The 53640-nt window shown below is 64.4% G+C and carries 59 protein-coding genes, 1 tRNA gene and 1 pseudogene (1 of these 61 cut by a window edge); 20 read left to right on the top strand and 41 right to left on the bottom strand.

The window, feature by feature from the left end:
* The 3 genes from AC0L2J_RS08880 to AC0L2J_RS08870 form a co-directional block, all read right to left on the bottom strand.
* Positions 1 to 712, bottom strand: the 5' portion of a protein-coding gene (locus AC0L2J_RS08880) for a hypothetical protein (RefSeq protein WP_007611505.1). It extends 32 nt beyond the left edge of the window; the window shows 712 of its 744 coding nt (coding positions 1-712); it begins with the start codon at positions 710 to 712; the stop codon falls past the left edge of the window.
* A 97-nt stretch (positions 713 to 809) separates the two neighbouring features.
* Positions 810 to 1682 (bottom strand): DMT family transporter, encoded by an 873-nt coding sequence (locus AC0L2J_RS08875; RefSeq protein ID WP_007611506.1) that lies wholly within the window; start codon positions 1680 to 1682, stop codon positions 810 to 812.
* Positions 1683 to 1783: 101 nt separating this feature from the next.
* Positions 1784 to 2230: a hypothetical protein gene (locus AC0L2J_RS08870; RefSeq protein ID WP_007611508.1), complete on the bottom strand. Its 447-nt coding sequence runs from the start codon at positions 2228 to 2230 to the stop codon at positions 1784 to 1786.
* A gap of 289 nt (positions 2231 to 2519) precedes the next feature.
* Between AC0L2J_RS08870 and AC0L2J_RS08865 the strand changes: the two genes are divergently transcribed.
* Positions 2520 to 2783 carry a hypothetical protein gene (locus AC0L2J_RS08865; protein WP_473388754.1) on the top strand — a complete coding sequence of 88 codons (264 nt, stop codon included), beginning with the start codon at positions 2520 to 2522 and terminating at the stop codon, positions 2781 to 2783.
* Between the two features lie 32 nt (positions 2784 to 2815).
* Here AC0L2J_RS08865 and AC0L2J_RS08860 read toward each other — a convergent pair.
* Positions 2816 to 3278: pseudogene (locus AC0L2J_RS08860) on the bottom strand (host attachment protein).
* A 314-nt stretch (positions 3279 to 3592) separates the two neighbouring features.
* Here AC0L2J_RS08860 and AC0L2J_RS08855 point away from each other — a divergent pair.
* The 3 genes from AC0L2J_RS08855 (at position 3593) to AC0L2J_RS08845 (ending at position 5257) form a co-directional block, all read left to right on the top strand.
* The gene (locus tag AC0L2J_RS08855; protein ID WP_247362426.1) at positions 3593 to 3865 is read left to right on the top strand and encodes a hypothetical protein; all 273 of its coding nucleotides are present in this window, start codon (positions 3593 to 3595) and stop codon (positions 3863 to 3865) included.
* Between the two features lie 157 nt (positions 3866 to 4022).
* Positions 4023 to 4157 carry a hypothetical protein gene (locus AC0L2J_RS08850; protein WP_256375665.1) on the top strand — a complete coding sequence of 45 codons (135 nt, stop codon included), beginning with the start codon at positions 4023 to 4025 and terminating at the stop codon, positions 4155 to 4157.
* 134 nt (positions 4158 to 4291) lie between these two features.
* Positions 4292 to 5257, top strand: coding sequence for an AraC family transcriptional regulator (locus tag AC0L2J_RS08845; protein ID WP_007611514.1), 966 nt, complete (start codon positions 4292 to 4294; stop codon positions 5255 to 5257).
* A gap of 60 nt (positions 5258 to 5317) precedes the next feature.
* Here the strand turns inward: AC0L2J_RS08845 and AC0L2J_RS08840 are convergent.
* The 3 genes from AC0L2J_RS08840 to AC0L2J_RS08830 all read right to left on the bottom strand — a co-directional run bounded on the left by AC0L2J_RS08840 (position 5318) and on the right by AC0L2J_RS08830 (position 6823).
* Positions 5318 to 5394: transfer RNA gene (locus AC0L2J_RS08840), tRNA-Arg, on the bottom strand.
* Between the two features lie 152 nt (positions 5395 to 5546).
* A complete protein-coding gene (locus tag AC0L2J_RS08835; RefSeq protein WP_473388749.1) occupies positions 5547 to 6092 on the bottom strand; it encodes a hypothetical protein in 546 nt (181 codons plus the stop codon).
* A gap of 161 nt (positions 6093 to 6253) precedes the next feature.
* The gene (locus tag AC0L2J_RS08830; RefSeq protein WP_473388746.1) at positions 6254 to 6823 is read right to left on the bottom strand and encodes a hypothetical protein; all 570 of its coding nucleotides are present in this window, start codon (positions 6821 to 6823) and stop codon (positions 6254 to 6256) included.
* 178 nt (positions 6824 to 7001) lie between these two features.
* Between AC0L2J_RS08830 and AC0L2J_RS08825 the strand changes: the two genes are divergently transcribed.
* Positions 7002 to 7385, top strand: coding sequence for a VOC family protein (locus AC0L2J_RS08825; protein WP_063995965.1), 384 nt, complete (start codon positions 7002 to 7004; stop codon positions 7383 to 7385).
* Between the two features lie 50 nt (positions 7386 to 7435).
* Here the strand turns inward: AC0L2J_RS08825 and AC0L2J_RS08820 are convergent, their stop codons facing one another.
* Positions 7436 to 7933, bottom strand: a complete 498-nt coding sequence (locus AC0L2J_RS08820; RefSeq protein ID WP_473388736.1) for a hypothetical protein — start codon at positions 7931 to 7933, stop codon at positions 7436 to 7438.
* A gap of 257 nt (positions 7934 to 8190) precedes the next feature.
* On the opposite strand from AC0L2J_RS08820, the gene AC0L2J_RS08815 reads away from it, so the two are divergent.
* The gene (locus tag AC0L2J_RS08815) at positions 8191 to 8541 is read left to right on the top strand and encodes a GrlR family regulatory protein (protein ID WP_007611523.1); all 351 of its coding nucleotides are present in this window, start codon (positions 8191 to 8193) and stop codon (positions 8539 to 8541) included.
* 98 nt (positions 8542 to 8639) lie between these two features.
* Here the strand turns inward: AC0L2J_RS08815 and AC0L2J_RS08810 are convergent, their stop codons facing one another.
* The 9 genes from AC0L2J_RS08810 to AC0L2J_RS08770 form a co-directional block, all read right to left on the bottom strand.
* Positions 8640 to 11327: a PAS domain S-box protein gene (locus AC0L2J_RS08810; RefSeq protein WP_473388732.1), complete on the bottom strand. Its 2688-nt coding sequence runs from the start codon at positions 11325 to 11327 to the stop codon at positions 8640 to 8642.
* Between the two features lie 124 nt (positions 11328 to 11451).
* Entirely contained in the window at positions 11452 to 12378 is a 927-nt protein-coding gene (locus AC0L2J_RS08805) for a DMT family transporter (RefSeq protein ID WP_473388729.1), read from the bottom strand.
* A gap of 80 nt (positions 12379 to 12458) precedes the next feature.
* Positions 12459 to 13259, bottom strand: a complete 801-nt coding sequence (locus AC0L2J_RS08800; RefSeq protein ID WP_473388727.1) for an NUDIX hydrolase — start codon at positions 13257 to 13259, stop codon at positions 12459 to 12461.
* A 4-nt stretch (positions 13260 to 13263) separates the two neighbouring features.
* Positions 13264 to 14217: a dihydrodipicolinate synthase family protein gene (locus AC0L2J_RS08795; protein ID WP_473388724.1), complete on the bottom strand. Its 954-nt coding sequence runs from the start codon at positions 14215 to 14217 to the stop codon at positions 13264 to 13266.
* Between the two features lie 124 nt (positions 14218 to 14341).
* The gene (locus AC0L2J_RS08790) at positions 14342 to 15220 is read right to left on the bottom strand and encodes an SDR family oxidoreductase (protein WP_473388720.1); all 879 of its coding nucleotides are present in this window, start codon (positions 15218 to 15220) and stop codon (positions 14342 to 14344) included.
* Between the two features lie 123 nt (positions 15221 to 15343).
* The gene (locus tag AC0L2J_RS08785) at positions 15344 to 16204 is read right to left on the bottom strand and encodes a MaoC family dehydratase (RefSeq protein ID WP_007611534.1); all 861 of its coding nucleotides are present in this window, start codon (positions 16202 to 16204) and stop codon (positions 15344 to 15346) included.
* A gap of 149 nt (positions 16205 to 16353) precedes the next feature.
* On the bottom strand, positions 16354 to 16743 hold the full coding sequence (locus tag AC0L2J_RS08780; protein ID WP_007611535.1) for a Zn-ribbon domain-containing OB-fold protein: 390 nt from the start codon (positions 16741 to 16743) through the stop codon (positions 16354 to 16356).
* Positions 16743 to 17900 (bottom strand): thiolase domain-containing protein, encoded by a 1158-nt coding sequence (locus AC0L2J_RS08775; RefSeq protein ID WP_473250638.1) that lies wholly within the window; start codon positions 17898 to 17900, stop codon positions 16743 to 16745. The genes AC0L2J_RS08780 and AC0L2J_RS08775 overlap by 1 nt, the downstream gene beginning before the upstream one ends.
* A 389-nt stretch (positions 17901 to 18289) precedes the next feature.
* Complete coding sequence (locus AC0L2J_RS08770) at positions 18290 to 21781, bottom strand: indolepyruvate ferredoxin oxidoreductase family protein (RefSeq protein WP_473388713.1); 3492 nt, start codon at positions 21779 to 21781, stop codon at positions 18290 to 18292.
* Between the two features lie 279 nt (positions 21782 to 22060).
* On the opposite strand from AC0L2J_RS08770, the gene AC0L2J_RS08765 reads away from it, so the two are divergent.
* Positions 22061 to 23287, top strand: a complete 1227-nt coding sequence (locus AC0L2J_RS08765) for a c-type cytochrome (RefSeq protein ID WP_473388709.1) — start codon at positions 22061 to 22063, stop codon at positions 23285 to 23287.
* A 1-nt stretch (position 23288) separates the two neighbouring features.
* Here AC0L2J_RS08765 and AC0L2J_RS08760 read toward each other — a convergent pair whose 3' ends face one another.
* Complete coding sequence (locus AC0L2J_RS08760) at positions 23289 to 23939, bottom strand: trimeric intracellular cation channel family protein (protein ID WP_007611539.1); 651 nt, start codon at positions 23937 to 23939, stop codon at positions 23289 to 23291.
* A gap of 163 nt (positions 23940 to 24102) precedes the next feature.
* Here AC0L2J_RS08760 and AC0L2J_RS08755 point away from each other — a divergent pair, with 163 nt between their 5' ends.
* Positions 24103 to 24495, top strand: coding sequence for a hypothetical protein (locus tag AC0L2J_RS08755; protein ID WP_063995956.1), 393 nt, complete (start codon positions 24103 to 24105; stop codon positions 24493 to 24495).
* A gap of 58 nt (positions 24496 to 24553) precedes the next feature.
* Here the strand turns inward: AC0L2J_RS08755 and AC0L2J_RS08750 are convergent, their stop codons facing one another.
* The 3 genes from AC0L2J_RS08750 to AC0L2J_RS08740 are packed head-to-tail and all read right to left on the bottom strand — an operon-like array spanning position 24554 to position 26111.
* Positions 24554 to 25363, bottom strand: a complete 810-nt coding sequence (locus AC0L2J_RS08750; protein ID WP_007611542.1) for an isocitrate lyase/PEP mutase family protein — start codon at positions 25361 to 25363, stop codon at positions 24554 to 24556.
* A 51-nt stretch (positions 25364 to 25414) separates the two neighbouring features.
* Positions 25415 to 25765, bottom strand: a complete 351-nt coding sequence (locus tag AC0L2J_RS08745; RefSeq protein WP_007611543.1) for an antibiotic biosynthesis monooxygenase family protein — start codon at positions 25763 to 25765, stop codon at positions 25415 to 25417.
* A 37-nt stretch (positions 25766 to 25802) separates the two neighbouring features.
* On the bottom strand, positions 25803 to 26111 hold the full coding sequence (locus AC0L2J_RS08740; protein ID WP_007603076.1) for an NIPSNAP family protein: 309 nt from the start codon (positions 26109 to 26111) through the stop codon (positions 25803 to 25805).
* A gap of 245 nt (positions 26112 to 26356) precedes the next feature.
* On the opposite strand from AC0L2J_RS08740, the gene AC0L2J_RS08735 reads away from it, so the two are divergent.
* From AC0L2J_RS08735 to AC0L2J_RS08725, 3 genes are all read left to right on the top strand, one after another.
* Positions 26357 to 27055: an ArsR family transcriptional regulator gene (locus AC0L2J_RS08735; protein WP_007611544.1), complete on the top strand. Its 699-nt coding sequence runs from the start codon at positions 26357 to 26359 to the stop codon at positions 27053 to 27055.
* Positions 27056 to 27156: 101 nt separating this feature from the next.
* Positions 27157 to 28167, top strand: a complete 1011-nt coding sequence (locus AC0L2J_RS08730; protein ID WP_007611546.1) for an alpha/beta fold hydrolase — start codon at positions 27157 to 27159, stop codon at positions 28165 to 28167.
* A gap of 189 nt (positions 28168 to 28356) precedes the next feature.
* Entirely contained in the window at positions 28357 to 28608 is a 252-nt protein-coding gene (locus tag AC0L2J_RS08725; RefSeq protein WP_007603074.1) for a GCG_CRPN prefix-to-repeats domain-containing protein, read from the top strand.
* 144 nt (positions 28609 to 28752) lie between these two features.
* On the opposite strand, the gene AC0L2J_RS08720 is transcribed toward AC0L2J_RS08725, so the two are convergent.
* The gene (locus AC0L2J_RS08720; protein ID WP_007611550.1) at positions 28753 to 29052 is read right to left on the bottom strand and encodes a twin-arginine translocation signal domain-containing protein; all 300 of its coding nucleotides are present in this window, start codon (positions 29050 to 29052) and stop codon (positions 28753 to 28755) included.
* 136 nt (positions 29053 to 29188) lie between these two features.
* Positions 29189 to 29503, bottom strand: a complete 315-nt coding sequence (locus AC0L2J_RS08715) for a hypothetical protein (RefSeq protein WP_007611552.1) — start codon at positions 29501 to 29503, stop codon at positions 29189 to 29191.
* Between the two features lie 127 nt (positions 29504 to 29630).
* On the opposite strand from AC0L2J_RS08715, the gene AC0L2J_RS08710 reads away from it, so the two are divergent.
* Both AC0L2J_RS08710 and AC0L2J_RS08705 read left to right on the top strand, forming a co-directional pair.
* Positions 29631 to 30278 (top strand): glutathione S-transferase family protein, encoded by a 648-nt coding sequence (locus tag AC0L2J_RS08710; RefSeq protein WP_007611556.1) that lies wholly within the window; start codon positions 29631 to 29633, stop codon positions 30276 to 30278.
* Positions 30279 to 30368: 90 nt separating this feature from the next.
* A complete protein-coding gene (locus AC0L2J_RS08705; protein ID WP_007611557.1) occupies positions 30369 to 30521 on the top strand; it encodes a hypothetical protein in 153 nt (50 codons plus the stop codon).
* Positions 30522 to 30546: 25 nt separating this feature from the next.
* Here AC0L2J_RS08705 and AC0L2J_RS08700 read toward each other — a convergent pair whose 3' ends face one another.
* Positions 30547 to 30894, bottom strand: coding sequence for a hypothetical protein (locus tag AC0L2J_RS08700; RefSeq protein WP_035975085.1), 348 nt, complete (start codon positions 30892 to 30894; stop codon positions 30547 to 30549).
* A gap of 119 nt (positions 30895 to 31013) precedes the next feature.
* Entirely contained in the window at positions 31014 to 32546 is a 1533-nt protein-coding gene (locus AC0L2J_RS08695; RefSeq protein WP_007611560.1) for an acyl-CoA carboxylase subunit beta, read from the bottom strand.
* Positions 32547 to 32695: 149 nt separating this feature from the next.
* Between AC0L2J_RS08695 and AC0L2J_RS08690 the strand changes: the two genes are divergently transcribed.
* From AC0L2J_RS08690 to AC0L2J_RS08675, 4 genes are all read left to right on the top strand, one after another.
* Positions 32696 to 33100 (top strand): DUF4260 domain-containing protein, encoded by a 405-nt coding sequence (locus AC0L2J_RS08690; protein WP_007611562.1) that lies wholly within the window; start codon positions 32696 to 32698, stop codon positions 33098 to 33100.
* Between the two features lie 140 nt (positions 33101 to 33240).
* Positions 33241 to 33834, top strand: coding sequence for a hypothetical protein (locus AC0L2J_RS08685; RefSeq protein ID WP_473388689.1), 594 nt, complete (start codon positions 33241 to 33243; stop codon positions 33832 to 33834).
* 80 nt (positions 33835 to 33914) lie between these two features.
* Complete coding sequence (locus tag AC0L2J_RS08680) at positions 33915 to 34910, top strand: dienelactone hydrolase family protein (RefSeq protein ID WP_473388685.1); 996 nt, start codon at positions 33915 to 33917, stop codon at positions 34908 to 34910.
* Positions 34911 to 35064: 154 nt separating this feature from the next.
* On the top strand, positions 35065 to 35322 hold the full coding sequence (locus AC0L2J_RS08675; RefSeq protein ID WP_473388680.1) for a transposase: 258 nt from the start codon (positions 35065 to 35067) through the stop codon (positions 35320 to 35322).
* Here the strand turns inward: AC0L2J_RS08675 and AC0L2J_RS08670 are convergent.
* The 4 genes from AC0L2J_RS08670 to AC0L2J_RS08655 all read right to left on the bottom strand — a co-directional run bounded on the left by AC0L2J_RS08670 (position 35237) and on the right by AC0L2J_RS08655 (position 38918).
* Entirely contained in the window at positions 35237 to 36055 is an 819-nt protein-coding gene (locus AC0L2J_RS08670) for a penicillin-binding transpeptidase domain-containing protein (RefSeq protein WP_473388788.1), read from the bottom strand. The genes AC0L2J_RS08675 and AC0L2J_RS08670 overlap by 86 nt on opposite strands.
* A gap of 149 nt (positions 36056 to 36204) precedes the next feature.
* Complete coding sequence (locus AC0L2J_RS08665) at positions 36205 to 36465, bottom strand: EscU/YscU/HrcU family type III secretion system export apparatus switch protein (protein WP_007603059.1); 261 nt, start codon at positions 36463 to 36465, stop codon at positions 36205 to 36207.
* Entirely contained in the window at positions 36462 to 38066 is a 1605-nt protein-coding gene (gene fliK, locus AC0L2J_RS08660; protein ID WP_473388676.1) for a flagellar hook-length control protein FliK, read from the bottom strand. Before fliK ends, AC0L2J_RS08665 begins: the two co-directional genes overlap by 4 nt.
* A gap of 57 nt (positions 38067 to 38123) precedes the next feature.
* On the bottom strand, positions 38124 to 38918 hold the full coding sequence (locus AC0L2J_RS08655; protein WP_473388671.1) for an ATP12 family chaperone protein: 795 nt from the start codon (positions 38916 to 38918) through the stop codon (positions 38124 to 38126).
* 74 nt (positions 38919 to 38992) lie between these two features.
* Here AC0L2J_RS08655 and AC0L2J_RS08650 point away from each other — a divergent pair, with 74 nt between their 5' ends.
* A complete protein-coding gene (locus tag AC0L2J_RS08650) occupies positions 38993 to 39439 on the top strand; it encodes a hypothetical protein (protein WP_473388666.1) in 447 nt (148 codons plus the stop codon).
* Between the two features lie 183 nt (positions 39440 to 39622).
* Here the strand turns inward: AC0L2J_RS08650 and AC0L2J_RS08645 are convergent, their stop codons facing one another.
* From AC0L2J_RS08645 to AC0L2J_RS08630, 4 genes are all read right to left on the bottom strand, one after another.
* On the bottom strand, positions 39623 to 40837 hold the full coding sequence (locus AC0L2J_RS08645; protein ID WP_473388662.1) for an RluA family pseudouridine synthase: 1215 nt from the start codon (positions 40835 to 40837) through the stop codon (positions 39623 to 39625).
* On the bottom strand, positions 40788 to 41153 hold the full coding sequence (locus AC0L2J_RS08640; RefSeq protein ID WP_473388659.1) for a HigA family addiction module antitoxin: 366 nt from the start codon (positions 41151 to 41153) through the stop codon (positions 40788 to 40790). The genes AC0L2J_RS08645 and AC0L2J_RS08640 overlap by 50 nt, the downstream gene beginning before the upstream one ends.
* Before the next feature lie 78 nt (positions 41154 to 41231).
* Positions 41232 to 42566, bottom strand: a complete 1335-nt coding sequence (locus tag AC0L2J_RS08635) for a replication-associated recombination protein A (protein WP_473388654.1) — start codon at positions 42564 to 42566, stop codon at positions 41232 to 41234.
* The gene (locus tag AC0L2J_RS08630; protein WP_473388650.1) at positions 42563 to 43969 is read right to left on the bottom strand and encodes a DegQ family serine endoprotease; all 1407 of its coding nucleotides are present in this window, start codon (positions 43967 to 43969) and stop codon (positions 42563 to 42565) included. The genes AC0L2J_RS08635 and AC0L2J_RS08630 overlap by 4 nt, the downstream gene beginning before the upstream one ends.
* Before the next feature lie 313 nt (positions 43970 to 44282).
* On the opposite strand from AC0L2J_RS08630, the gene AC0L2J_RS08625 reads away from it, so the two are divergent.
* Both AC0L2J_RS08625 and AC0L2J_RS08620 read left to right on the top strand, forming a co-directional pair.
* Complete coding sequence (locus AC0L2J_RS08625) at positions 44283 to 45896, top strand: OprO/OprP family phosphate-selective porin (protein ID WP_473388646.1); 1614 nt, start codon at positions 44283 to 44285, stop codon at positions 45894 to 45896.
* A 78-nt stretch (positions 45897 to 45974) separates the two neighbouring features.
* Positions 45975 to 46988, top strand: a complete 1014-nt coding sequence (locus tag AC0L2J_RS08620) for a zinc-binding alcohol dehydrogenase family protein (protein ID WP_007611588.1) — start codon at positions 45975 to 45977, stop codon at positions 46986 to 46988.
* A gap of 3 nt (positions 46989 to 46991) precedes the next feature.
* Here the strand turns inward: AC0L2J_RS08620 and AC0L2J_RS08615 are convergent, their stop codons facing one another.
* The 8 genes from AC0L2J_RS08615 to AC0L2J_RS08580 all read right to left on the bottom strand — a co-directional run bounded on the left by AC0L2J_RS08615 (position 46992) and on the right by AC0L2J_RS08580 (position 53305).
* On the bottom strand, positions 46992 to 48320 hold the full coding sequence (locus AC0L2J_RS08615) for a chloride channel protein (protein ID WP_007611589.1): 1329 nt from the start codon (positions 48318 to 48320) through the stop codon (positions 46992 to 46994).
* Between the two features lie 57 nt (positions 48321 to 48377).
* Positions 48378 to 48674, bottom strand: coding sequence for a DUF1330 domain-containing protein (locus AC0L2J_RS08610; RefSeq protein ID WP_007611590.1), 297 nt, complete (start codon positions 48672 to 48674; stop codon positions 48378 to 48380).
* Positions 48675 to 48738: 64 nt separating this feature from the next.
* Positions 48739 to 49527 (bottom strand): SDR family NAD(P)-dependent oxidoreductase, encoded by a 789-nt coding sequence (locus tag AC0L2J_RS08605; protein WP_473388634.1) that lies wholly within the window; start codon positions 49525 to 49527, stop codon positions 48739 to 48741.
* A 160-nt stretch (positions 49528 to 49687) separates the two neighbouring features.
* The gene (gene rplQ, locus AC0L2J_RS08600; RefSeq protein WP_063995936.1) at positions 49688 to 50104 is read right to left on the bottom strand and encodes a 50S ribosomal protein L17; all 417 of its coding nucleotides are present in this window, start codon (positions 50102 to 50104) and stop codon (positions 49688 to 49690) included.
* Between the two features lie 120 nt (positions 50105 to 50224).
* Entirely contained in the window at positions 50225 to 51256 is a 1032-nt protein-coding gene (locus AC0L2J_RS08595) for a DNA-directed RNA polymerase subunit alpha (protein ID WP_007603046.1), read from the bottom strand.
* A 111-nt stretch (positions 51257 to 51367) separates the two neighbouring features.
* Entirely contained in the window at positions 51368 to 51757 is a 390-nt protein-coding gene (gene rpsK, locus AC0L2J_RS08590; protein ID WP_007603045.1) for a 30S ribosomal protein S11, read from the bottom strand.
* Between the two features lie 122 nt (positions 51758 to 51879).
* On the bottom strand, positions 51880 to 52248 hold the full coding sequence (rpsM, locus tag AC0L2J_RS08585) for a 30S ribosomal protein S13 (protein ID WP_007611599.1): 369 nt from the start codon (positions 52246 to 52248) through the stop codon (positions 51880 to 51882).
* A 187-nt stretch (positions 52249 to 52435) separates the two neighbouring features.
* Complete coding sequence (locus tag AC0L2J_RS08580) at positions 52436 to 53305, bottom strand: adenylate kinase (protein WP_473388629.1); 870 nt, start codon at positions 53303 to 53305, stop codon at positions 52436 to 52438.
* Positions 53306 to 53640: the final 335 nt, after the last annotated feature.

Genomic DNA, 53640 nt, shown 5'->3' with positions numbered 1-53640 from the left:
GGTGATGCTCGCCTTGCGGATCGCGAAATTCGCTGCGATGGCCGCGCCGGTCCTCGGCCTTGAAGCGCCGGCGCTTCTCGGGTGAGCCGAACTGCTTGATCAATCTCCTGCCGTTCACCTTCTTGATGACGTAGCCCCCCTCGGTCATCGAGAACGGCTCCTTGAGCGATCCCATGTGGTCGAACTTCGTGCCGCGGGGGTGCTTGAAGGGTTCGAACCAGGAGGGATAGACGAAGTTCGACATCTCAAAGCCGGCTACGAAGAAGGTGTCCTCTTCCACGGCGTCACACACCTCATAGGCATATTGGGTGTTCGGGTTTTTGTCGGCCCAGAGATTGGCCATGGGATCGAGCACCATCTCGAACAGCTCGTGCGAGGCCGCCACGCTGACGGGCTCGTCGCCCAACGCCTTGACGAAGATCTTTGAGATCGGCTGGCGGCGATGCGTCAGCTCATGGCGGCCGAGCATGTTCTTGTGGGAGGCCTCGTCAAAATAGACCAGCTGCCAGTCACCCGGCTTCGGCTTTTCGGTGACATAGAGGTCGACCGGATAGCCCCACACCGGCAGGAAGTGCTTGTCGTAGCATTTCTGGAGCGCCGCTGTGAGCCTGGACATCTTGCGACCGCTAATCATCGGCTCGGCGTAGTTGATGCAGGCAATCCGGACTGGCTTCAGGGACCTGCCAAGCAATGCGCGTCTCGCCTTCTTCATGGAAAATCACCTGTGAAAGGGCCACTGAAATGTGTCCACCGTAGCACGATCTTGCCGCGCACGTCAGGGATGTATTCCGGCGCCCGGCTCGCCGGTCCTAGAAGCGTCGGTTGACCACGAACACCGCGGCCGCGCACATCACCATGCCGACGATCGCCAGCGCATCGAGCTTTTCTCCGAACAGCAGATAAGCCATCAGCGCCGTCACGGCGGGCACCAGATAGAACAGGCTTGCAACAGAGGTGGCGGCGGCGTGGCGGATCAGCCAGTACAGCAGCCCGATCGATCCGATCGAGAGCGCCACGGCGAGCCAGGCCAGCGCGAGCATGAACTCGCGCGTCCAGTGCACCACGCGGTCCTCGAACAGGAACGCGCCGATCGCGAAGAAGATCGTGACGGACACGTACTGTACGAGATTGCCGGCGCGCCAGTCGATGTGGTTGCAGTAGCGACGCTGATAGAGCGTGCCGAGCGTGATGCTGATCAGCGAGACCACGGAGGCGAGCCAGCCGAGCCCGGCTTCGCCGGTCATGGGACGGCCGTGCAGGATCAGCACCACGCCGCCGAGGCCAAGCACGAGCCCCGCCCATTGCACCGGCGTCACCTTCTCTCCGAGCCAGCGGTTGGCGATGGTCGAGGTCAGGATCGGCTGGAGGCCCGGAATGAGCGCGGAGAGCCCGGCCGGAATCGAGTGCGCGATCGCGATTGCGGTGCCGCCGAGATAGAAGCCATGGACGAGAATGCCCGCGACCGCGCTGTGCGCGATGCCGATACGGTCCGGCCATTTCGGTCGCGCAACGGCAGCGATGATCGCCATCAGACCAACCACGAACGCCATGCGGATGGCGAGGTAGGTCAGGGGATCGGCATTGTTGACGACGTATTTGGTGCCGATGAAGCCCGTGCTCCAGAGCAGGACGAACAGGATTGGCGCGGCACGGGCGGTCAGGGCTTCTTGATTATGGTTCATTGCCGCCTCATTGCCCCACCGGGGGCCAATGCGGCAATGCGAATTTCGGCCAATTTCGTCCAGACGATGCTGCGCTGCGACGGACGGGACGGTTCAGCCGCTCACCATTCGTCCGGACAGGGATCGATGATCTTCCAGAGCTCGATGCCGTTCTTGATCTTTTTCATGTCGGTGGTGAGCCCGCCATTGCGGCGAATCCAGTCCTTCACCGTGTCGGGGTAATAGGCCATCAGGTCGGACGTCCCCTCCGCGCTGGTGACCTTGATGCCGAAGGTGAAGGCCTTGTCGTAGTAGGCCTGATGGAAGCCGAGGCTGGCGCGCGGCGTTACGCAGATCTTGTTCATCGGCACGATGCCGAGCACCAGGGTGCAGGCGGAGTTGCAGATGCCGTCGATGATGACGCGCTCACCCTTCTCGCGGACGCGCTTGTACTTGGCCTTGTACTCCTCGACATAGCCGCCGTGGTCGCGGGTGATGTGCAGCTCGGCACGCGCCGGCGTGGCGGCGACGACCGAGAGCAACAGCAGGCTCAGAAGCGTGATGCGCATGGCGAGGTGACGGCGAAAGCCTTCAGGAATGGACCGGCCTATGGACCCCAAGAAGCCGGCAACAGGAGTCTTGAGCTAATTCTGTTTGGTCACACTTGTGTGGGGAATTCGTTAAGCATCTCGAAAAGGCCAAAAATGGGCAAGTCTGGACCACAGAACCGGCAATTCTGTCACACCCACCCGGGAATCTGCGGGATTGGCCCCGATTTCCGGGCTGCAGACGGGTGTTCCGGCGGGCCGAACTGGCTATAAACGGCTGACCTATTCGTGCGGGTTCCGGAGATTCGAGATGAGCAAGTTGAAGCTTGTAGCCGCGATTGCTGCCCTGTCGGCCGCCATCCTTGCCCCTGGCCTCGCAGAGGCGCTGGGACATCACCGGTACCACCGCCACTACACGAGCCCATTGCCCTACCCGATCAGCTATCTGCACAATTACGGGCCCGGCATCACGCCCGGAACGTTCGCCTTTTACGACGGCCCGTCGACCAACCATTGCTACCAGAGCGCAGCCGCCTATGTCGGCCAGGACCGCCGCCGGCACCCCTGCTTCTGAGTGGCGCAGGCGCGTCCTCTGCGGGGGGGCCGCTATTTGGCGGCGCCCGACTGCAGCAATTGCTTCTCGATCTCGTAGACCGGCAGTTTGACGAGGTCCTTGCCGACCTCGCCCTGGAGTGCCTTGCGCACCACATCCGAATAGTCGGCGCGAATCATCCCAAGCGCACGCGGCGAGGCCACCATGGTCAAGGCCGAGGTCTCGCCTGAGCTGACGGCGGCATCGAGCCGTCCGGCCAGGCTGCGCAGGAAGGCGCGCTCGGCCTCGTCGTGCCAATCAGTCTGCTCCACCGAGCTGCGCGCGCTGCCGGCCGCGCCATGGAGCCTGCCCGGCGCGTCGGTCCCTTGCGCAGCAGTCGCGGGATTGGGCTGTTCGTGCACCTCCCCTGGTGTGGAGGTTCGGAAACATCTCGTCGCCGAGGTTTTCCAGAATGAGCGCCTTGCGCCCGTCGCACACGACCAGCCAGTCACCCTTGTCGATTCTCATTTTGTCCATTTGCACAGCTCCAAAGCGACCTCGCGAGCCAGCGCTTCGAAATGCTCGAAAGGCTGGCCACGACGCCAAGCTTAGGGACGAAGCCGCACCGATGAATTGCGCGGGATCAAGGATGGCGGCAATGTCCTGCGGGGACGCAAACGCAAGCGCAGCATTGGTCAAGAGCCGAACCTGGGATAGTTTCCCGGAGCCAAAGGTCAGGCCTGCGGCGGGCTGGCTGAAGACCTGTTCATCAGCATTACATTTCGGTCCCGCCACAATTTGATCAGAACAAACTTCGATATCCCTGTATTGCGTAAGCGGAGAAAGACATCATGAAGCTTAGAATTGGCCTCGTCGCCGCGTCCCTGTTGGGTGCGTTGGTTGCATCATCGGCGGCGTCCGCCATGCCCATCGCGCCTGCTCCTGCGACGCCGCAGGTCTCGGACGTCGAGCAGGTCCGCATGGTCTGTGACGCCTGGGGACGCTGTTTCTGGCGCCCGAACTACTATGGATACTACGCGCCGCGGCCCTACTACGGTCCCCGATATGCACCGCGCTTCTATGGTGGGCCTCGCTACTACGGACCACGCTACCGCCGCTGGTGATTTTAAAGGGGCCCTCCGGGGCCCCTTCGCCTTTGCGAGATCAAGGATGGTGGTCTGGAGTCATTCCAAAACTGATCTAGATCAAAGACGAAATCCGCCACGCCGTCATTCTCCGAAGATGGTCGATTTGATCGTTTTTCGATGTCCCCAGACGGGCATGAATGTGCAGACCCATCTCGAGAAGCAACAGAAACAGGAGGCGCAGAGCTTTGCCTCCTTCGCCTGTCCCGCCTGCACGCGGCTGCATTTCATCGACCTCGCCACCGGCCAGCCGATGACGCGAGACCGTTGACGAGCCGGGCTTCATGCCATGATGTCCGCAATACTACGGCCCGGAATCCGGTTTACTGAAGCGCGATGTTTCGCCATTGATGGCGATGTACTGACGTTCATTTGATTGTCACATTGCGGCAGCCGGCCACACCCATGTTGTTCGACGCCCTCGCCCCTTCCTCGGCGCTTCAATTGATCGGCTTTGCCGACGTCGATGCGTTTCGGCCGATCGAGTCGATGGAGGATGCCAGAAGCATTCCGCTCGACGTCCAGAATTTCGCGGCGGCTCGTGCCGTCGTCTCCCTGCCCGGCTGCCGCATCGTCATGATGCGCTCGTTCGCGCGCATCCTCGACGCGGCCTATCGGATGCCCGGCGGGATGGTGATCCTGCCCATGACAGACGACCTTCAGGTCAATTCCAAGGGCATTGATCTGGACGCGCGTTTCTTCATCGCGCTCCGCGGCAGCGATGAATGCCATTTCGTCGAGCGCCGGACCAATCATCATGCGATGATCATCTTCTCACCTGGCCTGAGTGACCGGGGCTGGTTCGATCAGGCGGACGATTTGCGGGCCTTTGGCGCGAACCGCCCCGCTTTGCTCCACATACGCCAGCTCCTGCTCGACATTCTGCGAACCGCGTCGGTGCAGCCGGCCCTGTTCGAAACGACCGAGGTCGCCGCCCATCTCCAGGAAGGCCTGCTGCTCGCGCTCGACGATCTGTTTCGCATCGATCCGCTCTCGGACCGGAGTGCCTCCGTCCAGGGCGAGCGGTCGATCAAACTCGTGCAGCGGATCGACGATTACGTCGCGGCACATCCGACTGCGCCGATCTATACAGCCGATCTCGCCGGCGAGTTCGGCGTCTCGATCCGGACGCTCGGCGGCGCCGTCAGCAAGGTGCGCGGCATGAGCTTGCACCAGTACATTCGCCTGAAAAAATTGTGGGCGACCCGGTCTCGCCTTCTCAAGGGCGGCGGCGCCACCGTCACCACATGCGCGCGCGCCCAAGGCTTTCACCATTTGGGGGAGTTTGCCGCAGCTTACCGCGCGACCTTCCACGAAGCGCCGTCCGACACGCTGGCGCGGGGTCGGCAAGCCGGTCCGACGGCAGGCTGACCAGGCAGCCCCCTGCGGCGGTCGTTGTTGTCAGCGCCCTCTTCGGAACATATCCGGAATTGGCGCGCTCGGAGAGATTCGAACTCCCGACCCTCGGAATCGAAATCCGATGCTCTATCCAGCTGAGCTACGAGCGCCCTGGCCCAGAGATTGGGCCGCAACCGAGACGCCTCAGATCGCTGCTGGCGAGCCAGCAGGCCGGACGACGTTCGGATGGGTTCGAATTAGCAGAGAGGCCGGCCAATAAAAAGCCCTTCCCGCCCCGATTCGAGACGGGTCAGACCCGCTCTTACCAAGTGCTGTTGAAGAAGCCGAAATGCGGCTGCTGGGCCATCACCATCATCGGCCGCCCTTGCTGCGGCACCGGATGCGTTCTGGCGACCTTGCGCTTGGGCTGCTGCGCTGGGGTCTGAAGTGGCTGGGCCTGAGGAAGCTGCGCCTGCGCCTGAATTTGCGGCTGAATCTGCGTCTTGGCTTCGGACTTCTTGGCCGTAGCGGTACCGGCCTTCGCGGCCGGCGTGAATTGGGCGAAAGTCTCGCGGACCCGCGCCTTGGCTGTAATTTCGGCGAAGGCCGGTGACATGCCCTCCACCGGCGGCTGGGGAGCCGCGACGGCGGCGATCTTCACCGCAGGGGCGGCAAGAGTCGGCTGACTGGTGTCGAGTACGACACGCTCCGGCAGGTGGCGATCGGACCGGATCCGGATCAACGGCTGTTCGTTGCTTGCAGTTGCGATAGCCTGCGTCACAGCCGAAGTTGGCAGAGCGTAGCTCGCCGCGAACAGCAGTGCGAGCAAGGCTCCCCCGACAAAGAAGAAATACCGAAAGATGGGCATTGGCCACGCTCCGCCCGCCGCATCCCCGCGTGGGCTCTCCGCCTTAACAGGCGATCATTTAATTGGTTCCTGGCCCCAGCCGTTCGGTTCAAATGGCGACGCCAAGTTTTTCGGCCAAGCCCCCAGGACAGTAACTTTTCCGCTACCCGGCAATGCCGTCCTTATGTCCGACGTGCTGCCACAAGCGAGCACTTCGCCTGATCGGCATTCACGTTGACGAAGCCGACAGGAATGCGCGCAAAAGTCTTGCGGCTCTTCATGCCGACAGGGTCCGTTAGAACGCGGCTGCGGTCGGTGAGATGACTCCCATCGCGCCGCGCAAAAGCGCAGACGATCTCGACATCCTTTACGGCATAGTCGTTGTCGTTGCGCAGCGTGAGCGTCACCAACGCCTTCGAGCCAAGGCCGCCGCGGCGCCAAGTCTGAGATGAAATCCTGATCCGACCGAGTTCGGCCATTGTCGGAATCTGAGCCTCGGAAGGGGGCGACGCGGCGGTCGCATCGCCCGAAGGCGCAGTCTCGACCGCTGCCACCTCAGACCTCACCGGTTCGGCGCTGTTGCCTTTGGCAAGAGGGAGCAGCATCCCGATGCCGCAACCGACGATGATGGCCGCCAACAGCCACAGCAGGCCTCGCGCAAATGAAACGCTCGCGATCGTCACCGCCCGCGCCAGTCGCTCGCCGGTTCCGGCGAGACGCCCTATCCCGATGCGGTCAAACCCAGCGTTCATGGTTGCCTCACCGATCGCGGCGGAAGCACGTTCGACAACGGATCGGCCACTGCTTACCTTAATCCGGAAGACGAACTAAGGTTCCCGCGCAGCTGTCGAGTCGGCAAGGGCGGTGGCGGTCACCGGCCGAGGCCGCTAACATGCGCTGCAACATCAAGACCCGTCGGGAGAACATGAAATGCCAATCGTCACTTGGGATCACGTCCATCTGCGCAGCCCTGATCCGGAGGCCACGGCGGCCTGGCTGCGGGACATCCTTGGTGGCGAGATCATGCAAGCGCCCGGACGGATCGACGTGAATCTCGGCGGCGCAAGGATCTTCATTGCACCACTCGAGGGCGACAACGCGGTCAACCCGCCGCCGCCGCACCCGCATCAGGGCCTCGACCATTTCGGTCTCACGGTGAAGGACATCGACGCCGTCGCCGCCGAGATCAAGGCCAAGGGCGTCACCTTCACGCGCGAACCGACCACGATCCGCCCCGGCGTGCGCATCTGCTTCATCCGCGGCCCCGAAGGCATCTCGATCGAGCTGCTCGAGCGCGACAAGAAATACACCTGACACGGCGCGCGCCGCATCGGCTCACCGGGCGACGTTGCCGGCCCGCGTGCCTAAGTCATGCTGCCGGGCATGAAGCAGCGGACCGCGACGCCCATGTAGCCGTAGATCGGCCAGACCATGGTGCGCCCCACCCGGTTCGGCTCCGAGATCACGGCCTCCTCGGGTACGTCGACCCAGACGAGCTCCTGCGGTCGGCCGTCAATCACGTAGCCATAACGCGGGACGCGGACCCGATAGTGCCCGTCCTTGCTGTCCCAGTCGGTGTCCGAGAGCGCCGAGCCGTCGGCATCGGAGCAACAAGGCCCCTTGCCGCTTCGCAGTCCGTCGAACCAGGCTTTCAATTCGGCATTGGTGTTGACGAACTGGCCGCGGTCGCGCGCGTGCCCGAAGGGGGCTGCGAGTGCGATCAGCGCCAGGGCGCAAGCGAGGCTCGCCACGCTTCGCCAGCGTGCCGCGCCGCCAATCCGCCGTTGTCGTGTTTCGCAAATCGTGGGACGCACACTGTACAGACGCGGCTTCTCGCCGCCGGAATCGATCCAGTTGCTCACGTTTGTCTTGCTCCAGCACCCCGCGGCCAGTGCAACAATGGTTATGCATTTCGCGGGCCAACTTGATTCGCAACGACTGGCCTCGCTTCATGATCAGACCGTCATGGCGGTGTCATAGACAAGCCGGGACAACTACGGCTCACGGGCAGGCTCGCAAGGCCGGCGGCCAAACTCCCGCGTTGCGTGGCCGCATCCCCTTTGGCATAAATGCCCTACCGGTTGCGCCATTGGGCGATGGCGGCCGGCCTCGGGACGTTATGAAGAACGGCCTCTATTCGATTCACGTGAACCTGCTCGATGGTCGGGTCGGCAAGGGCAGCGGCGTGATTCTTTTTCGCGACGGCAAGATTCTTGGCGGCGATGCCTACCTCTATTACACCGGCAGCTACACGGTGAAGGACAACACCTTCAAGGGCGAGGTGCTGGTCCAGCGTCACACCTCGCCGCGGGGTGACGACAATCCGCTGTTCGGCGGCCCTGCCGCGGTCGGCATCGGCGTCAGCGGCACCTTCACGGAGACGCGCGGGGACATGATGGGCACCGCGCTGGTCGGCAAGGCCAGCCAGATTTTCGGCGCGACGCTGCACAAGCTTGCGGAGGCCGACTAGAGCTTCGGTTCTGATCGAATCAACCAAAGCTCTCAATTGTTGTTTCGACGCGCTTTCTTCACACGGACCGGCATCCAATTCGCTCGAGAACGCTCGAGCTATTCCGCGGCCTGCTCGAGCGGCGCCACGCGCGGCAGGATGATCTGGATACGCGTGCCGCTGCCCGGTTCGGAATCCAGATCGAGCCGTCCGCCGAGCCTGTTTGTGACGATGCTGTAGACGATGTGCAGCCCGAGGCCGGTGCCGCCCTGGTCGCGGCGCGTCGTGAAGAACGGATCGAAGGCACGACGGCGGACGTCGAGCGACATGCCGCAGCCATTGTCGGAGAAGATGATCTCGACATTGTCCTTGCCGGACTCGCGCACCTGGATGTCGATGGTCCCCGGCCGGCCGTCCGGGAAGGCGTGCGCCACCGCGTTGAGAAACAGATTGGTCAGCACCTGGCCGTACGGTCCCGGATAGCTGTTCATGGTCAGATCAGGCTGGCACTCGACATTGAGCGTCAGATTGTGCTTGCGAAGGCCCGGCCGCAGACTCATCACCACCTGCTCGGTGAGGTCACCGAGATCGAAGCTGCGCTGGTCCGAATAGTTGCGGTCGGCGGCGACCTGCTTGAACGACTGGATCAGCTCGGCGGCGCGATTGAGATTAGAGACGAGCTGCGAGGACGCGTCGCGGCTGGTGTGGAGAAAGTCGTTGAGCGTAGAGCGGCGCAGCTCGCCCCGCTCGACCTCGGCGGTGAACATCGCGGTCTTGCGCTCCAGCGCGGAAGCGACCGTGAGGCTGATGCCGACGGGATTGTTGACTTCGTGTGCGACGCCGGCGACGAGGCGCCCGAGCGCCGCCAGTTTCTCCGCCTCGATCAGCGAGGCCTGGGTCTCGCGCAGATTGCGCAGCGCGGTCTCGGCGGATTCCTTGGCTTTCCGCATCTCCTGCTCGCCGCGCTTGCGCTCGCCGATGTCGAGCGCCACGGTGACGATCCGCTCGATCTCGCCTTCTGCATCGAGCAGCGGCAGCTTGTTGACGAGCCATTGCCGCATGTGGCCGGAAGAATCAATGTACTCCTCTTCGTAGAAGCCGAGACCTTTTCGCAGCGTCAGTACGCGCTTGTCGCTCTCGTCGGACTTGGCCGCGCCGTAGCGCGACATCAGGTCGGCCGTGGTGCGGCCGAGCGCATCGCCGGGCTCGATGCCGAAGATGCCGGCCATGTAACGGTTCATCAGCACGTAGCGCAGGTCGCGGTCCTTGACGTTGATGACCGCGGGCACGGTGTCGATGACCTGCTGGAGCAGGCGCCGTCCTTCGGCGATGGCGTCTTCCGCGCGCTTCTGGTCGGTGATGTCGCGCAGCGTGCCCTCGTAGCGGACGATGTTGCCGGCCTCGTCGCGGACGCCGGTGGCACTGTCGGACAGCCACAGGATGTCGCCGCCGCGCTGGCGCACCTGGTATTCGAACTCGCGCACCATGCCGTCGCGTGCCATCAGCCGCTGATATTCGACGCGCGCCTCGGGATTGACGTAGATGGTATGGGCGATGTCGTTGATGCTGTCGATCAGCTGCTGCGGGCTATCGTAGCCCATCATCCGCGCCAGCGCCGGATTGGCGTTGAGGAGGTCGCCGGCCGGCGTCGTGACGTAGATGCCGTCGACCGAGCCCTCGAACAGTTTCCGGTAGCTCTCTTCCGCGAGGCGCTGCTCGGTCAGTGCGCGCACCGCCGCCTCGCGCGCCGTGTCGGCCTCCTCCAGCGCGCGGCGGAACACTTCGGCCGCGCGTGCGATGTCGCCGATCTCATTGTCGAGGTCGGCGGACGGGATCGAGGTGTTCTTCTCGCCGGCTGCGAGCGCGCGGATCGACCGCGCGATCTGGGCGAGCGGACGGACTGTCCGCCGCACTACGAAGCCGGCCGCGAGAATGCCGATCAGCACGCCGATGGTACCGAGCACGATGCTCTGCCAGCGCGCCTCCGTCAGGGTGCGGGCAAAGTCGCGCGACAGCACGTGACCGCGCCGGGCGCTGACCTCGCGCAGCAATTCGGTGACCCGGCCGATCAGCCGGCCCTCCGTTCCCAGCACCTCGCGATCGATGTCGGCGATCTGCCGTTCACGGACAGCGACCGCGATGATGGCCTCGGCGTAGTCGTTGACGGCCGATCTGAGCTTGGGATCAGCGACGCCCATCGCCCGCATGCTTTGGGCCGCCTGCTCGGCCGCGGACGGGTTGCGCGCAAGCAACCCGAGCGCAATCCGGCTCTGCGCTTCCGACAGGCGGGACGCCAGCTCTCGGTCCGCGGTGCCGGAGACAGCCGCGTCGAACTGGTCCCGGAGCGGCGGCAGGCCGGCAAGCAGCTGGGCGCGGCGATCGATCAAGGTCGAGATGCGCTCCAGGCCGCTGCGATAGGTCGCAAGCCGCTCGCTGACCCCGTCGATCATATCCTGCTGCTCGGGCACGAGCTCGACGCGCGTCTTCTTCAGGATGTCGCTGAGCGTCGAGGCCGCCTCGCCTACCTGCTTGAACTGGATGCCGGCGCCGGGGTCGGTGACGAAGTCGCGCGCGGCGAGCCGCAGCTCGTTCATGCGGCGGTCGATGTCCTCGGCGAGATCGCCGACGCTCTGCAGCCGCTGCAGCTCGGCGAAGGTCGTGTCGATGTGCCGGATCGCGATCACGCTCGCGGTCGAGGTGACGATGATCACCGCCAGCACCAGAAGGAAGCTGCCGAAGGTGAGCTGGCCGATGGAGAGCGAGAATGTTCGCTTTTTCTCAGGGGTCGGCGTCAATTCAGCGGACATTGGTGATGTGAGGACCCGGCTATTTGAGCTCCAATATACGACGTATTGCGGTCCCGGGGGAACATGCCTCTCGCCGCCGAATATCCTTAATATTGAAGCCCTGCCGCCCTCCTTGGCCCCGGTTCTATGACGTTTTGACGCCGGCCGGCCGCCGGGCCGGGATGGTCATGGCGGCGACGCCGAGGACGACGCAGGCAAGGCCGATCCAGGCGGTCCGGCTTAGGGTCTCGCCGAGGAAGGCGACGCTGATGGCGACCCCGATCGGCACGCGGAGATAGGCCTGCGCGGTGGTGCCGACCGAGCCCAAGGTCTGGATCAGGCGGAAATAGATCACGAAGGCCGCGGCGGTCGAGAAGGTTGCCAGCGCGAGCAGTGCTAGCACGGAACTCAGCGAAGGCGACAGTGTCCAGGGCTGCTCGACGATAACCGAGGCCGGGATCAGCGCCGCTGCCCCCGCCAGCAAGGAGCCGGCCGCGGGCGCCATGGGATCGAGGCCCTTGAAGCTGCGACCGAAGATCGCGGCGCAGGCGTAGCAGATGGTGGCGGCAACGATGGCGGCCTCCGCGACGAGGCCGCTTCCAACATTATGGATGGCATCGACGCCGACGATCAGCAGGATGCCGGCCATGCCGGCGACCACGCCGATCAGCTTTCGCGGTGTCGTCGCCTCGTGACGCGTCACAACGGCCGTGAGCAGGAAGGTGAAGATCGGGCCGGCCGAGTTGAGGATGGTCGCGAGCGCGGCATCGACGTGGCGCTCACCCCAGGCGATCAACGTCCAGGGGATCACGCTGTTGAGCACGGCCTGGAAGGCAAAGCGTTGCCAGGTCGCGGCATCCGTCGGCATCCTGATGCCCCGCGCCCACATGATCGCGAGCAGCAGCAGGCCCGCAATCGTGGTGCGCGCCGCGATCAGCGTGATCGGCGGAATGGTGGCGACGCCGAGCTTGATGAAGGTGTAGGAGCCGCCCCAGAGCGTCGCGAGCGCGAGCAGCAGCGCCAGCTCGACGGCGATGTTGTTGTCCTGCCGATTGTCCTGCCGGTTGGCCATATCGCGCGCCCCGTCCCGTTGTCAGGGACGGAACCTAGCGCGTCTGCCCTCGCCAATACTTCGTTTTGTATCGAAGTGTCCTAGCCGATCGCACCGACCTCGAACACCTCGCCGTCATAGCCGGCCTCGCGGGGAATGCGGAGCTGACGGCCGGTTTCGGTCTTGGTCATGACAGGCATCACCGTCACGACGGACATCCCGAGGGCGTGCTCGAGCGCGGCACTCACGCTGCCCTGCTTCGCGAGCCGGATCAGATTGCGCGTGGTCGGGAACGGCAGCTTGAAGCGGCCGCTCTCGCCGCCCTCCACCGCCTCGCGCGGCGAGACCCAGATCGAGTCGGTGGATTCCCTGCCGTCATGGGCGCCGAGCTGGTCAGGCGGTGCCGCCGCAAGGAAGAACCAGGTGTCGAAACGTTTTGGCATGCCCTCGGGCGTAATCCAGTGCGCGTAAGGCACGAGCGTATCGAGCGCGAGCTGAAGTTCGTTGTCGGCCAGAATGCTCAGAAAGCTGATCTTGTGCTCGTTGAGCGCGACGCGATGCGCGTCCGCAATCTCGCCGGCGCGCCTGGCATCGACCGGCATGCCCGAATCCTTCGACCGCGCCAACAGGATGCCGCTTTCCTCGAAGGTCTCGCGGATCGCGGCGATCCGAAACCCGCGGTCCGCTTCGCTCAGGCCCTCGCCGCCCGAATACAAGTCGGAGCGCTTGACGATCTCCTGATCACCGGCATCGACGCTGCCGCCGGGAAACACCAGCGCGCCCGAATTGAACTCGATCTGATGATGGCGGACCATCATGAATACTTCAATTTCCTTCGCTGCCGCGCCGTCGCGCAGCAGGAGGATCGTCGACGCAGGGCGTGATGCTGATGCCTCGGCCATTCGATTAACCTGCGGCGCTGGATTGCGGGCTGAGATTGGCGCGCTTGTCGACGCGGGCGACGCGCGACAGCAGGTACTCGACCTCTGCCTTCGCCGCCGGCGTGATGGTGGCGCCGGGCCTGCGCTGGGCGCTGGAGGCGATGATGCCGCGCTTCTGCAGCACGTATTTGCGCACGGCAAGACCAGCGCCGGGCTGCTGCTCGTAGCGGATCAGCGGCAGATGTGCGTCGAACAGATCATGGGCGGCGTCGCGCTTGCCTTCCTTCGAAAGGCGCACGACGTCGATCAGAAGCTCGGGGAAGGCATAACCGGTCATGGCGCCGTCGGCGCCGCGCTCCATCTCGAAGTCGAGAAAGAGCCCGCCATTGCCGCAGAGGATCGAGAGCGGCCGCAGCGAGCCGTCCTTCTGGAAATTGCGCAGCGTCGAGATCTTTTCCAGCCCCGGCCAGTCCTCGTGCTTGAGCATGACGCAGTTCGGATTGTCGGTGACGATCTTGCGGATCACGGCGGGGGTGAACACCACTGACAAGGTCAGCGGATAGTCCTGGAGCACCCAGGGCACGTCGGGGCCGATCGCCTCGGCTGCCTGCTTGTAATAACCGATGATCTGGTCGTCGGTCCGCAACGACGGCGGCGGCGCGATCATCACACCGGCTGCACCGGCCTCCATCGATGCCTTCGCCAGCGAGCGCATGGTGGCAAAACCCGGCGCGGAGACGCCGACGATCACCTGCATCTTCTTGGCGCGCTTGACGAAGCGTACCGCCACCTGCTCGGCCTCGGCGGCATCGAGCTTCGGCGCCTCACCGAGGATCCCCAGCACCGTGACGCCGTCGCAGCCGACCTCCTCGTAGAAATCGGTCAGGCGGTCGATCGAGCGCTCGTCGATCCGGCCGTCATCGTGGAACGGCGTCGGCGCGATTGCGAAGGTGCCTTTGGCGTCGGCGGTGAGTTTCATTGGGTCTCTCTTCCTCGGTCATTCCGGGACGTGCGAAGCACGAGCCCGGAATCCATTTATCTGCTGCGCGTGCTGTACCATGGATCCCGGGCTCACGCTTCGCGTGCCCCGGGATGACGGCCTGTCAAAACCGCCGCGCTCCCATCTTGATCTGCTCTTCGGAGAAGAAGATCTCCTTGGCATGATCGGCGACGTCGCGGGCGTTCCAGCCCGTGTGCGGCGGCTTCCAGCCGTCCATTTCCATCATCCGCATTTCGCGCACGCCGCGGGGCCCGGACACGCCCAGCACCTTGCCGGTCTGGTCGCCGGACAAGTCGCTGACCATGTATAGCACGGCCGGCGCGATGCCGTCCGGCCCCAGCGCCGCGCCGGGGTTCTCCTTATAGCGGGGCAGGTCTGCGGTCATGCGGGTCAGCGCGCCCGGTGCAAGCGTCCAGATCCGGATGTTGTATTTGCGGCCCTCGATCGCCAGCACGTTGGACAGGCCCCAGATGCCGCCCTTGGCCGCGCCGTAATTGCTCTGGCCGAAATTGCCGATCAGGCCCGAGGTCGAGGAGGTGTTGACGATGACGCCGCCGCCGTTTTCCCGCATCCAGCGAAACACCGGCATGGTGCAACAAAAGGTGCCCTTCAGATGCACCTTGATGACCTTGTCCCAGTCGGACTCAGAGGCCTTGGCGAAGGTCTGGTCGCGCAGAATGCCGGCATTGTTGACGAGGATGTCGGCGCGGCCGAAATGCTTGATGGCGTCGTCGAACACCGACTGGCCGCCTTCCATGGTGGAGATGTCGGCACCATTGGCGACCGCCTTGCCGCCCTCGGCCTTGATCGCATCCACCACGAGCTGCGCCATCGATGTGTCGGCGCCGGAGCCGTCACGGGGACCGCCGAGGTCGTTGACGACGACGGAGGCCCCTTCCCGCGCGAACAGCTTTGCGTAGGCCTCACCGAGTCCCCCGCCCGCGCCGGTGATCAGCGCAACCTTGCCGTCGAGTAGTCCCATGGTGGCGTCTCCCTGGTTTCTATTGTCATTCCGGGGCAGCGCGCAGCGCTGAACCCGGAATCCGGAGGTTGTAGCGCGAGATTCCGGGTTCGCGCTTCGCGCGCCCCGTAATGACAGCGGAGGCTACGCCAACACCGTCTTGCCGTTCTTGATCACGGTGACGCCGCGCGACTTCACCTTGGCTTCGAACGAGATCACGCTGCCGTCCTTCCAGAGGTCCATGGTCACGGTCTCACCGGGATACACCGGCGAGGAGAACCGCGCGACGTGCTGACGGAAGGCGGAGGCGTCGTAGTCGGCATAGGTCTGGAGCACGCCGCGGCAGGTGATGCCGTAGGTGCACATGCCGTGCAGGATCGGGCGCGGGAAGCCGGCCTTCTTCGCGAATTCGGGATCGGAGTGCAGCGGGTTGCGGTCGCCGCAGAGACGATAGACCAGCGCCTGGTCGGGGCGCGTGACGATGTCGATGGTCCTGTCGGGTGCGCGCGAGGGGATCTTGTGCGGATCCGGCTGGGTCAGGTTCGGCCCGCCAAAGCCGCCATCGCCGCGGGCGAAGCGCGAGGCAACCAGCGTCGCCAGCTTCTCGCCCTTCTCGTTCTTGAGCACGGTCTGGTGGCTGATGACGACGCCCTTTTCCTTGCCCTTGTCGTAGACTTCGACCACGGAGGAATCGGCGGTGATGTGCGCGGCCACCGGCAGCGACTGGTGGAAGGTGATGTCGCGCTCACCATCCACCACCATCACGCGGTTGAGGTTCATCTCGCCGGGCCCTGCGCCCCATGCGGCAACGGACGCAAAGGTCGGCACCACCTTGAGCGGCCGCGGCGTCAGCGTGCCCTCGTTGACAAAGGCTAGCTCGTTTTCGTCCATCGGATCAGCGCCGAGCCCGATACCGTAGGCGTAGAGCATCACTTCGCGGTCGGTGTAGGCATATTTCTGGCCGAGGTTTTTGAGGCCTTTGAGTTCGTCGTATCTGGCGGACATTTTTGCTGTTTTCCTCCCCGTGGTGCTCATCCTCATGGTGAGGAGGCGCTCTTGCGCCGTCTCGAACCATGAGGATGCCCGAAACGCTTTCTTGTCGTGGCCATCCTTCGAGACGCTTGCTTCGCAAGCCCCTCAGGATGAGGACCGCCCTACGCCGGCGTAAAGAACGGCAGCGGCGCGCCGTCGGTCGGCTTGAACACCACCTTCACCTTCTGGCCGATCTTCAACGTCGTCAGATCGCAATCGACGAAATTGGTCTGGAGCGACGGCCCCTCCTTCAGCGTGACGTAGCCGATCGCGTAAGGACCGGTCGGCGACTTCCGCATCAAGCTGTAAGTGTAGATCGTGCCTTCGCCCGAAGACTCTTCCCACACCGTCTTGTCGGAGTAGCAGAACGGGCAGATCGCGCGTGGGAAGTAGTGCGCCTCGCCGCAGGCGGTGCAGCGCTTGATCATGAACTTGCCCTGCTTGGCGGCGTCCCAGAACGCGGCAGTTTCGGGGTTCGTCACCGGCGCCGGATATTTCTTGGCTTCGCTCATCACACGCGCTCCAGAATGGCAGTCGAGGCGGCGTGGCGGACACCGAGCAAGCCGCCGGTGCCGTGGGCGATGGCGAGATCGCAATTCTTGACCTGCACCTTCGGATGCGCCTCGCCGCGCAGTTGCCGCACAGCCTCGAGGATCTTGGTCATGCCGCCGCGGTTGACAGGATGGTTGCTGCAGAGACCACCGCCATCGGTGTTGAACGGCAGCTTGCCCACGCCCGAGATCAAATTGCCGTCGGCGACGAACTTGCCGCCCTCGCCTTTCTTGCAGAAGCCGAGATCCTCGAGCTGCATCAGCACCGTGATGGTGAAGCTGTCGTAGATCGAGGCGTATTTGATGTCCTTCGGCGTGATGCCGGCTTCCTCGAAGGCGCGCGGGCCGGACCAGATGCCGGCGGAGTAAGTGAGGTCGAGATCCTTGCCGCCGCGCGGGCCCTTCATCGCCTCGCCGTGGCCGATCAGTCTGACGAGCGGCTTCTTCAGGCTCTTGGCGATCTCGGGCGTCGTCACGATCAGCGCGCCGCCGCCGTCGGAGACGACGCAGCAATCCATGCGGTGCAAGGGATCGGAGATCATCGGGGAGTTCAGGACGTCCTCGACGGTGACGACGTCCTTCAGCATCGCATGCGGATTGTATTGCGCGTGGTGCGAGGCCGCGACCTTGATCCAGGCGAGCTGCTCGCTCGTGGTGCCATAGTCGTGCATATGGCGCATGGCACACATGCCGTAGGCATTGTGCGTCGTCGCGCCGTAAGCCGTCTCGAAATCGGCCTCGGCGCCAGCCGCGCGTGGCGGCATCGCCCCGGTGCGCGGCTTGCCGGCGAGCGTGATCAGCGCGATCGAGCACTTGCCCGCGGCAATCGCTTCGGCGGCATGGCCGAGATGGATGATGTAGGAGCAGCCGCCGGTCTCGGTGGAATCGACATGACGAAGTTTCTTGGTGTTCAGACCGAGATAATCGACCATCGGCCAGGCGCCGCCCGGGGCGTCGCCCGCGCAGAAATAGCCGTCGACATCGTCCTTGGAGAGCCCGGCATCCTCGATCGCGCCTTTGGCGACCTCGGCATGGAGCTGCGCGGTGGATTTGTCCGGTGCATGCCGGGTCGGGTGTTCAAAAATCCCGGCAATGTAGGCCTTGCCCTTGATGGTCAAATAAGGTCTCCGCTGGCGTTTCTCACTTCCGGTTTTTTCTGAACCGCTGCTGCCCTGTTGGCAAGCGCGGAAATATTCCGCCGGGCGAGAGGGCAGCGGGTTGGCGCAAATGGACGGTCGGTTGGAGCGCCTCTGCTTCCGGAGCAGCCATTGCGAGCGCAGCGAAGCAATCCAGGAATCTTTCCGCGGACGCATTTCTGGATTGCTTCGCTGCGCTCGCAATGACGGGAACGACGGGCAGAACCCTAAAGGTGTTTTGCCCGACGGCACAAGCGGTTTCGCTTTATCGAAAAACCCTTTTCGCGAAAACAACCCCATGCACAGTAGAGGGGTGGTTGATTTCCAACAAGAATTTGGTGGGTGGATTAGCGACCCCCACCCCACAAATTCTACTCCGCCGCGATCTGCCTCGGCGCGGGCGGCGGGTTGGCCAAATCGGCGGCGAGCTGGGCGTAGCGGGCCTTGGCGTCCGCGACGGCCTTCTCCTTCACTGGGCCGTAGCCGCGGATGCGGTCGGGCAACGACAGCAGCTCCACCGCGGTGTCGATCGTGAGCGGCGACAGCAGGCCGAGCACGGTGGCGACGTCCTTCTCGTAACCTACGATCAGGTCGCGTTCGAGCTTGCGGTCGGCGCTACGACCGAAGATGTCGAGCGGCGTACCGCGCAGGAACTTGAATTTTGCCAGCACGCGGAACACCGGAAGCATCCACGGGCCGAACGCGCGCTTCTTCGGGCGGCCGAGCGCATCGACGCCCCTGCTGAGAATCGGCGGCGCCAGATTGAAGTTGAACTTGAAGTCGCCTTCGAACTGATCGCGGAGCTGCTTTTCGAACGCACCGTCGGAGTAAAGGCGCGCGACTTCGTATTCGTCCTTGTAGGCCAGCAGTTTTGCGTAGTTGACCGCAACGGCGCGCGTCAACGCCTCGTCATAGCCGCCCTGCCTGGCGGCGTCGCTGACCTGGTCCACCAGCTTGCGGTAGCGCTTGGCCAGCCGGCCGTTCTGATAGGCGGTGAGATGCCTGGCGCGATGCTCGACGAGCTCGTCGAGCGTCATGGCGTCCAGGGTCCTGGGCGCAACGGCCTCATCAGTTCCCTTCAGCATGTCGGCAAGACGCTGGGGATCGGCAACCGCGAGGCGGCCGAGCCTGAACGCTTCCTTGTTCATCTTGATCGAGACGCCGTTGACCTCGATCGCCTGCTCGATCGCCTCCGCCGACAGCGGCAAGAGGCCCTTCTGATAGGCATACCCCATCATCATCATGTTGGTGGCGATGCTGTCGCCGAGCAGCTGCTCGGCCGGCTTGGTGAAGTCGAAAAACACAGAGTCCTTATGCAGCGCGGTTTCCAGCAACCCGTTCAGCTTGCGGGTCTGGAAGTTGAAATCGCGGTTGAGGACGAAATCGGCGGTGGGAATGACGTGGCTGTTGATGATGCCGCGGGTGCGGCTGCTGTCGCAAAGCGAGATGGTGTCCTTGGCAACCGCGACCACCTCATCGGCGGCGAGCACGACATCGGCCGTGCCGGTGACGATGCGCGAGCAGGTCACCTCGGCCGGGTGATCCGACAGGCGCACATGGCTGAGCACCGCCCCGCCCTTCTGCGCCAGACCCGACATGTCGAGGATCATCGAGGCCTTGCCCTCGATATGGGCGGCCATGCCGAGCAGCGCGCCGATCGTCAGCACGCCGGTGCCGCCAACGCCGCCGACTGCGATGTTGTAGGGCTTGTCCAGGTTCGGGCGCGATGCCGGCTCGGGCAGATCGCCGATATCGCCGACGCCCGCCGGCGCACGCTTGCGCATCTTGCCGCCGTCGACGGTGACGAAGGACGGGCAAAAGCCTTTGACGCAGGAATAATCCTTGTTGCAGGTCGACTGGTTGATGGCGCGCTTGCGGCCGAACTCGGTCTCCAGCGGCTCGACCGAAATGCAGTTCGACTGCACCGAGCAATCGCCGCAGCCTTCACACACCGCGGGATTGATGAGCACACGGCGCGCCGGATCTTCCATCGTGCCGCGCTTGCGGCGGCGGCGCTTCTCCGCGGCGCAAGTCTGCACGAAGACGATCGCGGACGCGCCCTTGACCTTGCGCAACGTTTTCTGGACCGCGTCGAGCTCGTCACGATGCGCTGTCTTGACGCCGGGCGCGATCTCGTTCGCCGGATAGGCGTCGGGATTTTCGGAGACCAGATAGATCTCGCGGATGCCTTCGCTGTGAAGCTGGAAGGTGATCTGTTGCGGCGACAATTCGCCGTCGACATGCTGGCCGCCGGTCATCGCGGTCGCGTCGTTATAGAGGATCTTGTAGGTGATGTTGGCGCCGGAGGCGATCGCCTGGCGGATCGCGAGGCTGCCGGAGTGGAAATACGTGCCGTCGCCGAGATTGGCGAACACGTGCTCTTCCTTGGTGAAGGGGGCAACGCCGACCCACGGCACACCCTCGCCCCCCATGTGCGTGAAGGTCTCGGTGGAGCGATCCATCCACAGGGCCATGAAGTGGCAACCGATGCCGGCAAAGGCGCGACTGCCTTCGGGCACCTTGGTCGATGTGTTGTGCGGGCAGCCGGAGCAGAAATACGGGGTGCGGGCGACAGGCGCGGTCGCCTGCATTTGCGACGCCTGGCGGCCGTTGAACCAATCGGCCTTGGCGCGCAGCATCGTTGCAATTTCGGGATTGAGATCAAGTCGAAGCAGACGCTCTGTGAGCGAACTCGCCAGCGAGGCGACGCTGAGTTCTTCGGCGAAAGGGAGGAAGCGCTTGTCGTGGTCGTCCATCTTGCCGATGATCCGAGGACGGACGTCGTCGCGCCAGTTGAACAGCTCCTGCTTCACTTGGTTCTCGACGATCTCGCGGCGCTCTTCGATGATGAAGATTTCCTCGAGACCCACGGCGAACTGCCTGACGCCTTCCGGCTCCAGAGGCCAGGGCATGCCGATCTTGTACAATCGAAGCCCGATCTTGGCGGCGACCTCGGGCGTGATGCCGAGCTCGCGCAGTGCTTGCCGGATATCCTCGTAGCTCTTGCCGGACGCCATGATGCCGTAGCGGGCGTTCGGCGAGTCCATGGTGATGCGATTGACCTTGTTGGCGCGCGCAAAGGCGATCGCGGCAAAGCCCTTGTAGTCCTGCAGGCGGCGGTCCTGGGCGAAGCGGTCGTCGGGCCAGCGCAGATTGAGGCCGCCTTCGGGCATCTCGAAATCGGTCGGGATCACGAACGGCGTCATCTCGTCGGTAAGGTCGATCTCGGCGGTGGTCTCCACCGTCTCGGTGATCACCTTCATGCCGACCCAGCAGCCCGAATAGCGCGACATCGCGATACCCAGAAGGCCCATCTCGATCATTTCGTGGACGCTCGACGGGTAGAGATAGGGCATGAGCGCCGACATGAAGGCGTGGTCGGATTGATGCGGGACCGTTGAGGATTTTGCGCCGTGGTCGTCGCCGGCCAGACACAGGACGCCGCCGTTCTTGGCGGAGCCCGCGGCATTGCCGTGGCGGAAGACGTCGCCGCAGCGATCGACGCCGGGGCCCTTGCCGTACCAGATGCCGACCACACCGTCATACTGCGCGCCGGGCGAGAGGTTGAGCTGCTGCGAGCCCCAGACCGCGGTCGCGGCCAGGTCCTCATTCACGCCGGGCTGGAACTTGATTTTGTACTGCTCGAGATGCTTGCGCGCGGCGAACAGCTGCTGGTCATAGCTGCCGAGCGGCGAGCCGCGATAGCCGGAGATGAAGCCCGCGGTGTTCAGCCCCGCGGCACGGTCGCGCCGGATCTGGGCCATCGGCAGGCGGACCAGGGCCTGAATGCCGGTCGTGAAAATATGTCCGGTGTCCTGGGTGTATTTCTGATCGAGACTGATCGGACCCTGGTTGATGCCCATTATGTCCTCTTCCGCCCTTTTGAGCGCCTGGCTGCTTAAGCCGTTGCCTGCCCGTTGTTTTTAGCTAGGGCGCGCCGACCATTTCCGCCACTCTATGTCGGATATTTCACGCTCCGCATCACAATTCTGGACCAAAGGCAGCGCCGGGTAAAAATCGCAATTTCGTGGCTGCATGGCATCCGCGATTTTCATTTTGTGTCACCATACCCCCGCCGTCGCGCAACGAATTGATGCCCAGTCATCCCGGACGGCGTCGATGGGTCGCAGGAGAGGCTTTCGATGCGGACGATTCTGGCTGGCTTGGCTGTCGTGGGTCTGGCGTTGTGCAGTGCGGTTGCGAGCGCGGCCGTCGCTGCCGAGCCGTCACCGGAGCTGATCGCCACCGGCAAGGCGCTGGTGGAGGCCGGCGGCTGTGCGGGCTGCCACACCGCCGATCCCGCCAAACCGTTCGCGGGCGGAAAGCGCATCGCCACTCCCTTCGGCGCGATCTACGCGCCGAACCTGACGCCGGATCGCGACACCGGGATCGGCGCGTGGACCGACGCCGACTTCACCCGCGCCGTGCGCACCGGCGTCGCGCCCGACGGCTCCAACTATTACCCGGCGTTCCCTTACCCCTATTTCACGCGGATGACGAAGGACGACACACTGGCGATCCGGGCGTATCTCGGAACGCTCGCGGCCGTCACGAGCCGCAACAAGCCGCCGGAGCTGCGCTGGCCGTTTGGCTATCGCGGCCTGATGCGGATCTGGAACATGATGTATTTCAAGCCGGGCTTGTTCGAGCCGGACCAAAGCCAGAGCGCGGCCTGGAATCGAGGCGGCTATCTCGTCACCGGGCTCGGTCATTGCGGCGCCTGCCATACGCCGAAGAACTATTTTGGCGCGGACAAGCAGGCGCAGGCCCTCGCGGGCAACGAGGTCGGCGGCTGGTACGCGCCACGGCTCGATGGCGCGGCCCGTAGCGGGCTGAAATCGTGGAGTGTCGAGGACGTCACGGAATATCTTCAGAGCGGGCGCAACGCCAGGAGCCATGCCGGCGGGCTGATGGCAGAGGTGGTCACCAACTCGACCTCGAAGATGAGCGATGCCGACGTGCGCGCAATCGCGGTTTACCTGAAGAACCTGCCGCCGGCACGGCGTGAGACGATCGTGACGCCGCCCGACGATGCCGAGATGAAAGCCGGCCAGGCCGTCTACGCCAAGCTCTGCATCGCCTGCCATGAGGCCGACGGCACAGGCGCACCGCGCATCTATCCGCCGCTGCCTGCCAACGCGCTGCTGCAATCGGTCAATCCGTCCTCGACCTTGCGCATCATCCTCGACGGCGCCCACACCGTGACCACGCCGCGCGCGCCCAACACCGGCGAGATGCCGGCCTATTCCAGCCAGCTCTCCGACGAAGAAGTCGCGGCGGTGACGAACTACATCCGCAATTCCTGGGGCAACGCCGCGCCGCTGGTGACGCCGGCGCAGGTGGCGAGGGCGCGGAAGCAGGAGCCCTAGCTCAAGGCTCCCGCTCCTCCTCTTCCGTGAACACGAATTTCGGCATCTCCCATTTGTAGCGCACCGCGAGGAGACGGAAGCTGATGCCGAGGGCGAACGTCAAAATGGTCCAGAGCTCGGCGTTCAGCTTGAGACCGAACGCGGTGGCATAGAACAGCCCCGTCACCACCGAGACGCTGGCATAGAGCTCGGAGCGAAACAGCAGCGGCACGTCGTTGCAGAGCACGTCGCGCAACACCCCGCCGGCGCAGCCGGTCACCATGCCGGAGACGATGACGATCGGCAGCGTGGCATCCATCTGCCAGGCGATGTCGCAGCCGGTCATGGTGAAGACGACGAGGCCGATGGCATCGAGCACGATGAAGGCCAGTTTCAGCCGGTGGACCAGCCGCGCCATCAGGATGGTGAGGAAGGCGGCGCCTCCGGCCATTGCGAGGTAGATGGGGTTTTGCACCCAAGCCAGGGGATAATGACCGAGAAAGAGATCGCGCAAGGTGCCGCCGCCGAGCGCCGTGATGCAGCCGAGGAAGCAGACGCCGAGCCAGTCCATGCTGCGGCGGCCGGCAGCGAGCGCGGCCGTCATGCCTTGCGCCGCCACCGCGACCAGCGACAACAGATGCAGCACGCTATCGCTCGGCGGCAAGCTCCACATCGTTTGCTTCCTTCCCGCCAGCGGAACTTACGCTTCAGGTACCCAGCGAACAGGTTCCCGATTCCCGCCGCGGGCGCAACATACGACGAAAGCACTAAGGAGGGCGGAACAGAAGCTCGCATCTAAGGGTTGTCCAGCCGCAATAATCGAGGAGAACCAATCGATGGCTGACGACCGTTTTACCAACGATCCGTACCGCCCGAATCTCGCCGATGATGAATATCGCAATGCGGCGCGACGGGATGCCCAGCTTCAGGTCGACCCCGAGCTTGGCGAAGGCCCCGCCTCCAGCGGCAAGATAGCCCTGTTCGCAGTGGCCATCGCCTTGGTGCTGGGCGCCGTATTCTATGGCCTGAACAACACCGGCACCAGCAACCAGGCGAGCACCACGCCGGCAACGCAGACAGCCCAGCAGGCGCCGGCTACCAATCCGGCTGCACCGCCCGGCATGCGTGACGTGACGCCCCGCACCAACACCGCGCCGGGCGTGACCACGGGCGCCGCGCCGAGCAAGCCGGCCCCGGATACGCCGGCACCGGCTGGCGCCGCGAAGTAACGATTTGCAACAATATGCGACAGCGGCGGGACTCACATCCCGCCGCCTTCGTCTGTCTCTAGCTGAATATCTTGTTGAGCTCGCCGCCGGGATATCCGCTCGCGAGTTCCGCGAAGGTGCCCTTCTCTGCCATTTCTTTCGCGGCCCGCATGAAGCCGCCCCAGGCGGCACGAGCGAGTGAACCGCCGACGCTGATCCGGCGCACGCCAAGATCGGCAGCTTCCTGCAATGACAGCCCAGAGCCGCCGATCAGCAGGTTGAATGGTTTGGGTGCGACAGCCTTCACCACCGCGGCGATGTCCTCGCGGCTCTTCAGGCCCGGCGCGTAAAGGCAATCGGCGCCGGCATCGGCGTAAGCGGTGAGCCGGTCGATGACGAGCTTGAGGTCGGTCACGCCCCACAGGTACGCCTCGCAGCGCCCGACCAGCAGCACGCCGCTATCGCCGATCGCCTTGCGCGACGCCTGGATGCGCTCGACTGCGAGCGTGCGCTCGTAGATTGGCTTGTCCTTGTCGCCGGTGGAATCCTCGATCGACAGGCCGGCAACGCCGGTGCGCGCACAGCGCTCGACATTGTCCGCGACCTGGTGCGGCTCGACCGCAAAGCCGCCCTCGAAATCCGCGTTCACGGGGATGTCGACGGACGTGCTCAGTGCTGCCAGATGCTGACAGACCTCCTCGACGCTGACATGGTTGTCGGCCTTGCCGATGGTCCAGGCAAAGCCGGCACTCGACGACGCGAGCGCCTTGAAACCGAGATGCTGCAACGCTTTTGCGCTGCCGACGTCGACCGGATTGGGCAGGATGAAGCAGCCGCTCTCGTGCATCTTCCTGAAGGTCGCGCGCTTGTCAGCAGTTGTCACATGCATGTTTCTCTCCCTTGTTTGCCGCGCAGAGATGGGGACGTGCCGCCGCGAGCGCTAGTGTGCGTCGTGCACCGCGCGGCTGTCCTTCGGCGCCTGCTCGCGATCATTCATGCTGTAGTCACGGATGACGCTGGCGATACGCAGATGATAATCGGCGAAGATTTTCGCGCGGCCCTTGGCCTGGGTGCGACGATGCTCCATCGTGTTGCGCCAGGCTTGCACGGCCGCCTCGTCCCGCCAGAACGACATCGACAAGATCTTGCCCTTGTCGGTCAGGCTCTCGAAACGCTCGACCGAGATGAAGCCGTCGATGGTTTGCAGGATCGGCTTGAGGTCGGCCGCGAGGTCGAAATAATCCTGGCGGTGTTCCGGCTTCGGCCAGACCTCGAAGATCACGGCGATCATGGGCGTCTCTCCTTGAGTTGATGGCCTACGATACCACTTACAAAACCACTTGGCGCAGAAACGTGCGCTCTTCCGCGAGGATGAATTTGTGCTCCTCGGCGAAGTGGAAGTTCGCCATGCCTTCCGTATCCTGACGCAGCCGAGCGCGATAGGCCTCATACGCAGCCAAACTCTCGAAGGTGATCAGCGCAAACGCGATGTTGTTGGTGCCCTCGTGCGGCATGAAATAGCCGATCAGATCGCCGCCGCATTTCGGGATAATGGTGAGCCAGCGCTTCGAATATTCCTCGAACTGCGCGCGCTTGAAGGGATCGAGCTGGTAGCGGATGAAGACGGTGACGGACATCTAAGTTTCCTTTCCTTGTTTGCGCGAGCGAAGCGCCAGCTCCTCATCCTGAGGAGCTTGGCGCGAGCCAAGCGTCTCGAAGGATGACGGCCCCGCCGGTGACCTCGCCCTTCGAGACGCGCGCAAGAGCGCGCTCCTCAGGGTGAGGATCGAGATTTCAGTCGTGCTACGCCGTTCGCTCGCAATGACGAGCAACACAACGCTACGCGCTTGCCCGACCGCAATGCTTCGGCTACCATCGAAGCATGAAATCAGGTCCCGACATCGCCATGATCGCCTCGCTCGTCGGCGATCCCGCACGCGCCAATATGCTCACGGCGCTGATGAACGGCCGCGCGCTCACCGCGAGCGAGCTGGCGCAGGAGGCCGGCATCACACCGCAGACCGCAAGCTCGCATCTTTCCAAGCTCGAGGCCGGTGGCCTGATCGAACCGGAGAAGCAGGGCCGCCACCGCTACTACCGTCTCACCGACGACGACGTCGCCGGTGTGCTGGAGGGCCTTGCGGGCCTCGCCGCGCGGACCGGCCATATGCGCGTGCGCACCGGGCCGAAGGATCCGGCGCTGCGGCGTGCGCGGATCTGCTACGACCATCTCGCCGGCGATCTCGGCGTGCAGATGCTCGACACCCTGCGTGCGAAAAACCTGGTCAGGCAGAAGAAGCAGGAGATCGAGCTGACGGCGGAGGGCGAGCGCTTCCTGGCGAAGCATTTGCAGATCTCGCCCGATATGCTCACCCATCCGCGCCGGCCGGTCTGCAAGGCCTGCCTCGACTGGAGCGAGCGGCGCCACCATCTCGCCGGCACGCTGGGCGCCGCCATGATGCAGCGTTTCGCCGAGCTGAAATGGGCCGCCCGCGACGCCACGCCCGGCAGCCGCGTGGTGAATTTCACCCGCACCGGCGAGAAGCAGTTTGCCGCGTTGTTCGGTGATGGGCGGGAATAGACACAACTCCGTGTGAACGACGTCTCTCGTCGCGGCCGGGCTTGACCCGCGGCCGTCCACGTCATTATGCGAACCATCGTTCCATGACCCTCAGAGACTTCATGAACCGCTTCGCTTGGGCCGCGCTCGTCGCCGCCCTCATCGCCTCTCCGCTCACCTCCACGCGCGCCGCCGACGCCGCCCCGCGCGAACCTTACGGCATCGCGCTCGAAGGCTTTGCCTATCCTTACCCCGTGCACCTGCTGCCTGTTGTCAATGACGGCGAGCAGCTCAGCATGGCCTATATGGACGTGTCGCCTGCGCAGCCCAACGGCCGCGCCGTCGTGCTGCTGCACGGGCGCAACTTCCCGTCGAGCTACTGGGCGCCTGTTATCAAGATGCTGAGCGAGGCCGGCTTCCGCGTCGTGGTGCCGGACCAGATCGGCTTCGGCAAATCCTCCAAGCCGACGGGCGAGCTGCATTTCGACAATCTGGCGCGCAACACCATCGCGCTGCTCGATCATCTGAAGATCGACAAGGCCGAGATCATCGCCCATTCGCTCGGCGGCATGCTGGGCGTCCGCATCGCCCGCGCCTTTCCCGACCGCGTCGCGCACCTTGTTCTGACGGCCCCGATCGGGCTGGAAGATTACCGCCTGTATGTGCCGCCGACGCCGACCGAAAAGATCATCGAGACCGAGGACAAGCTCACGGCCGACGGCTATCGCAAGCAGCTCCAGACCAATTACGCGATCAAGCTGCCGGCTGAGGCGATCACGCCGTTCATCGACGCCCGCTTCAACATCAAGGGCAGCCCGGATTATCCGCGCTGGCTGCGCGCCTTCGTCAGCTCGGGCCAGATGATCTATCGTGAGCCGGTGGCGCACGAGATCGCACTGATCACCGAGCCGACGCTGTTCATCATGGGCGCCGACGACCACAACGCACCGGGCCGACTGAGCGCGCCGGAGGCGCTGCGCGCGAAAATGGGCGAGAACGCCGAGCTGGCGAAGGCACTCGCCGCGAAGATGCCGAATGCGCGCGCCGAGGTGATCCCGGACACCGGCCATCTCGTCTTCCTGGAGGCGCCTGAGAAGTACAACGAGCTGGTCCTGAACTTTCTCGGCCGCTAGCGACATTGCTGTCGTCCGGAGCCGCGTGCGGGGAATGTTCATGCCGCATTCAGGTCATGATTGGCAGATTTGGCTCGCGTCGTGTCGGCATGTTGCGATTTTAACGTGTCGAATCGTGTCTTTTGATTCATGGTGCGCCGAAAGTGCCAAGCCCTATAGAACCTGCCCCAAGACGAGAAGGAAGATCAAATGAAATACCTGTTTGCCGCCGTGATGCTCGCCAGCGCGGTCGTTGGTTTCAGCGAGGCGGCCAGCGCCGCCGGCGGTTGCGGCCCCGGCTGGTATCGCGGCGCCTATGGCGGCTGCCGCCCGATGCGCGGTCCGGTCGTTGTCCGCCCGGGTCCGATCGTGGTTGCGCCGGCCCCTGTCGTGGTCGTGCCGCGCGCGCGCGTGTGCCCCTACGGCTTCCGCTGGTACGCCGGCCGCTGCCGTCCGTTCTGATCTCGTTTTTTGCATAGCTAAATGGCCGCGCGGCGAAAGCCTGCGCGGCCATTTATTTTGGACGTTTGACGTCGCACCGGGATGTTTCGAATCAAAACGGGGACCGCGATCGCGGTCCCCGTTCAAGCCTGGCTTGCGCGAAGCTTACCAATGGCGGCGGTGCCATCGCCGGCGATGCCAGCCCCAGTGACGGCGGCGCCAACCCCAATGACGGTGACGCCAGCCCCAATGGTGGTGGTGGCCGTGCCAGTGCACCTGCTCCGGCTTCAACTGCGCGGCTTCATCGCTGCTGGTGACCGCGGGATGAGCGTCGGGATTGCCTTGCAGCGTGCTGGGGTCACCGAGCGGCTGCGGCGCCAGCGGCGCAGCCTTTGCGGCGGCCGTGAACGCGGCAGCTCCGGCCGCGACACCGATTGCAAATTTCAAAAAATTCCGGCGCTCCATGACTTCTTTCCTCTTGGATGGTCGTGCCAGTGATGCAGAGGAAGTGTCGCGGTGACGACATGAACCGAAGCTGAATCGCGCGTTCAGCTTCGTTGCGCAGGTGACAGGAGGATTCGCAGCGCCGTAGCCCGGTGCTCTATTTGCCGAACTCCTGCGCCAGCACCAGCAACTCGCGCGTGCGCGTCACGTCGGGCCAATCGCGGTTGAAATCGGCCACCAACTGCGTCAGCGCATCGCCCTTCAGCATGGCCTGCAGCGCAGCCTCGCTCTCGAACTGATACATCGCCTGATGCAGTGACGGATCGTCGAGGCTCCAGAACCGCCAGGCCTTAGCTACACCGAATACCTTCACCGCGTCGGGCAGATGTTCCGTCTCGTACCATCTATCGAAGGCGGCGCGCTTGCCCGCATCGGTGACGACGGCGCGGACGACGAAGAAGGCTGACGGCATCGGATTTCCTCCTGTTGTTTGGGGTGAGACTAGCCGGTTACGTCGGCGACGACAAAAAGAGTTGGCAGCGGTGTCGGACCGCGCGCCCCTCGTCCGTCCTATGCGCAAGAAAGCACGGAGACGACCTATGGCCGACCTCACCCTGACCACCTTCAACTGGGTTCCCGAACTCCCGCGCGGCTTTGTGCGCGACCTTCGCGTACGCTGGGCCCTTGAGGAGGCGGCGCTCCCCTACCGCGTCGCAAGCGTGCCGTTCGACGGCCGCGGCGCCGCGCATCTCGCGCACCAGCCGTTCGGCCAGGTACCATGGCTGACTGACGGCGACATCTCCATTTTCGAGAGCGGTGCGATTCTGCAGCATCTTGGCGAACTCAGCGCGAAGCTGATGCCGACTGATCCGCACGGCCGTGTTGAGGCAAAAGAATGGATATTCGCCGCGCTCAATTCCGTGGAGATGGCGAGCCTGCCCTGGGCGCTTTTCAGGTTCACCGGGAATGCCGACGGCTCACCGGCCGTGAAGTTTTTCGACGACTTCCTTGAGCTCCGCCTCAAGCACATGGAGCCGGTGCTGGCGGCGCGCGAATGGCTGGCGGGCTCCTTCTCCGTCGCCGACATCCTGATGTCAGACGTGCTGCGCCTCGTCGATCATTTTGACGGGCTCACGGAACATCCGGCCTGCCGCGCCTACCTCGCGCGCGCCACCGCCCGCCCGGCCTTCGCCAAGGCCCACGCCGACCAGATGGCGCATTTCGCGGCGGCGGACGCGACCCGCTGACGCGGCGTGGGGTGTGATGTGCCTCACATAATGAATCCGGCGATGCCCGTAGGGTTACGGCCATCAAATCAACCCTGCGGAAGGTGACACATGGCCCGCATCGCATTTCTCAGAGACCAGCTTGCCCGCGCCGAAAGACTGGCAAAGGCGATCCTCGACCGGCAAACCGCGGAGCAGCTTCAGGCGTTCGCAGCCGAATGCCGCGAGGAGCTGCAGGTACTGACGCGCAGGGTTGCGGCGTGACGTTCGTACCCCGCAAGCCGCCGCGTCACACCAGCTTCATCGGCGTATCGGCGACCACGCGAAGGTCGATGCGGCTGATCAATTGAGACCGAAGCGCCTCCGCATCGGCGATCGCGCTCTCCGTCTGCCGCAACGTGCTGACGTTCGAGCCAAGCGAGACGATGCCGCCGAGCATCAGAGCGATCGATCCGAGCGCAGCGGTCTGACCCATCCCGAATAAACCGAGGATCGTGATCAGCAACAGCGCAGCACCGCCACCGATCGCGAGCTTGGATGCCAGGATGTACTTTCGGCACCGCTCAGCGATCTCGGCGAGGCGCTCGATCCGCGCTTCGATGTCTGAAATCTCGTCGGTCGAATCGTCTTCGGTCATTGGATTCGGATAGAGCATGCCAACTCAGAAACAGAATCGGTAGCCCGCATGAGCGAAGCGACATGCGGGACTTGGATAGAAAACCCGGATGTCGCTACGCTCATCCGGGCTACACGTCTTCACAACGGCAAATTGTCGTGCTTCTTCGCCGGCGTTTCCACCTTCTTGTCCTTGAGCATCGACAGCGCCCGCGCGATCCGCTTGCGGGTCGAGTGCGGCATGATGACGTCGTCGATGTAGCCGCGCTCGGCGGCGATGAAGGGGGAGAGGAAGCGGTCTTCGTATTCCTTGGTGCGCGCGGCAATCTTGTCGGGGTCGCCGATGTCGGCGCGGAAGATGATCTCGACGGCGCCCTTGGCGCCCATCACCGCGATCTGGGCGGTCGGCCAGGCGTAGTTCATGTCGGCGCCGATCTCCTTGGAGGCCATGACGTCGAAGGCGCCGCCATAGGCCTTGCGGGTGATGATGGTGACCAGCGGCACGGTGCACTGCGAGTACGCAAACAGCAGCTTGGCGCCGTGCTTGATCAGGCCGCCATATTCCTGCGCGGTGCCGGGCAGGAAGCCCGGCACGTCGACGAAGGTGACGATCGGGATGTTGAAGGCATCACAGAAACGAACGAAGCGCGCCGCCTTGCGTGAGGCGTCGGAGTCGAGCACGCCGGCCAGCACCATCGGCTGGTTGGCGACGAAGCCCACGGTGCGGCCGGCGATGCGGCCGAATCCGGTGACGATGTTCTTGGCAAAAGCGTCCGCGATCTCGAAGAAGTCGCCCTCGTCCACGACCTTCAGGATCAGCTCCTTCATGTCGTAGGGCTTGTTTGGATTGTCGGGGATCAGGGTGTCGAGCGACATGTCGACCCTCCCGATGTCGTCGAAGCTAGGCCATTCCGGCACGCCGTCGCTGTTGTTGGACGGCAGGAAGTCGATCAGGCGCCGCATCTGCAAGAGCGTCTCGACGTCGTTCTCGAAGGCGCCATCGGCGATCGAGGAGCGCGTGGCGTGCACCGAGGCGCCGCCGAGTTCTTCCGCCGTGACGACCTCGTTGGTGACGGTCTTCACCACGTCGGGGCCGGTGACGAACATGTAACTGGTGTTCTTCACCATGAAGATGAAGTCGGTCATCGCGGGCGAATAGACGTCGCCGCCGGCGCAGGGGCCCATGATGACGGAGATCTGCGGGATCACGCCGGAGGCGAGCACGTTGCGGCGGAACACGTAGGAATAGCCGGCGAGCGCTGCTACGCCCTCCTGGATGCGGGCGCCGCCCGCGTCATAGAGGCCGATGATGGGCGCACGCGCCTTCATCGCCATGTCCTGGAGCTTTGTGATCTTGAGCGCGTGGGTCTCGGACAGCGAGCCGCCGAACACCGTGAAATCCTTGGCAAAGACAAACGTCTTGCGGCCGTTGACGGTGCCCCAGCCGGTGACGACGCCGTCGCCGGGCACCTTGTTCTTCTCCATGCCGAACTCGGTGGAGCGGTGCTCGACGAACATGTCGAATTCCTCGAACGATCCCTTGTCGAGCAAGAGCTCGATGCGCTCACGTGCGGTCAGCTTGCCGCGGGCGTGCTGCGCCTCGATGCGCTTCTCCCCGCCGCCGAGCTTTGCGCCGGCGCGACGGTCTTCAAGGGCGTCCAGGATATTCTTCATTTGCTCCCGCCAGTTCTTAGCCTAAATGCGATTGCCGGGGGTTCTAACACGGCATTTTGCAGGCCGGGAAGCGGCTTTCGGCCCCGCAGGGCTGCCTTGTCGCAGCGGGAAAGCGCAAGGAATTTCAAAGTTTTGCCTGGGAGACGACCATGACCGAAGGAACGGCCGAGACCGGCGCGGCGACGGGCGGCGTCAACATCCTGCTGCGGCTGGAAGGATTGACCCTGTTCGTGGGCATGGTGATGCTCTACTGGGCCTGGGACGGCTCATGGCTCGTGTTCGCCCTGCTGTTCTTCGTCCCCGATCTGAGCTTCCTGGCATATCTGTCGGACGCCAAATTCGGCGCGCTGGTCTACAACGCCGCGCACAGCTACATGGCACCGGTCGCGCTGCTGACCGTCGGTTTCGGCCTTGCCTCGCCGCTCACCCTGTCCATCGCCTTGATCTGGCTCGCCCATATCGGCCTCGACCGGGCGCTCGGCTATGGCCTGAAATATTCGGCCGGGTTCGGCTTCACCCATCTCGGCCGGATCGGCCGGCGGAAGACCGGCTGACGCAGTTGCAAATCCGGCCCCGCCCGGTTGACCGGGCGCGGCGATTCAGGCTTGCTCAAGGCTTACGATCAGGCGCCGAATGTTGCGTGAGCTCAGTCGGTACGGCGGCGGTCATCATTTCCGGCTGCAAGCATAATCCCATGTCCGCGACGGTCGTTCCCCTGCCGCCGAACTCGTCGTCCGAAACCACCGACTTCCTGCGGCGCATGGCCAGCATGGTGTCGGGGCGGAACGGCGAGATGTTGCTGCGCGCGGCCGCGCTGATCGAGTCGCTGACGCAGCGGGCGATGTCGGCGGAACGCCTCTATCATCGGGAGCACGAAGAGAACACGCGCAACAGCGAGCTGCGCGAGGCCGGTGAGATGGCGTCGGACGCCATGGTCAAGCAAATCGACGGGCTGCGTAGCCAGCTTGCCGAAGTCACCGCGGCCGCGGCGGCCGAGCGCGCGGCATTCGATGCCGAGCGCGGCAAGCTGCTCGGCCTGATGCAGCACGCGGAGAGCCATATCGGCCAGCTCACAAGCGAGCTGGAAACGCTGCACGCCTCGGTCGACAGCTTCAACGAGACCGCAATCTCCGTGCCGATCGAGGTGCTGCGGCTGGCGCGCACCCAGTTCGATGTCCTCTCCGCCGGCTTTGCCCGCAAGGGCGACGTGATCTCGCAGGCGATGAGCGAGATTGGCGGTTTTGCGATCGATCAGGCGCTGACGGTGAAGAAGGCCGATCCCGCCTGAGGCGAACCGCCGGCCTGCGTCAAATTGACAGCGCACGGGCGTGTTGTTCTACTCACTGAAAATCGCGAGGGAGGATCACGATGCTGACGGCATTCCGCGTCGCCATGGCGCTCTGCATTTCAACGCTGTTCGTCGGCATGGGCGCCAACGCGCAATCGCTTCCCAGGGAAGTCGCTACCCGCGCCGAGATCTACCCGATCCCCTCGCTCACCCTCTCCGATCAGCAATTCCTCAGCGGTGACGCCGCGGCCGCCAAGCCGGTGACGGTCGCCGGCGAACTGCGCGTGGCGCAAGGCAGCGGAAAACTCCCCGTCGTGGTGCTGATGCACGGCTCGAGCGGTGTCGGCGCCACGACCGAAGCCTGGGTGCACGCGTTCAACGCCATGGGCATCTCGACCTTCGTGATCGACGGCTTTACCGGCCGCGGGCTGACGGTGGTCGGGCCGAACCAGGCCCTGCTCGGCCGGCTCAACTTTGTCATCGACATCTATCGCTCGCTGGAAATCCTCGCAAAACATCCCCGCGTCGATCCTGATCGCATCGTGCTGATGGGCTTTTCACGCGGGGGACAGGCGACGCTCTATGCGAGCCTCGACCGCTTCCACAAGCTCTGGAACAAGTCCGGCATCCAGTTTGCCGCCTATATTCCGTTCTACCCCGACTGCTCGACGACCTATCAGAACGACACGGACATCGCCGCGCGCCCGATCCGCATCTTCCACGGCACGCCCGACGACTACAATCCCGTCAAGAGCTGCAAGGCTTTCGTCGAGCGGCTCAAGACGGCCGGCCGCGACGTGGTGCTGACCGAGTACCCCGACAGCGCGCACGGCTTCGACAGTGGGCTGCTCGGCGTCAATACGGTTGCCGTGTCCTCAGGCGCGCAGACCGTGCGCAACTGCCAGATCCGCGAAGGCGATGGCGGCGTGCTGATGAACGCCGATACGAAAGCGCCGTTCACCTACCAGGATTCCTGCGTCGAGCTCAATCCGCATGTCGGCGGCAATCCGGCGACTGCCGCCGAGTCGCGCAAGGCGGTGGTGGAGTTTTTGCAGACGCTGTTCAAGCTGGGGTAGCGCTGGGAGGCAGCTCGGTCTTGGGAGCCGGCGTCGGCGCCACATACTCCGTCATTGCGATTGAAGCGAAGCAATCCAGTATCTCGTCGCGGAGGCAGTCTGAGCCTCCCCTAAATCGGTGGACACCTATAGCTTAGACAGCAAGAGGTGTCAGATGACGAAACGGCAGCGACGTTCTTATTCGGACGAGTACAAGCGGCAGGCAGTTGATCTGGTTTTGTCGAGCGGCCGCTCGGCGAAGTCAGTATCGAAGGAACTCGGGCTTGACGGCTCCGTGCTGAGCCGGTGGGTGGCGGAGCAGGGCACGGCGAGAGCCGGCGGCAGCGCTAAACGGCGCCGATCTCGGCAAGGCAGGCTTGCGTCAGCGGCATGCGCTCGCCGACCAGACGCGGCTCCTTGCAGTCCATATTGAGCGCGAACACGGTGTGCGCTTCGCCCTTCTCGGCCCAGCCCACCATCCAGCCCAGCGACGGCTCGCCGCGCTCGGCGCCGAGCAGCCCGGACTTGGCGCGAATGACGCTATCGCCGACCTTGGTCACCGGCAGGATGTCAGCGACGAGATCCTGACTGCGCTTCGAAATCGGCAGCACACGGCGGCGCAGCCTGTCGATGAAATCGACCTGCTCGACCGGATCGATACGCAAGGCGCCAGTGAGCCAGAACTGGTCGATGCCGCCGCCGATGTCGCGATTGCCGTAGTCGAACAGATCGACGTATTTCTGCATGCGCTCCTGTCCGATCCGGCGCGCGATCTCCTGATAGACCGGCACCGCGCTTACGAGAATCGCGCTACGCAGCGTGTGGTCCTTGTTCCAGGCCTCGATCGGACGCTTCACGCCATCCCAGGGAAATACGTCCTTGTCGGGATCAGTGACGACGCCAGTTTCGAGCGCGATCAGCGAGTTCGGAATCTTGAAGGTCGAAGCCGGCAGCTTCGCCTCGCCCGAACGTTCCTTGTCGCTCGCAACGATCAGGTAGTCCTCGACCTTGTAGCCGACGAACGTCCCTGATGTGCCGAGGTCGGTGAAGCGCTTTGGAAGGCTGTCACGGATCTCGTTGCGCGGCGGCGCGACATGGGCGAATGCACGCGATGGCAAAGCGGCAGCTGCGGCGAGAAGGCCGACGGTGGAACGGCGGGTGAGCACTGGCGGTGTCCGTTGCGGGAAGAAGATGGCCGCGACCATGCAGCCGCTATCGTGGTGAAACGATGACACGTTATTTGCTTCAGCATGATCTCTTCGGAAAACCGCTGCACACTTTGCGCTAACGCGGCCCTTCGGGTCCGGATCATGCTCTACCGCCTGCCCGACAGCCGCAGCACGAACACGAGCACTTCGGCGACGGCCTTGTAGAGGTCGGGCGGGATCTCCTCGCCGAGTTCGACCTTGGACAGCGCGCCGGCCAGAATCTCGTTCTCCTCGATCGGAATGTCGTTGGCCTTGGCGATCTCGACGATCTTTTCGCCGATCGTGCCCTTGCCCTTGGCGACGACGACGGGCGCGTTGCTGCCCTTCTCGTAATGGAGCGCAATCGCAAGCTTCGACGGGTCGCTCATGTGGCGCGATCCAGGAAGTGGCCGGCGCGGGCCGGTGCCGGCTGTGGGGGGGTGCCATCGCGGACCAGGATATCGCCGGGCTTGAGCTCGGCCCTGGTCAGGGCATGGTTGAGCTCACCAATTCCGGCGCGAAGCTGCTGTGCGGTCGCCGGCCGCTCCGCCCACATCCGCACGAAGGTCTTGTCGCCGTTGAGTGTAATCAAAGCGTGCACGGGTCCGGCCGGCTCGACGTTGAGTGTGAACCGCGCGCGCCAGGCGCGTTTGGCGGGATCGGCGGATTCATTGCCGCCGTCGCGTGAGATCTCGAACTGCGCCATTGCCGTGCCCTGCGGCGTTGCGAACGGAATCTCGAAATTCCACTGCGGCACGGTCGGATCGATCCTGTGACCGCCGGCGTCAGTGCGATCGGGGAGCGAAGCGACCTGGAGCAAGGTCTGGCGCGCGAGCGCGGCATCGGTGTCGTCGAGCAGGCGATGCACGGTCGCAGCGAGCGGTGTATCCGGTACGAGTGACGGCGAGGCAATGAATTGCGCCGACGGCAACGCGCCGCGAACCGGTGGTGGCGTCGCGCGCGCGGCTGCTTCGAAAAAATGTCCGTCGGGTACGGCCTTGTTCGAGCCCGGCACGTTCCCCATCATGCGCGGCAGGTTTTGCGTGAGCTCTTGCAGGAGGCTCGCGGCGAGGCCTGCGGTCATGGTCCGCGGCACCGCGGCCTGCGGAGCACCGCCAGCGACCTCCGCCAACACAGAGGGTGCGAGATTGGCGCTGCGCGCCATTTGCGGTGGTTGGGCGATCTCGGGTTCGGTTGCGGTCAATGCAGCCTGTGCAGCCTGCGTCTGCGCGGCAGCGAGCTGCGGTGCCGCCACGGTCCCAGCAGGAAGGGCGGCACCTTGCGCCTGTGGCGCCGTCTCGAGCGTTGTCAGGGTCTGCCGCAGGACCAGCAGCGCGGCTTTCAAATCCGGCATCGTTCCGGAGGACGGAGTCACGCCTGCGGCGAGCGAGGCCTCGAGGAATAGGCCGGATTTTTGGAAGGCGGATTCGATGTCGCCGCCATCGAGCGCGGTGTTGAGCGGCGTCTGCTGCGCCAGCACGCCCAGCATCGCCTGCTTCAGCCCCGCCGGAAGATCGCTGCCGGTGACGACCGCGGCCAGATTGGCGAACAGCGGCGCCTGGCTGCCCTGCTTTGTGACCGCCTCCGCCGAAGCTGCGGTAACGGCGACCTGCTCCGATGGCGTCAGCACGTTGCGTCCCGCGCTCGCCGACGGAGCAAGCGAGGGGCTGTCAACCAGCGAGGCCGCAGCCGGCGTCAGCGTGACCTGATCGGCGGTCGCCTCGCCTGCTCCGCCCATGACGGCGAGCCGAATGGTGCCGCCGTTCTGCGACACCGCAAGCTGGAGATTTTGTCCTGGTGTCAGCGCCACCTCGGACATCACATCCATCGAGAGGTTGGCGATCGCGATCCGCACCAAATTATCGGCGAGCACGCTGACGACTCTTGCGTCGACCACGCTGCCGGCCTGCAGCACAAGATCGGGCGTCGCCGCGTCAGCAACGGGGCTGGCAGCACTGACGGGAAGGATCGAGCTTATTGGCGTCGGCATCGCAAGGGGCCCGGGGAACGCTGGCCCCACCCTAAGGCCGCCCTCGTAAACCTCTCGTTAAGGACCTTCAGTCAGGGACGGCTTCACCGCAGTCAAAACCGCCACGGCAGCCTCGAAATCCCGCAGGCGGGCGGCGCGGAGGCCGGCCGCTTCCTCGTCGACGCCCCATTTCTCGGCATTCCAGTCCTCGTCGACATAAGCCGCCGCCCAGACCTGATTGGCATCGCGGACGCCATGGGCCAGCGCCATCGCCAGCAGGGCCGAGCCGGTCAGGGTGGTGATCACGTGGAGCGCGGCGATCGACCAGGCATCCCCCGGCAGCGCCGCACGCGCGGCCTGGACCGCCTCCTCCGGCTGCGTCACATGCATGACGCCTTCGGACAGGATGAAATGCGCGCCCAGCGTCTCCGCGGCCCAGAACAGGACTGGGTCCCAATGCGCGGCCTCGCGGGCGACGAGCCCCTCTGGATGGCCGGCGCGATAGAACAGCAGATCGGACTGGAGGTATTTTGCGAGGTCGTCCGTGACGAGATCGACGCGGTCGACGACGCCCTCGACCACGCTATTGGCGATCCGCGTCAACGGCATGGTCATGGGCTTGATCGTCTCGTTCTGATCCGCCCACTCGGCAGCCACTGCGTCGGCTAGCGCGCGCGATGGGATCACCACCTGGCGGCCGGACGGCGTGCGGATCGCCTTGCCGTCAAGCGTGATGGCAAAGCCGTCCTCAGCCTCAGCCACCCCCACTTCCTTGTAGAAGCGCTTGCGCAACGGCACGCGCGCGGCCTGGCGGACCAACTCCTGCGGATCAAGCGGGGATCGCCCCGCAGCTTCATCGAACAATTCGCGCATCTAGTTTTCGGCCCTGATCACTCAATGCTAGGCTTGTAAGGTAAGAGCGGCGACCGATAAAGCGAGCGGCAGGTATGAGGGAACTTGCGGGCATTGTGGCTCTGCTAGCCGGGTTTTGGCCGGCCGCGGCGCAGGCCGGCTTTCGGACGCCGGAATCGGTGGTCCGCAACGTCTACGCTCATTACGGCCAAGGCGCGCCGGAGCTTTCGAAGGGCCTGCCGCGGGATGCCGCCACCGCCCGGCAATTCTTCGACCCCTCCTTGCGCAAGATGTGGTCCGCGCCGCGGGTCGCGCCCTACGATTTCCTGGTGCAGAGCCCGAACTGGAAGCTCGGCCCCGTCGCCATCGCGGTCATTCGCAGGCAATACGACAAGACCTATGTCGCGGCGAATTTCGACAATCGCGGCCGGCGGGTCACGCTGAACTTCATCGTGGTCAACGGGCCGGAGGGTTGGCTGATCACTGATATCGAGAGCCCGCATGACAGCTTGCGGATGTTTCTGGAGCAGTTTCGGAATTGAGGGTGTGGCTGGGGGCTACGGCCCCACCCACCGCTGTCATGCCCCGGCTTGACCGAGGCATCCAGTACGCTGCGGCTTCTCCGTATCCATTACCGCCTCTGGAATACTGGATCGCTCGATCAAGTCGGGCGATGACAGCGGAGAATGTGGCTAGCCGCGCGCCTTACTGGTTCGCGCCTCTACTTACTCTTCCGGCGCGTTCTCGATCGGATCAAACCGGCTCGCATCAAGCCCGAGCAGGTTCCATGACTGCTGCATGTGCTGCGGCAATGGCGCGGTGGCGTCGATCACGCCGCCGCGGGGATGCGGGATGACGATGCGGCGCGCGAGCAGATGCAGCCGGTTTTGCAGGCCGCCCGGCAGTTGCCAGTTCTCAATGTTGAAGTATTTGGGATCGCCGACGATGGGGTGACCGATATGTTCCATGTGGGCGCGCAGCTGGTGGGTGCGCCCGGTCACCGGCTTCAGCGACACCCAAGTCAGCTTGTTGCCGGCGGTCTCGACCACCGCATAGTACGTGACCGCGTGGCTTGCGCCCTCGTCGCCATGCTGGGCGATGCGCATGATGGTGTCGTCCTCGCTCTCCTCCTTGGCGAGAAATGTCGAGATGCGGCCCTGCTTCGGCTTCGGTAGCCCCGGCACCAGCGCCCAATAGGTCTTTCGCGCCGACCGCGAACGGAACGCGCCGGTCAGATGTGAGGCGGCAAAGCGGGTCTTGGCGACCAGGAGACACCCCGACGTCTCCCTGTCGATGCGGTGCACGAGGCGCGGCTTCTGGCCCTTGGAATCGCGCATCACCTCGAGCATCTGGTCGATGTGTCGCGTCATCCCCGAGCCGCCCTGCACGGCAAGTCCGGCCGGCTTGTTCAGCACGAGAACGTCGTCGTCCTCGTAGATCGTCATCTCCTTCAGCGCGGCAAGCGTCTTTTGCGCCGCCTCCGACTGCGGGTTGGGTGCCTTCGGGGTGTCGAGCTTCAGCGGCGGAATGCGGACGCTCTGGCCCTCCTCCAGGCGGTCCTTGCTGTCGACGCGCTTGCCGTCGACGCGCAGCTCGCCTTTACGAACGACGCGCTGGATGTGGGAGAACGACAGGCCGGGAAAGTGCGCTTCAAGGAAGCGATCGACGCGCATGTTGTTCTCGTCGGCCGTCACCTTGACGGTCTGCACCTTGGTCGGCAGCAGTGCCTCGACCGGCTTTGCCGGTGCAGCCTTTTCCGGCTCGGCTTTGGGCGCGCGCCGCTCGACGCGCTCGCTCGCAAAGCGCGGCGGCTTCGCGCCGGGCTTGCCGCTCGGCCGCGACCCAGCTGTCTTCGCGCTGCGCGCCTTGAACGGGCGCGCCTCCTTGCGCTCATCGCGCTCGCGAGGTTTTGGGTTCATTCTCTTGATGCGGCGGCTCATGCGGTTTTTCCAAACTTTGGTGTCGACTGTGTACCGGCGCGCCGCGCGGCAGCGACGCAACCTGCGCCCCCACCTCTTCTTCCGCGAGGCGCAGCTCATATTGCTGTTGCAGGTTCATCCAGAACTGGGGGCTGGTGTCGAACCAGTGACCAAGACGCAACGCCGTATCGGCCGTGATGCCCCGCTGCCCATTGATGATGCCGGTGATCCGGTTCACGGGTACATCGATCTGGCGCGCGAGTTCTGCGGCGGGGATGCCGAGCTGTCGCAGTTCTCCGGCAAGGTGTTCGCCGGGATGTATGGGCGTGCGGGGCATGGCGATTTCTTGGCCGGATTAGCGTGAGTTACGCGTTACGTAAACCGTAAATCGAACCCTACAGCAAGCCCGAAAGGGTTAGGCCCCACCCCGCTCCTTCCGCAACTTGGCCCAATAATCCAGCCGCTTCCTGATCTCCCGCTCGAACCCTCGGTCGGGCGGGTCGTAGAAGGTCTGGCGGCCCAGGGCTTCCGGGAAGTAATCTTGGCCGGAGAAGGCGTCGGGGGCGTCGTGGTCGTATTCGTAAGATGCGCCGTAGCCTTCCGACTTCATCAGCTTGGTCGGCGAGTTGAGGATGTGTTTCGGCGGCAGCAGCGAGCCGGCCTGCTTTGCGGCCTGCATCGCCTTGCCGAAGGCAGTGTAGACGGCGTTCGATTTCGGCGCGGTAGCGAGATAGACCACAGCCTGCGCGATCGCGAGCTCGCCCTCGGGATGGCCGAGAAAGTCGAAGGCGTCCTTGGCCGCGTTGGCAATGACCAGCGCCTGCGGATCGGCAAGCCCGATATCCTCGACCGCCATGCGCACGACGCGGCGGGCCAGAAACAGCGGGTCCTCGCCGGCATCGAGCATGCGCGCGAGATAATACAGCGCGGCGTCGGGATCGGAGCCCCGCACCGACTTATGCAGCGCCGAGATCAAATTGTAGTGGCCGTCGGCCGACTTGTCGTAGATGGGCGCACGGCGCTGCAAAATCTCCTGCAACTGCGCGGCGTCGAAAATCTCGTCCTTGCGCGCGGCGCGCCAGACTTCCTCGACGAGCGTCAGCGACGCGCGGCCGTCGCCATCGGCCATGCGCACCAGCACGGCGCGCGCTTCCTCGTCGAGCGGTAGCTTGCGGCCCTCGACCTCCTCGGCATGCGCAAACAGCTTTTCGATCGCGGCCGCGTCGAGCGAGCGAAACACCAGCACGCGCGCCCGGGACAGAAGCGCCGCGTTGAGCTCGAAGGACGGGTTTTCGGTGGTGGCGCCGACCATCACCACCGTGCCGTCTTCCATGACGGGCAGAAACGAATCCTGCTGGGCGCGGTTGAAGCGATGCACCTCGTCGACGAACAGCAGCGTGCCCTTGCCCGTCTCGCGGCGTGCACGCGCGGCCTCAAAGGCCTTCTTCAAATCGGCGACCCCTGAGAACACCGCGGAGATCTGCTCGAAATGCAGATCGGTGGCGTCCGCGAGCAGCCTCGCGACCGTGGTCTTGCCCGTGCCGGGCGGGCCCCAGAACACCAGCGAGCCCAGCGTGCGCGTCTCCAGCATGCGCGTCAGAGCGCCGTCGGGACCCAGGATGTGATCCTGGCCGACGACCTCCGAGAGCGCCCGCGGTCGCAGCCGATCCGGCAGCGGATGCGGAGCCTCGTGATCGAGCCCCGCCGCGGCGAAGAGGGTTGGCGTCTCCTGTGGTCGCTTCGGACTCATCCGCCCAGCGTGACGTTGATCTGCTGGCCGCCGCGCACCAGCGTGATGCGCCAGATGCGCTGGCGCTCGGCCGCCGCCTTTTCGAGATCGCTGGTCTTGCTGATCTTTTGGTTGTTGACCGCCAGGATGACGTCGCCCTTCTGGAAGCCGACATTCGCGGCCGCACTGTCGCCGCCGAGATCGGTGACCACGACGCCTTCCGTATCGGCGTCCAGATGCAGCTCGTCGGCGAGCGCCGGGGTGATGGTCGAGACCTTCGCGCCTTGGAGCGGCGAGCGCGCGGTGATGACGAGCTCGTTGCGGCCGGCATCGGGCGCGGCGTCCAGTGCCACCGTCAGCTTGACCGGCTTGCCGCCGCGCTGCACGTCGATCTGCGCCGTGCCGCCGAGCGGCCGCGTGGCGAAACGATAGTCGAAGGCGTTGGGATCATCCACGGTCTGGCCGTCGATCGAGACGATCAGGTCGGAGGATTTCAGCCCGGCCTTGGCCGCCGGCCCGTTCGGAACGACGCTTGCGACCAGCGCACCGGTCGGCGAACGCAGGCCGAGACTCTCGGCGATCTCCGGCGTCACCGCCTGCAACTTCGCACCGAGCCAGGGCCGCTTCACCGCCTTGCCGCCGCCCTTGGCGGAGGCGACGACGACGCGCACCATGTTGGCGGGGATCGCGAAGCCGATGCCCTGCGAGCCGCCGGAGCGCGAATAGATCGCGGTGTTGATGCCCGCGAGCCTGCCGTTCATGTCGACCAACGCGCCGCCGGAATTGCCGGGATTGATCGCCGCGTCGGTCTGGATGAAAAACTGGTAGTCGGTGATACCGACCTGCGTACGCGCCAAGGCCGAGATGATGCCGTGGGTCACGGTCTGGCCGACGCCGAAGGGATTGCCGATCGCCATCACGACGTCGCCGACCATCAGCTCGTCCGAATTGGTGAATTCGAGAGCCGGAAACTTCTCCTTGGTGTCTTTCAGACGCAGCACCGCGAGATCGCTGCGAGAGTCCTTCAGCACGATCTCGGCCTCGAACTCACGCTTGTCCGACAGCGACACCTTGACCTGGTCGGCGCCTTCGATGACATGGACGTTGGTGACGACGAGCCCGGACGCATCGACGATCACGCCCGAACCAAGCGAGCGCTGCACCTGCTCCTGCTGCTGGCCGGGCACGCCGAAGAAGCGGCGGAAGATCGGGTCGTCGAGCAGCGGGTTGCGGTTCTGCACCACCTTGGCGGCATAGACGTTGACAACCGCCGGCTGCACCCGCTGCACGATCGGCGCATAGGACAACCGCAGTTCAACGGGCGAGGACGGCACACGGCGGTCTTGCGCGGCGGCCGGATTGAAGTTGGCCGAAAAGGCTATGCACAGTGCCGTGACGACGGCGGTCCGGGTCGATCGAAACATTCCTACCTCTTGGAAAAGACGCCGGAATATAGGCGCGTTCGCCCCCCAATAGAAGGGCGCCCGGCGGCATATTCGACCCCCTTTTTGGTGTGTCCGGCCTGCAAGCTCTGCGTGCGAAATAGCAATTTGCCGGGGCTGTGGATTGGCATGATGTGCGTCATCTTGCATGGTGGTGCAAGGCGGATTCGGTTGCGGCGAATTTGCACCAGTGGGAACCGCGCAACCGGGCCGCGCCGTCGCGGGGCAGTCATCGATCGATCCTAGGCTCTCCGCCAGTGACTTGGGGAAGTTCGTCAAACGAAGGAGTCATGACGTGAGAAGGACAGGAATTGCAGCCACCGCGATTGGTCTCGCCGGCGCACTGGCAGCCTCGCAGGCCCAGGCCCAATCGGCCAGCAGCAGCGACCAGGAGATCGCACTCCTGAAGCAGCAGTTGAAGATGCTGGAGCAGAAACTCGACAAGCTCCAGAGCCAGACCGCCGCGAATACCGCGGCCACGGCGAAGGCCAGGCTTGAGGCGAAGGCGGAGGCGAAAGCCGAAGCGCGTTCCGAGGCGAAGGCCGTGGTCGCCAACGCCAACGCGGCGATCCCGCTCAAGGGACCGGCGCCCGCCTCCGGCGTCATCGTGACGATGCCGAATAACCGGCCGACCATCTGCACCGCCGATGGGGCAAACTGCGTCGGGATCACAGGCCGCGTGCATTGGGATGTCGGCGGCTATGACTATCGGCCCAACACGGCGGCGACCGTGCCGCAAAAGCTCGACAGCGGCGAGAACGTCCGCCGCGCGCGCATCGGTCTCGCCGGCAAGTTCTTCAACGACTGGAATTTCGCGCTGATCTACGACTTCGGCGGCTCCTCCGACGGGTTTGGCGGCGCAGCTCCGGGTTCGCTGCCCGGCGGCGGCGTCTCCGGCATCGAGAACGCCTATCTCAGCTATACCGGCCTGAAACCGTTCGGCGGCAAGATGGCCATCGAAGGCGGCATCATGGACCTGCCCTACACTCTCGATGAGGCCACGAGCTCTAACGACATCATGTTCATGGAGCGCGCTTCGGCCGGCGTCGTCGCCACCAGCATCGCCGCGGGCGACTTCCGTTCGGCGATCGGCACGCGCTGGTACAACGACCAGCTCTGGATCGGCGGCTATGTCACGGGACCCTCGACCGGCGCGATCCATTCGGCGTCGAGCGCAGCACCGAACGGTGCCTCCGAGCAGTATGGCGCCGTCGCCCGCGTTGCCGGCCAGGTCGTCAGCGGCAAGGATTACTCGATGCATCTTGGCGGAAACGCCGAATGGCTGATCCAGCCGTCACGCAACATGGTGACGGGTGCGCAGGCAGTCACGCTCAGCGATCGTCCGGAACTGCGCATCGATCCCACGGTGCTGGCTACGACCGGCGCAATCGCCAATGCCTCCGGCGCGCAGGTCTACAGCGTCGAAGCGGCCGCCACCTATGGGCCGTTGATCCTGCAAGGCGAGTATTTCTGGTACAACATCGATCGCAGCGCCAATACTGGCCTGCCGCCGCTGGGTGCGCCGAGCCGCAAGTTCCAGGGCGGCTACGCGCAGGCCGGCTACGTGCTGACGGGCGAGGGTCGGAGCTACAATGCGGCGAATGCGGCCTATGGCGGCGTCAAGCCGGCGCACCCGTTCTCGCTCGAGGGCGGCGGCTGGGGCGCGTGGGAAATCGCAGGACGCTTCTCCACGATCGACCTCAACGATCAGCTCGGGACCGTCACCGGCATCGCGGGCGGCCGGCAGACCGTCTACACGGCAGCGCTGAACTGGTACGTCAACGGCAACGTCCGTTTCATGCTGGACTATTTGCATGGCACGGTGTCGAGGCAGGCCTCGCCGATCTCGACCGCCGATGTCGGCTCGAAGTTCGATGCGGTCGCGATGCGGACGCAGTTCGCGTTCTAATTCTCGCTTGTCGTCCCGGGGGCGCGAAAACGCGAACCCGGGACCCAGCATCTGCAATGCTATCCGAGGAGACAAGCCATGAAGGCCGTCGGCTACAAGAAGTCGCTTCCGATCGAGGATCAGGACGCGCTGTTCGATTTCGAAACCGCAAAGCCCGAGCCCGGCGGGCGCGACATCCGCGTCGCCGTGAAGGCGATCTCGGCCAATCCGGTCGATTACAAAGTGCGCAAGCGCGCCGCCCCGCCCGAGGGCGAGACGAAGATTCTGGGCTATGACGCGGCCGGCGTCGTCGACGCCGTTGGGCCCGACGTCACGCTGTTCAAGCCAGGCGACGAGGTGTTCTATGCCGGTTCGATCCTGCGCCAGGGTACCAATTCCGAATTCCATCTGGTCGACGAGCGCATCGTCGGCAACAAGCCGAAGAGCCTGTCGTTCGCGCAAGCCGCCGCCCTTCCCCTCACCTCCATCACCGCCTGGGAGCTGTTGTTCGACCGGCTTGGTGCAGTGCCCGGCAAGAGTGTCGATCCGCGTACGCTCTTGATCACCGGCGGCGCCGGCGGTGTCGGCTCGATCCTGATCCAGCTCGCCCGCCGCCTCACCGGGCTGACGGTGCTCGCGACCGCGACGCGGCCGGAGTCGCAAAAATGGTGCCTCGATCTCGGCGCGCATGCGGTGATCGACCACGGCCAACCGATGAAGGAGCAGATCGAGAAGCTCAAGCTGCCGCCCGTCGCGCTGGTGGCGAGCCTCACCTTCACCGACCAGCACTACAAGAGCATCGTCGAGTTTATGGCGCCGCAGGGCAAGTTCGGCCTGATCGACGATCCCCCGGAATTCACCATGAGCACGTTCAAGGGAAAGGCGATCTCGGTGCACTGGGAATCGATGTTCACGCGCTCCTCGTTCCAGACCGCCGACATGATCGCGCAGCATCATCTGCTCAACGATGTCGCCGACCTCATCGACAAGGGCGTGCTGCGCACCACGCTCGACCAGACCTTTGGCACGATCAACGCGGCCAATCTCAAGCGGGCCCACGCGCTGCTCGAGAGCGGCAAGTCGCGCGGCAAGATCGTGCTGGAGGGGTGGTAGGTCTTAGCTCGAAGCGGGCGCCGCATTCGTCTCAGGCGGACGCGTCGCCCGCTTGATAAAGCCCTTGGCGAGCGCGTGGTAGATCCCTTCTTCGCAGATCAGCCGTGAGGTGGCGTGTGCAATCAGGGCGGCGGCCATCAACGGCACCACCATGGCGTGGTTGTCGGTCATCTCGGTCACGATGACGAAAGCGGTGATCGGCGCCTGCACCACACCGGCAAAATAGGAGACCATGCCGAGCAACATGATCGCACCGAGCGGAGCGTCGTGGAAGAAGGACGCGATGTTGCTGCCGAGGCCGGCTCCAACGGCGAGTGACGGCGAAAAAATTCCGCCGGGTATGCCACTGATTGCCGCGAAGGTGGTGGCGAGAAGCTTGAGGATGCCGAAGTCCTGCGGCAGCGGTGCGCCGTGCTCCAGGGCCGTCTTTACCTGCTGGTAGCCCGTGCCATAGATCGTATCGCCGGAGACGAGGCCGCAGATCGCGACCGCCAATCCGCACGCGAGCGCAAACCACAACGGGTGGCGCTTGACCGTACGCCCGAGCGGATGGGCGAAGCCGCGCGCCATCACGATGACGATACGGCTGAAGATGCCGCCAGCCAAACCGCCGACCACGCCGCACACCGGCACCGCCAGCCAGTCGGTGCCGCGGGCAAGAGACGTCGCACTGCTGCCGAAATAGGCGTAATTGCCCATCAGCGCGAGCGAGGTCAGGCCGGCCGCGATCACCGCCGCAATGATGAGGCTGCTGGTACGCGTCTCGAAAGCCCGGCTCATCTCCTCGATACCGAAGACGATCCCCGCCAGGGGCGTGTTGAAGGCGGCCGCGACGCCGGCGGCCGCGCCGGCCAGGATCAATCCGGGCTGGCGGCGTGGCGAGACGCGTCCAAGCGCAAACATGATGGAAGCGCCGACTTGAACGCTCGGTCCTTCCCGGCCGACGGAGCCACCGCACAGCAGACCGAACAAGGTGAGGATCACCTTTCCGAGCGCGATTCGGATCGAGACCAGGCTCTCGCGCGCCGTCTGGTCGGTCAGATGCCGTGCGGCGATCGCCTGAGGAATGCCGCTGCCCTGTGCGTTCGGGAACAGCCGGGTGGTCAGAAAGGCCGAGAGCATGAAGCCGAGAGGTGTCACTGCGAGCACGGCGTAGCGCGACTTGGCCAGCAGCAGCGTAAAGGCGTACTGGGCGAGATCAGCGAGTTGGGCCAGCGCCACCGCCGCGGCGCCTACCCCGATCCCACCAAGCACGAAGATTGCTCGCCGCTGCCATCGCGCGGATGTCAGCCTGAACAGGCGTTTATGGCGGGTCGACAGGGGCCAGAGCATGAGCCGGAGTTTTAGCCTGTCGGGTCCCGAATTGAAGGGGGCTATCGAGCAGACCAGCTAGACTGGAACCACGCCCTCGACGAACATCAACCGCCGCTCCAGCGCCGTCTGCCGCAGCTTCAGCGCCTCCGCATATTCCGGGGACGCGTACCATTCGCGCGCGCATTCCATTGAGGGAAACTCCACGATGATGATGGTCTTGGGCGGCGGACCGCCCTCCACCACTTCAGCGGCACCGCCGCGCGCGATGTAGCGGCCGCCATATCGCGCGATGGTTGCTGCGGCCAGCGCGCGATAGGCCTCCATCGCGGCCTGATCGCGCGCCTCGACCTCCGAGATCACATAGGCCGGCATGCGCGGTCCTTTGTTTTGAGCATGATCTTTTCGGAAAACCGCGTCACACTTTTCCGGATCATGCTCAGGCAATCGTATTGACGATGCCGCCTTCCGCGCGCAGCGCCGCACCGTTGGTCGCGGAGGCTTCCTTGGAAGCCGCATAAACCACCATGTTAGCGATCTCGTCGACGCTGGCGAAGCGCTGGAGCAGCGAGCTTGGGCGATGCTGCTTGACGAAACTGGCCGCGGCCTCATCGACCGACTGGCCGTTCTGCTTGGCGAGATCCTTCACGAACGTCTCGACGCCCTCCGACATCGTCGGGCCCGGCAGCACGGAATTGACGGTGACGCCGGTGCCGCGGGTGAGCTGCGCCAGGCCGCGTGCGACCGAGAGCTGGGCCGTCTTGCTCATTCCATAGTGAATCATCTCGACGGGAATGTTGAGTCCGGACTCCGAAGAGATGAAGACGATTCGGCCCCAGTTGCGCTTGAGCATGCCCTTCATGTACGCGCGAGAGAGACGCACGCCGCTCATGACGTTGACCTCGAAGAAGCGGCTCCAGTCCTCGTCCGGAATGTCGAAAAAGTCTTTCGGCTCGAAGATGCCGGCATTGTTGATGAGGATGTCGACATCTGGCAGCGCCGCGGCCAGCGCCATGCAGCCCGCAGCGGTCGACACATCGGCGGCGATGCCGCGGACCTTGGCCCCCGCCCCTTCCAGCCTGCGTACGGCCGCATCGACCTTGTCCTGGCCGCGTCCGTTAATCACGACGCTCGCACCCGAGCCGGCAAGGCCTTTTGCAATAGCGTGGCCGATTCCGGCGGTCGAGCCGGTCACGAGGGCGGTCTTTCCGGAAAGGTCGATGTTCATGCGTGATCTCCGTTGATGCTGGCGGAGATATTGGGCGCTACCGGCACGATAACAATCGCCACTCACTGACGCGTGAGGAGCGGGACGCAACCAACGAGGACGGCCAATAAAAAAGTGGCGCCCGAAGGCGCCGCTTTCTGAAAACTCTCTGCCGGTCGGCTTACGCCGCCTCGGCTTCCTTTTCCTGCACCGGGCCGGAGTCCTGACCCTTGGCATCGACGTCGCGGTCGACGAACTCGATCACGGCCATCGGCGCATTGTCGCCGTAGCGGAAGCCCGCCTTGATGATGCGGGTGTAGCCACCCTGGCGATCCTTGTAGCGGGGCGCCAATACGTCGAACAGCTTCCTGACCTGATCCTTGTCGCGCATCTCGGAGATGGCCTGGCGACGCATGGACAGGCCGCCCTTCTTGCCGAGGGTGATCAGCTTCTCGACGATCGGACGCAATTCCTTCGCCTTCGGCAGCGTGGTGACGATCTGCTCGTGCTTGATCAGCGCGGCGCACATGTTTGCGAACATCGCGCGGCGATGCTCGGCGGTGCGGTTGAGCTTGCGATGAACCTTGCCGTGACGCATTTTTTGATTCCTTGAATTTCAGTCGTCGCGACGGTTCGTCGGACCAGTTGCTCAGGTGGGCTGCCTGCGTTCGCCCGCTAAGGCGCGATGAATTCGCGCCTCAGCCTGTCGTCGTTCGGATCAGTAGTGATCCTCGAAGCGCTTGGCGAGCTCGTCGATGTTCTCCGGCGGCCAGCCCGGCACTTCCATGCCGAGGTGCAGACCCATCTGGGCCAGCACTTCCTTGATCTCATTGAGCGACTTGCGGCCGAAGTTCGGAGTGCGGAGCATTTCCGCTTCGCTCTTCTGCACGAGGTCGCCGATGTAGACGATGTTGTCGTTCTTCAAGCAGTTGGCCGAACGCACGGAGAGCTCGAGCTCGTCCACCTTCTTGAGGAAGGCCGGGTTGAAGGCGAGGTCCGGGATGATCTCCTGGGCGACTTCCTTGCGCGGCTCTTCGAAGTTGACGAACACATTGAGCTGATCCTGCAGGATGCGCGCAGCGTAGGCCACGGAATCATCCGGCGTCAGCGCGCCGTTGGTCTCGATCGTCATGGTCAGCTTGTCGTAGTCGAGGATCTGGCCCTCGCGGGTGTTCTCGACCTTGTAGGAGACCTTGCGGACCGGCGAGTACAGGCTGTCAACCGGGATCAGACCGATCGGCGCGTCCTCGGGGCGGTTGCGCTCGGCGGGCACGTAACCTTTGCCGGTTGCGACCGTGAACTCCATGCGGATCTCGGCGCCCTCGTCGAGCGTGCAGATCTGCAGGTCGGGATTGAGCACGACGACATCGCCCACGGTCTGGATGTCGCCGGCGGTGACGACGCCCGGGCCGGACTTCTTGACGACCATGCGCTTGGGGCCTTCGCCCTGCATCTTGATCGAGATGTCCTTGATGTTGAGCACGATGTCGGTGACGTCCTCACGGACGCCCGCGATCGAGGAGAACTCGTGCAGCACGCCGTCGATGTGCACCGACTGCACCGCCGCGCCCTGGAGCGAGGACAGCAGGATGCGGCGCAGCGCGTTGCCGAGCGTCTGGCCGAAGCCGCGCTCGAGCGGCTCGGCGACGATGGTCGCGAAACGGGTCGGATCGCTGCCGGGCTGTACCTGCAGCTTGTTCGGCCGAATCAGTTCTTGCCAATTTTTCTGGATCGTCACTGTTTCACCCATACAGGCCAGTCAGACTGCTGTCGCAGGCACTGGCGTTGGAGAAAGGCCGCAGATCATTTCCACGGCTTTGCAAAAAGTCATCGCGGGCGCCAATGCGCCCGCAATCTGGTATCAAACGCGCCGACGCTTGCGGGGACGGCAACCGTTGTGCGGGATCGTGGTCACGTCGCGGATCGAGGTGACGGTGAAGCCCGCGGCCTGAAGCGCGCGGAGCGCCGATTCGCGGCCCGAACCGGGACCGGCGACTTCGACTTCCAGCGTGCGCATGCCGTGCTCCTGCGCCTTCTTCGACACGTCCTCGGCGGCGACCTGTGCGGCATAGGGGGTCGACTTGCGCGAGCCCTTGAAGCCCATCGTGCCGGCGGAGGACCATGCAATCGTGTTGCCCTGCGCGTCGGTGATGGTGATGGTCGTGTTGTTGAACGACGAGTTCACATGCGCGACGCCGGAGGCGATGTTCTTGCGCTCACGACGACGAACGCGGGTGGCTTCCTTGCCCATAGACTACCTTTCCTGAAGATCTCAACGCCGCCGTAACGCCAGCGGCTACACCTGTGGAACGAAAGGCGCGTGGCGAACGGGTCATCCCCGGGTCGCCACACGCCGTGATTGGATGCGAAAACTTACTTCTTCTTGCCGGCGATGGCCTTGGCCGGACCCTTGCGCGTGCGCGCATTGGTGTGGGTACGCTGGCCACGTACCGGCAGGCCGCGACGATGGCGCAGGCCGCGGTAGCAGCCGAGGTCCATCAGACGCTTGATGTTGATGCCGACCTCACGACGCAAATCGCCCTCGACGAGATAGTCGCGGTCGATCACTTCGCGGATCTGAAGCACTTCGGCGTCGCTGAGCTGATTGACCCGACGATCGTCTGGGATCTTGACCTTCTCCATGATCTCACCGGCGATCTTCTGGCCGATGCCATGGATATACTGGAGCGCGATCAGCACGCGCTTGTTGGTCGGGATGTTCACGCCGGCAATACGGGCCACGGCCTTCTCTCCTGTCGCCGATCCCTCGTCAGGAATCGCGCTTTAAGTGCTTGGTTTCTCGGGCAGGTGTTCACAAACGCGAACACGACGCCCACCCCTGGTCTTCCTGGGGCCCGGCATCGTTTGAAACTATCCGACTTGGATGCGGGGCTTATTAGGGGATTCAGGGGGCTTTCGTCAACCGCTGCTAGCGCTTAGCTCGCTTTTTCGTGACCTTTTTTGCGGCCTTTTTGGCACCTTTTTTGACGGCCTTCCCGGCGGTCTTTTTGGCTGCCTTCTTCTTCCCCGCCTTCTTGGCGACTTTCTTGACGATTCTCTTGCCTGCCTTCGTAGCCTTCTTGGCCGTCTTCTTGGATTTGGCAGCTTTCGCGGGCCTTTTGACCGATTTCTTTACCGTCTTGGCCTTTTTAGCCGGGGCCGCCTTGGTCGCGCTCCGGGCGCGGGACTTGCCATGAGTCTTGGGCTCGACCGCCCCGAGCGCCAGGAGCTGGCGATGGATGGCGCGGGTGACCTCGTCGATGGCCATCATGCCGTCGATGGTCGAGAGCTTCCGCCGCTCGGAATAGTAATGAATCAGCGGTTCCGTCTGGTTGCGGTAGCTGGCTAACCGCTTGGTCAGGACCTCCGGGGTGTCGTCGAGCCGGACCTCCTCCCCGCGCTCGCGCATCTGGGCGACGCGGGTCTCGACACGGTTCAGGAGCGCACTCTCGTTGACGCGGAGCTCGATCACGGCATCGAGCTTGAGGTGCTTGTGCTTGAGCAGCTCATCCAGCGCCTCGGCCTGCGGCACGGTCCGCGGGAAACCGTCGAGGATGAAACCGTTTTTGGCATCCGGCTGATCGATCCGATCGGAGATGATTCCCACCACGACATCGTCCGGCACGAGACCGCCGCCGGCCATGATCTCCTTGGCCTTGAGACCGACCGGCGTTCCGGCCGCCACCGCTGCACGCAACATCTCGCCGGTCGAGAGCTGGACGATGCCATAGCGCTGCACCAGTAGCTGCGCCTGGGTGCCCTTGCCCGATCCCGGTGGCCCCAGAAGTATAATTCTCATCGGCGTACGCCCCCCGATTGGTGCGCGATACGTCGCGCACCTGTGCTTTGAAGTCCAGTTACAGTGCAAATCATAATCAGCGCCGCACCGCTACCCATATCATAGGGGAGCAAATGGCCGGACGCCAAGAAGCCTTTCAGATCAGTGCTTGGAGATCAGTGCTTGGAGATCAGTGCTTGCACGACAGTAAGAGCGGCTCTGCCGAGGCGACCGAATGCCGGCTCGCCGTCCGGGGGCGGTGGGCCCGCGCCCCAACCGCCCGGCCAGTTGGGCCGCCCCGACGGCCCCCCCCCGATCCGGGGGGGCGGCGCCCCCCGGGACTCCGGCGCAAACCA

Source organism: Bradyrhizobium sp. MV1.5, assembly GCF_055807615.1.
The sequence above is the reverse complement of the archived record's forward strand: the minus strand, read 5'-3'. Positions and strand labels throughout refer to the sequence as shown.

Coding starts and splice junctions, on each gene's coding strand:
- AC0L2J_RS08875 (WP_007611506.1), bottom strand. CDS start 1,682: ATGAACCATAATCAAGAAGCCCTGACCGCCCGTGCCGCGCCAATCCTG.
- AC0L2J_RS08870 (WP_007611508.1), bottom strand. CDS start 2,230: ATGCGCATCACGCTTCTGAGCCTGCTGTTGCTCTCGGTCGTCGCCGCC.
- AC0L2J_RS08865 (WP_473388754.1), top strand. CDS start 2,520: ATGAGCAAGTTGAAGCTTGTAGCCGCGATTGCTGCCCTGTCGGCCGCC.
- AC0L2J_RS08855 (WP_247362426.1), top strand. CDS start 3,593: ATGAAGCTTAGAATTGGCCTCGTCGCCGCGTCCCTGTTGGGTGCGTTG.
- AC0L2J_RS08850 (WP_256375665.1), top strand. CDS start 4,023: ATGAATGTGCAGACCCATCTCGAGAAGCAACAGAAACAGGAGGCGCAG.
- AC0L2J_RS08845 (WP_007611514.1), top strand. CDS start 4,292: ATGTTGTTCGACGCCCTCGCCCCTTCCTCGGCGCTTCAATTGATCGGC.
- AC0L2J_RS08835 (WP_473388749.1), bottom strand. CDS start 6,092: ATGCCCATCTTTCGGTATTTCTTCTTTGTCGGGGGAGCCTTGCTCGCA.
- AC0L2J_RS08830 (WP_473388746.1), bottom strand. CDS start 6,823: ATGAACGCTGGGTTTGACCGCATCGGGATAGGGCGTCTCGCCGGAACC.
- AC0L2J_RS08825 (WP_063995965.1), top strand. CDS start 7,002: ATGCCAATCGTCACTTGGGATCACGTCCATCTGCGCAGCCCTGATCCG.
- AC0L2J_RS08815 (WP_007611523.1), top strand. CDS start 8,191: ATGAAGAACGGCCTCTATTCGATTCACGTGAACCTGCTCGATGGTCGG.
- AC0L2J_RS08810 (WP_473388732.1), bottom strand. CDS start 11,327: ATGTCCGCTGAATTGACGCCGACCCCTGAGAAAAAGCGAACATTCTCG.
- AC0L2J_RS08805 (WP_473388729.1), bottom strand. CDS start 12,378: ATGGCCAACCGGCAGGACAATCGGCAGGACAACAACATCGCCGTCGAG.
- AC0L2J_RS08800 (WP_473388727.1), bottom strand. CDS start 13,259: ATGGCCGAGGCATCAGCATCACGCCCTGCGTCGACGATCCTCCTGCTG.
- AC0L2J_RS08795 (WP_473388724.1), bottom strand. CDS start 14,217: ATGAAACTCACCGCCGACGCCAAAGGCACCTTCGCAATCGCGCCGACG.
- AC0L2J_RS08790 (WP_473388720.1), bottom strand. CDS start 15,220: ATGGGACTACTCGACGGCAAGGTTGCGCTGATCACCGGCGCGGGCGGG.
- AC0L2J_RS08785 (WP_007611534.1), bottom strand. CDS start 16,204: ATGTCCGCCAGATACGACGAACTCAAAGGCCTCAAAAACCTCGGCCAG.
- AC0L2J_RS08780 (WP_007611535.1), bottom strand. CDS start 16,743: ATGAGCGAAGCCAAGAAATATCCGGCGCCGGTGACGAACCCCGAAACT.
- AC0L2J_RS08770 (WP_473388713.1), bottom strand. CDS start 21,781: ATGGGCATCAACCAGGGTCCGATCAGTCTCGATCAGAAATACACCCAG.
- AC0L2J_RS08765 (WP_473388709.1), top strand. CDS start 22,061: ATGCGGACGATTCTGGCTGGCTTGGCTGTCGTGGGTCTGGCGTTGTGC.
- AC0L2J_RS08760 (WP_007611539.1), bottom strand. CDS start 23,939: ATGTGGAGCTTGCCGCCGAGCGATAGCGTGCTGCATCTGTTGTCGCTG.
- AC0L2J_RS08755 (WP_063995956.1), top strand. CDS start 24,103: ATGGCTGACGACCGTTTTACCAACGATCCGTACCGCCCGAATCTCGCC.
- AC0L2J_RS08750 (WP_007611542.1), bottom strand. CDS start 25,363: ATGCATGTGACAACTGCTGACAAGCGCGCGACCTTCAGGAAGATGCAC.
- AC0L2J_RS08745 (WP_007611543.1), bottom strand. CDS start 25,765: ATGATCGCCGTGATCTTCGAGGTCTGGCCGAAGCCGGAACACCGCCAG.
- AC0L2J_RS08740 (WP_007603076.1), bottom strand. CDS start 26,111: ATGTCCGTCACCGTCTTCATCCGCTACCAGCTCGATCCCTTCAAGCGC.
- AC0L2J_RS08735 (WP_007611544.1), top strand. CDS start 26,357: ATGAAATCAGGTCCCGACATCGCCATGATCGCCTCGCTCGTCGGCGAT.
- AC0L2J_RS08730 (WP_007611546.1), top strand. CDS start 27,157: ATGAACCGCTTCGCTTGGGCCGCGCTCGTCGCCGCCCTCATCGCCTCT.
- AC0L2J_RS08725 (WP_007603074.1), top strand. CDS start 28,357: ATGAAATACCTGTTTGCCGCCGTGATGCTCGCCAGCGCGGTCGTTGGT.
- AC0L2J_RS08720 (WP_007611550.1), bottom strand. CDS start 29,052: ATGGAGCGCCGGAATTTTTTGAAATTTGCAATCGGTGTCGCGGCCGGA.
- AC0L2J_RS08715 (WP_007611552.1), bottom strand. CDS start 29,503: ATGCCGTCAGCCTTCTTCGTCGTCCGCGCCGTCGTCACCGATGCGGGC.
- AC0L2J_RS08710 (WP_007611556.1), top strand. CDS start 29,631: ATGGCCGACCTCACCCTGACCACCTTCAACTGGGTTCCCGAACTCCCG.
- AC0L2J_RS08705 (WP_007611557.1), top strand. CDS start 30,369: ATGGCCCGCATCGCATTTCTCAGAGACCAGCTTGCCCGCGCCGAAAGA.
- AC0L2J_RS08700 (WP_035975085.1), bottom strand. CDS start 30,894: ATGACCGAAGACGATTCGACCGACGAGATTTCAGACATCGAAGCGCGG.
- AC0L2J_RS08695 (WP_007611560.1), bottom strand. CDS start 32,546: ATGAAGAATATCCTGGACGCCCTTGAAGACCGTCGCGCCGGCGCAAAG.
- AC0L2J_RS08690 (WP_007611562.1), top strand. CDS start 32,696: ATGACCGAAGGAACGGCCGAGACCGGCGCGGCGACGGGCGGCGTCAAC.
- AC0L2J_RS08685 (WP_473388689.1), top strand. CDS start 33,241: ATGTCCGCGACGGTCGTTCCCCTGCCGCCGAACTCGTCGTCCGAAACC.
- AC0L2J_RS08680 (WP_473388685.1), top strand. CDS start 33,915: ATGCTGACGGCATTCCGCGTCGCCATGGCGCTCTGCATTTCAACGCTG.
- AC0L2J_RS08675 (WP_473388680.1), top strand. CDS start 35,065: ATGACGAAACGGCAGCGACGTTCTTATTCGGACGAGTACAAGCGGCAG.
- AC0L2J_RS08665 (WP_007603059.1), bottom strand. CDS start 36,465: ATGAGCGACCCGTCGAAGCTTGCGATTGCGCTCCATTACGAGAAGGGC.
- fliK (WP_473388676.1), bottom strand. CDS start 38,066: ATGCCGACGCCAATAAGCTCGATCCTTCCCGTCAGTGCTGCCAGCCCC.
- AC0L2J_RS08655 (WP_473388671.1), bottom strand. CDS start 38,918: ATGCGCGAATTGTTCGATGAAGCTGCGGGGCGATCCCCGCTTGATCCG.
- AC0L2J_RS08650 (WP_473388666.1), top strand. CDS start 38,993: ATGAGGGAACTTGCGGGCATTGTGGCTCTGCTAGCCGGGTTTTGGCCG.
- AC0L2J_RS08645 (WP_473388662.1), bottom strand. CDS start 40,837: ATGAGCCGCCGCATCAAGAGAATGAACCCAAAACCTCGCGAGCGCGAT.
- AC0L2J_RS08640 (WP_473388659.1), bottom strand. CDS start 41,153: ATGCCCCGCACGCCCATACATCCCGGCGAACACCTTGCCGGAGAACTG.
- AC0L2J_RS08635 (WP_473388654.1), bottom strand. CDS start 42,566: ATGAGTCCGAAGCGACCACAGGAGACGCCAACCCTCTTCGCCGCGGCG.
- AC0L2J_RS08630 (WP_473388650.1), bottom strand. CDS start 43,969: ATGTTTCGATCGACCCGGACCGCCGTCGTCACGGCACTGTGCATAGCC.
- AC0L2J_RS08620 (WP_007611588.1), top strand. CDS start 45,975: ATGAAGGCCGTCGGCTACAAGAAGTCGCTTCCGATCGAGGATCAGGAC.
- AC0L2J_RS08615 (WP_007611589.1), bottom strand. CDS start 48,320: ATGCTCTGGCCCCTGTCGACCCGCCATAAACGCCTGTTCAGGCTGACA.
- AC0L2J_RS08610 (WP_007611590.1), bottom strand. CDS start 48,674: ATGCCGGCCTATGTGATCTCGGAGGTCGAGGCGCGCGATCAGGCCGCG.
- AC0L2J_RS08605 (WP_473388634.1), bottom strand. CDS start 49,527: ATGAACATCGACCTTTCCGGAAAGACCGCCCTCGTGACCGGCTCGACC.
- rplQ (WP_063995936.1), bottom strand. CDS start 50,104: ATGCGTCACGGCAAGGTTCATCGCAAGCTCAACCGCACCGCCGAGCAT.
- AC0L2J_RS08595 (WP_007603046.1), bottom strand. CDS start 51,256: ATGGGTGAAACAGTGACGATCCAGAAAAATTGGCAAGAACTGATTCGG.
- rpsK (WP_007603045.1), bottom strand. CDS start 51,757: ATGGGCAAGGAAGCCACCCGCGTTCGTCGTCGTGAGCGCAAGAACATC.
- AC0L2J_RS08580 (WP_473388629.1), bottom strand. CDS start 53,305: ATGAGAATTATACTTCTGGGGCCACCGGGATCGGGCAAGGGCACCCAG.